Here is a 57,671-nt window from a genome sequence, read left to right on the forward strand (position 1 = left end):
CCTGATGGCCGACGGCGGCACATCCCTGTGCCGCAATCAACCCAACATGAAAGCATGCCGGGTTAATACCCGAGAGGGGACAAGTAGGCGATCGACGGCCCACGAATATGAGTTGTAGCGTACGTTGACTGAAACACATCCTTGCCAGCTCGTAGCTCGTAGCTCGTAGCTCGTAGCTCGTAGGCTCGCGACCCACAGGGAAGTGGGAAGTGTGCATGTTCGTCGGGAACGAACATGTGCCAGCTCGTAGCTCGTAGCCAAAAAAACGCCACCGGGCTACCGGTGGCGTCAAGTCACATGGAATATCTCAATCGCGGTCGATGTCCGCGTGCTCTCAGGCGGTGGCGGCGGCCTTGCTGCCCACCATTGCCTCGAGGTTGCGCTCGATGATGGCCATGCCTTCCTCAAGCAGCTCGTCTTCGATGGTGACCGGCATCAGGAAGCGGATGGTATTGCCGAACATGCCACAGGACAGCAGGATCAGACCCTGCTCGCGGGCACGCTTGCACAGTTCCGCGGCCAGTTCCGGTGCCGGTTCACCCTGAGCATTGTTGAGCTCGAAGGCGGCCATGGAGCCGAGATTGCGCGGATGTACCACCGCATCGAACTGTTTTTCCCACCTGGCAAAGCGTTCCGCCAGCTTGTCACCCAGTGCCCGGCTCTTGCCGAGAATGTCTTCTTCCTCGAATACGTCCAGTACCGCCAGCGTGGCCGCACAGGAAACCGGGCTACCGGAGTAGGTGCCGCCCAGGGAATTGGCACAGGAGGCATCCATATGCTTCGCGGTACCCACCACGGCGGAGATCGGCATGCCGGCAGCCATGCTCTTGGCCATGGTCATCAGATCCGGCTCGACGCCGCTGTGTTCGATGGCAAACATCTTGCCGGTACGGCCGAAGCCGCTCTGTACTTCGTCGACGATCATCAGAATACCGTGCTCGTCGCAGATCTCCCGGATCTTGCGCAGGAAGCTGGCGGGGGCCGCGTAGAAGCCGCCTTCACCCAGCACCGGCTCGAGCACGATGGCGGCGGTATCCGCCGGGTTGGCATCGGTCTTGAGTACCATCTTCAGACGACGGATCGACTCCTCCTCGCTGATGCCATGCTCGGGAACCGGATAGCCCGCGCGGAACACGCAACCGGGCATGGTGCCGAAATCGCTGGCATAGGGGGCGACCTTGCCGTTCATGGCCATGGTCATGAAGGTCCGGCCATGATAACCGCCATCGAAACAGATCACGTTGTTGCGGCCGGTGGCGGCACGGGCGATCTTGACGGCGTTCTCCAGCGCTTCAGCACCTGAGTTGACCAGCATCACCTTGGCGTCGCCACGTACCGGCACCACCTGTGACAACTTCTCGGCAACCTTCACATACCCTTCATAGGGCATCACCGTCTGGCAGGTGTGCATGACACGGTCGAGCTGGTCCTTGACGGCCTGCACTACCTTCGGGTGACGGTGGCCGATATTGAGTACGCCGATGCCGCCCGCAAAGTCGATGAAACGCTTGCCGTCGGCATCCCAGATCTGCGCGTTTTCGGCACGATCGGCAAAGGCGGTGGCGGGGCTGGCCGCACCTTTGGCGACATAGCGTTCCTTGAGTTCGTTGAGCTGTGCGTTATTCATGACTAGGTCTCCACTGGAGGGTGACTGGTTAGCGTAGTTGCTGTTGTCGCTACCCGCATGGCGGCGGGAAAGCCATCACTGTTTACAGACCGCCGACACAGGCGTACTTGAGTTCGGTGTATTCATCCATACCGTGACGGGAGCCTTCGCGCCCGAGTCCTGACTCCTTGACGCCGCCGAAGGGCGCGAGTTCCGTAGACAGGATGCCTTCGTTGACCGCCACCATGCCATATTCCAGCGCTTCCATCGTGTGCCAGATTCGGCGGTAGTCGCGGGCATAGAAATAAGCGGCCAGGCCGAACTCGGTATCATTCGCCATGGCGATGGCTTCGTCGTCGCTGTGGAAGCGGAAGACTGGTGCCAGCGGGCCAAAGGTCTCTTCGCGAGCCACGCGCATTTCTGGCGTCACATCACGCAATACGGTGGGCTCGTAGAAGGTGCCGCCCAACTCGTGTGGCTTGCCACCACACACGATTTGAGCTCCCTTGCCGACAGCATCGGCGATATGCGCCTGTACCTTGTCGACGGCTGCTGCATTGATCAACGGGCCCTGCAGCACGCCAGCTTCGAGTCCATTGCCGACCTTGAGCTCGGCGACGCGGCGCGCCAGTTTCTCGACGAAGACATCGTAGACGCCGTCCTGAACCAGCAGGCGGTTGGTGCATACACAGGTCTGACCGGAGTTGCGGTACTTGGAGGCCACTGCACCCTCGACAGCCGCATCAAGATCGGCATCGTCGAAGACGATGAAAGGCGCATTGCCACCCAGCTCCATCGAAGCCTTCTTCACCGTGTCTGCGCACTGTGCGAGCAGGATCTTGCCAACCCCGGTGGAACCGGTGAAGGATACCTTGCGCACTCGTGGGTCTCCTGTCAGTACCGGGCCGACCTCACGGGGGGAGCTGGAGGTGACGACATTGATCACGCCAGCCGGAATACCGACTTCCTCGGCCAGACGCGCCAATGCCAGAGCAGTCAGTGGAGTGGCCTCGGCGGGCTTGATCACCACGGTGCAGCCGGCCGCGAGTGCAGGTGCGCATTTGCGAGTGATCATCGCCAACGGGAAGTTCCAGGGCGTGATGGCGGCGACGACACCTACCGGTTCACGGAATACCAGAATGCGCTTGTCGGCACCATGGCCGGGCAACGTCTCTCCCGCCATGCGCTTGGCTTCTTCAGCGTAGTACTCGACGAAGGCCGCGCCATAGGCGACCTCACCAATGGCTTCGGCCAGCGGCTTGCCCTGCTCGCGGGTCATCAGTTCGGCGAGAGCCTGCTGGTTGGCCATGATGGCATTGAACCAGGCACGCAGAAGGGCAGAGCGTTCCTTGGCGGTCTTGCGCTTCCAGGGATGCCAGGCCGCATCGGCTGCAGCCACGGCATCACGTACCTGGTCGGCACTGAGCTCCGGTACCTGGGCAAGAGTTTCCCCGGTCGCGGGGTCGGTAACGGCAAAGGTACTCTCGGCGCCACACCACTGGCCGCCAATGAATGCCTTGTCGATGATCAGATCCTGGAAGCTTGTCATGGAGCGCTCCGAAACAGGGGGTGTTGTGTCATGTTTGACGAGTGTGCATTATTTGAAACACTCCGCCAAGGGGGAGATGAGAGAATTTTGTGTCAGGGTTCTACGAGTTACGAGCTGGCACATGTTCGTTCCCGACGAACATGCACACTTCCCACTTCCCTGTGGGTCGCGAGCTACGAGCTACGAGCCAGGAGCCAGGAGCCAGGAGCTGCGAGGTTCGAGGTTCGAGGTTCGAGCTACTGGGGAATTCGCTGATGGTCCTCGGTCTGGTGGGCAGAGGTGGCTAGTTCTACACCTCTAGGTCGGCAACGTGTTGCGAAATTCTGCAATGGCCGCTCGAAGCTCGCGCCTCGTAGCTCACAGCTTCAAATAGATTGCCATGAGGCATCGGCGTAGCGGCTGCTTTCCGGTAGACTGTGTCGCCGAATTACCGTGCCGCCGTTTCTCGACGTCGGTGGTGCCGAGTGACCCTATTGGCGAGGTGTGCCTTGGTTGATGTTGTTGATGCCTGGTGGGCCCAGCAGTTGGTGCTGTGCGACTGGGCCTTCATGCCAGATCCCTTGATGTTGCCCGAAGAGGCAGCAGGCGAACGGCTGTCTGCGTTGGAGGTAACGGATCGTGGCGAACTGGCCTGGCGCCTCGTCGAGTTGAGAGCCGGGGTCGAGGTGTCTGCTTCCTCGCTGCTGGCAGGGCTGGAACTCTCGGCGCTGGCTGGTGCTGCGGGTTGGCTGAGCCGCGACCAGGCCCAGCAGTGGGGACGCTCACATTGTCGAGCCATTTATGAGCACTTTGCGGATCTGGACAACTGGCTGCAGGCACTATGTGCCGAACGTAGTCAGGATGGCTGGGTCATCGGTGATGGAGGCTTGCTCGAGTCCTGTCAGGCTCTGTCTCGGATTGAAGCCGAGCACGAAGGTGTCACCTGGGAACTGCTTGGAGAGGCTCTGGGTAAGGCTTCGCCCGAGAGGTTGTGGCCGGATGCCGATGAGCAACACATCTGGCGGCTGCGAGCTGGCTTCTCTCCGGTTCTGACTACCACACCAAGTGAGCTGGACTGGCCGGATGCAATGGTCTGGTTGCAGGATGTCTGGCAGGTCAACGGACATGATGATCTGGTCCGTGCGATTCTGTGGCTGTGTAGCCAGGGGGATCGCCAGGCATGGGATATCGATGCCGCACGATTGATGCAGGTCAGTGCCGAAGAGCGGCTCGCCTGGTGCGAGGGGCTGGGGCCTCGTGAGCGCAACTATGGCCGCCTGCTGCGTCAGTATGTCGAGCAGGGCGAGCCCCTCGAGTGGGCGGCCTGGGATTGGTTGCGGGCTGTTGATCTGGCCTGGGCAGGGCTCTGCGCGGGCTGGCTGGATGACGAGGAAAGTTGCCTTCTGGCCACGCATGCCGGTGATCTGGTGCTGCGCCGCTACAGTGACTGGAGTGCTCTGGCACGCTCATGGCAGAGAGGCAGAAGCCTGTTTGAAGGTCTTGATCGTCTGCCATTGCTGGCTCAGGACTGGCAATTGCTGATGACCTCTCGGGTCAGCCCATGGCGGATATCGCTGAACGGTCTGCTTGACGCGGACAGCATCGAGGCATCACGACAGTACATTCGTCAATGGCGTGGCGATGCGCGGCACTGGGTGCTGGCGTTGGCTGCTGTGCGTGAACCCGAGTTGGCGACACGGCAGGGGCCGACGGTGGACGTGCCGGAGAGTCGTGCCATTGAGGCCCGCAAGTATCTGGCCGAGAGTCTTGACCTGCATGCCGATGAAGGAGCAGGGGCTCTGGTGCGTTATTGGCTTCCTGCTCAGGCACACCATCTCAACCAGTTGGCGGCGGATGCTTCTCATCGTGCGTTACCGCCTCCCAATACTCCCTTCGGCAGTGTGCCGCGCAACGATATTGCGGCGCGTGACTCCCTGGCATCGGCGACGCGTCACTCCGCGACCATTCATATGGCCGAGAAATACGCTTTCTATCTATTGATGTCCATGGACAGCGGCCAGTTCGATGCCGAGCAACTACAGCAGATGGCGGTGAGTCTCAAGGACGTCCTGTGTCGCTTCTACTCATCGGCCAGGCGCCTTCTGGATGCCTGGGATACCTGGGATGGGCTTCTCCCCGAACCGGATCAGCCGTCGCTGTCGCTGGAGATTCGCTGGCATCTCGATGACCCGGGAAGCCTCTTCCATTGGCTCGATTGGTCGAGCGGGGCCTGGCAGGAGCCGGGTGAGCGTCCCTGTTTGACGCATTTCACTGCGCTTTCGCTGGTCGGGCCACTCAATAGTGCTGCCTGGAGCATGCCGCATGTGGAAAGCGAACGTGAGGGTTCGTCGATTCTCGACTGGGTGGATAGTCACTATGGATTGCACAGCGCCGCCGAGCTGATTGATTTCGTCAACTTCCTTCTCGAGGCAGGGGATCGCCAGGAATACCAGATCAATTACGCACCTTATACGCTCAATCACGCACGCCTGAATTCAGAGATAGCAACCCTGGAGTCTGGTGAGTGTAATGAGGAAGAGCGTAACCATCTGGCTCGCTTGACCCGAGTGCGCGACAACACCGATGGATGCAACGAGGTGGACCTGTGTGCCTGGGATCTTGCTCAGGCAATTGATCTGGCAATTGCCGGTCGACAATTGGGGTGGCTGTCGGCGGAAGATTTTCAGTCGATGCTGGAAAGGGGCTATCACCTTGCATCGCAGCATTATGCGGGTTGGCAGGATTATGCTCAGGGTCTGTATGCCGGATTCTCGTTTTTCATGGGCGAAACCGAGGAGCGGGAGTCTTTCCTCGCGAGTTTTCAGCAGGCACTGGTGGGATGGCTGACCGCTGCGCCACCTCTGGCCGGTAGCTGGGCAAGCCTGGATTATCCGGGTGCGCGCCCACGACATTGGGCACCCCTGCACATCGATACACTGCCGGGAGATGGCCGAACCCTGCACTGAGTAAATGAATGTGGCAGAAAATGCCAAAAAATATGATTCGCACTATCGTAAAAACGCTGGACATTGGCTAGTATCTTCTGTCAAGCAGAAGACCTTCCGCCAAGAGAAGGTTGATAACGCCAATAATGAGCCCTCGGGGCGTTATGGCAGTGACACCTAATTCGTCATGCGTCACTACCACAGCGGCTCTCAGGCATTGGTCGAGGCACACGACCTCATGGCCTGGTATGGCTCAGGGAACGAGGATGACTTTCAGATGAGTGTCGTAACGACATACCGTGCCGCTGCGGTGCTTCTTTTCGCCGGCGTACTGACCGGTTGTGCATCAAGCAGTCAGAAGGATATTGCGGACGATGGGTACTACTCCCAGAACATGCCGACCCTTGCTGACAGCGCCTCTTCCAGCATGTCTGCAGGTCAGTCGCTGGCCGCCGCAGACAATTATCTCACCGACCCCACTGGCGCCATTCGTGATGCCTTGATGGATGAGCACGAGCGCTGGGCGGGAACGCCATATCGGCTTGGTGGTACTTCCTTCAATGGCATCGACTGTTCGGCACTGGTGCAGAATGTTTTCAGCGAAGCCTTCCAGGTCGAGTTGCCCCGCACCACCAGCCGTCAGGTGAATACCGGAGTCGCTATTTCACGCACCGAGCTTGAGCCCGGTGATCTGGTGTTCTTCCGTCCGCCGGGAAATCGCCATGTCGGTATCTATGTCGGCGATGGCCGTTTCATGCATGCGTCATCGTCACGCGGCGTGATGATCTCGAAGCTCAATAACAGTTATTGGTCGCGCTACTACTGGCAGGCACGCCGTCCAGTGGAGCCAACCCAGCTTTCCTTGCGTCAGCTGGCGTATGGTAGCAGTTACGGCGGATAGGTAATGTCGCGTATTTTCCTGGATGATTCGGTAGATGATTCAGGATCTTTTCTCGGGATGGCCGGGCTCATTGAGTCCGGCCATCGGCATTTTTGGCCCGAGACCAGGGGCCTTGCCCGGTAGCTAGAGGAAGTTGCTGTGCGCAATGGCATAGTCGATGAAGGCGCGTTCGGCCCGCGAGAGGTAGCTGCCGTGCTGCCATGCCAATGACAGCGTCAGCCAGGTGGGAGGGTCGAAGGACACCGCCTTGAGGCCGGGTTCATCAATGACCCGGCGGAGAAATGTGGTGATGCCGAACCCCTGACGGACAATGGCTTTGGTCAGAGGAATGAGGTTGGACTGGAAGGCAATGTCCGGTCTCATGTTCAGGCGTTCTGCCATCTGGTCGACGAATTCCCGGTGAAAATAGCCGTCCTGGAAAAGTACCAGTGTCTCGGCGAAGAAATCCTGAGGGCGAACGCTGTTACGTTCAGCGAAATGATGCTCGCTGGGGACGCAGACTACCATCTCCTCTGTCAGCAATGGGTGGCGTTCCATCTCCGGGCCATCCTTGTCATCGACGATGATGCCAAGGTCCAGCTTGCGTTCGGCAATCAAGCCCTGCAGACGACGGGCGCCTGCCTCGATGACGGTGAGCTGGATGCCGGGATGGCTGGACTTGAAGCCCATGAGGAGCGGGGGCAGATAGTACGAGCCAAGCATCGAGGGAATGCCGATGCGTACTTCTCCCTTGACCAACCCCTTGAGTTCGCTCATCGCCAGTTGGGCTGCATCGGCCTGTGTCAGCAGCTGCCGAGCATGCTCCAGTAACACCTCTCCTTCTGGCGTCAGCGCTATGCGCCGGTCCTGACGGTGAAAGAGTGGCGTATCCAGACGTCGCTCCAGCCCCGCAATCGTCTGGCTGACTGCCGACTGTGCAGTATGTTGGACACGAGCGGCAGCACTGAAGCTGCCTTGCTCGACGACGGTGACGAAGACGCTCAGAGCGCGTAGATCAAAAGGCAGGGCCATAAGTAAAAGTGATGGCTGGCATCGTTTCCTTCTTCTGGTGTGATGGAAGTGAAACATGGATCATGACCACATCCAACTGGAGATTGTTCATGATCGAAGTGAAGTCCCCTGCCTGGTGGCGCGCGACTCTGGCCCTCTGCCTGGGGTCGATGCTGGTGTTTATCAATCTTTATGCCCCCCAGCCGCTGCTGCCGGATCTGCGCGAGAGTTATCAGGTATCGACGCTGATGATCGGGTTGGTGATGTCACTGGCCACATTGACACTCGCCGCCTCACTGTTGATCTATGGGCCGTTGTCGGACGCCATTGGCCGCGGCGGTATCATGCGGCTGTCACTGCTGGGTGCTGCGCTTGTCACGCTGATGCTGGCCTGGGCACCGAACATCGATAGCCTGTTGGTGTTGCGTGCGGTGCAGGGGCTGGCGCTGGGAGGCTTGCCGGCGGTAGCGATTGCCTGGATGGGGGATGAATTCGAGCCGGCGGCGATCGCGCCGGCCGTGGGGCTCTATATTGCTGCCAACACCCTTGGCGGCATCGGGGGCCGTGTGCTGGGCGGTTCCATCGGCGACTGGCAGAGTCCCGACATAGCCTTCATGTGCATTGGCGTCATTACCCTGGCGGGGGTGGTGGTGTTCTGGAGATTGCTGCCGCCGGTGACGTCCTTCCGCCCGCAATCCTTTCGGGTATCACGTGCTGCCGGAAGTCTGGCTGGTCACCTGCGCAACCCTCTGCTGCTGGGGGCCTATCTGGTGGGAGGGCTGAACTTTCTGGTCTTCATCAACCAGTACAGCTACATGACATTCCGTCTGGCCGATGCACCTTTCCACCTCGACGCCCACTGGCTGGGATTACTGTTCCTTACCTACCTGGGCGGGACGCTCGGTTCGTCGTTGTCTGCTCGGGTGGCATCCCGGTTGTCGGCGACGGGCAACATGATTGCCGGCATCGTGATCATGATGATCGGTACAGCCATCACGCTACTGCCGGTTCTGGCATGGATCGTGGTGGGGCTGACCATCAGCGCCTTCGGCTTCTTTCTCTGCCATGCCACGGCATCCGGCTGGGTCGGACGCCAGGCCACACAGGCTCGGGGAAGTGCTTCGGCACTTTACCTGGTGTTCTATTACCTCGGTGCGAGTCTTGGGCCCCTGTGGATGGAGCCGTTCTGGCTCTGGACGCGCTGGCCGGGAATTGCGCTGGGCTCATGTCTGGTGCTGCTGATCACCCTGGGGCTGGCCATCTGGTTGGGAATCCGCCAGGCACGGCCCACTGGCCTCGCGACAGGTTGCACGACTGAAGTGGAGCGCTGATGCTGGAGCAGCGGCAGCCGCTGCTCCGGCGTGTTTCAGGCGTCAGGAACTTCACCAGGTGCCGCCTCGTCGCCCCAGATTTCCTCAAGCCGGTCTGGCCGGCCACAGCCATTCTTGTACAGGCGATAGCGTACCGGATTCTTGTTGTGGTAATCCTGGTGGTACTCCTCGGCGGGATAGAAGGTGGCCGGCGCATTGATCTCGGTGGCGATTGGCTCGCCAAAGTGTTCGGCAACTGCCACCTTGCTGGCCTCTGCGGCTTCGCGCTGTGCGTCATCAAGCGGGAATAGGGCACTGCGGTACTCGCTTCCCGAGTCGCAGAACTGGCGGTTCTCGACAAAGGGATCAATATTGCGCCAGAACACATACAGTAGATCGTTGTAGTCAACGATATCCGTGTCGTATTCCACTTCCAGGGCTTCGGCGTGTTGGGTGTTGCCGCCACCGACTTCCTTGTAGGTCGGGTTTTCGGTGGTACCGCCGGTATAACCCGAAGTGGTCTTCGTTACGCCTTCAATCTTGTCGAAGGCTTCTTCCATGCACCAGAAGCATCCGCCGGCGAAGACGGCTTTCTCCGTGTCGGCCAGGGCCAGATTACTGGTAAGGGTGATACCCGAGGCCAGAGCGAGTATCAGGCCGGATCTCGCGAACTTGAGTGCTGCCATCGTTGGTGACTCCATTTCAGGCGAGTGGATAGGTGATGTTGTGATAAGTCTTGGTCGCGGCCGTCCCGGATAACTTACACAGGAGATACCACTGGCACATGAGGTACCACTGGCACATGAGACATCGCTGGAAGCCAGGAGTCGATAGGTATGTAAGGAACGGCGCTCATTTCACGACAGTGTGAACGTAAGCCGATGTAACGCTGATGGCAGAGAGACGGCATAATCTCCCCTTGCGTTGCGAGAATGTGTAGCAGCCCGACGAGGAGGTGCAGTTGAAGAATACACGGAAAGGGTTGTTGGTCGGCATCGTTGCCGTTGTGGTTGCCGCGTTCTTTCTCAGTGGTGCCAATGAGATCTTTACGCTGGAAGCGATCAAGTCCCAACATGCGCAGTTTCAGCTGTGGTGGCAGGAGTCACCCTGGACGGTCGCCGGTGGTTTTCTACTGATCTATGTGGTCATGGCCGCGCTGTCCCTGCCCGGGGCGGTGTTGCTGACGTTGCTGGGAGGGGCGCTGTTCGGATTCTGGACGGGACTGCTGTTGGTCTCCTTTGCCAGTACCATCGGCGCCACCCTGGCAGCAGTGCTGGCACGGACCCTGTTGCGAGACAGCCTGGAGACGCGTTTTTCCCGGCAGTTGATGCGCATCAATGCCGGAGTCGAGCGAGAGGGCGCTTTCTATCTCTTTACGCTGCGTCTGATTCCGATCTTCCCGTTCTTTGTCATCAATCTGGTGATGGGGCTGACGCGCATGCGGCTGCAGACCTTCTACTGGGTGAGCCAGTTGGGCATGTTGCCCGGCACCGCCGTATTCGTGAATGCCGGACGTGAACTGGGGAGCCTGTCATCGCTCTCCGGTATCCTGTCGCCCACGTTGATTCTGTCCTTTGCTCTGATCGGCGTCTTCCCGTGGCTGGCTCGAGCGCTGGTGGCCTTGCTCAAGCGTCGACGGTTGGCGAGTCAGTTTGATCGTCCGACCCGTTTTGATCGCGATATCGTGGTGATTGGCGGGGGATCGGCAGGGTTGGTGGCCAGTTATATTGCCGCCGCGGTCCGCGCCAGGGTCACCCTTGTCGAGCGTGAAAAGATGGGAGGAGATTGCCTGAATACCGGCTGTGTTCCCTCGAAGGCGCTGATTCGTGCCGCGAAATCGGTAGAGGAAGTCCGCCATGCATCACGCTTCGGTATTGAGGTTGATGAGCCCCGAATCAATTTCGCTCGGGTGATGGGTTACGTCCAGGATGCGATTCGCGAAGTGGAGCCTCACGACAGTCCTGAACGCTATCGGGGGCTCGGTGTTGATGTAATCAAGGGTGAGGCGACGCTGATTGACCCGTGGCGGGTACGAATCGGTGAGCGCGAGCTGACCACTCGACATGTGATTATCGCCAGTGGCGCCAGGCCTCGCATTCCGCCGCTGCCGGGTATCGACGATATCACCGTGCTGACGTCGGACAATCTCTGGCAACTGGGGGCGCTACCCGAACGTCTGGTAGTGTTGGGTGGTGGGCCGATCGGATGTGAACTGGGGCAGAGCTTTGCGCGTCTGGGCAGCAAGGTGAGTCTGGTGGAAATGGGGGACCAACTGCTCCCGCGAGAGGACGCCGATATCGCTGACCTGGTGAGAACGGGGCTGAGCGATGACGGAGTCAAGCTGCACCTGTCGACACGGGCCCTGCGGGTGGTGGCCTATGGTGGCACTGAAGGGTGCCATTGTCTGGAGGTCGAGATCGACGAGGATGGGGCAACGCGCAAGGCATCCATCGAGTTCGATGAGCTGCTGGTGGCCATCGGCCGCCAGGCCAATGTCGAGGGGATGGGATTGGAGGCGCTGGGCGTGGCCACGCGGCCCAACGGCACTCTGGACGTCGATGGAGCCCTGCAGTCCGTGCTGCCCAATGTCTGGGCCTGTGGTGATGTTGTGGGCCCCTACCAACTGACTCATGCCAGTGCGCACCAGGCCTGGCACGCAACGGTCAATGCGCTGTTCGGTGAGTTCAAGCGCTTTACGGTAAGCTATCGAGCCTTGCCGGCGGTGACCTTCTCTGACCCGGAGGTGGCTCGGGTTGGCCTCAACGAGCGTGAAGCGCTTGAGCAGGGCGTTGCCTATGAAGTGACGCGTTATGACCTGGCGGAGCTGGATCGTGCCATTGCCGATGGCAATCAGCAGGGAGTGATCAAGGTGCTCACTGTCCCCGGCAAGGATCGGATTCTTGGTGCCACCATTGCCGGTACCGGGGCAGGCGAGATGCTGGCGGAATTCACTCTGGCCATGACCCGTGGTATTGGACTGAACAAGCTGCTGGGCACCATTCATCCCTACCCGACCTATTCGGAGTCCGTCAAGGCGGCCGCCGGGGTATGGAAGAATGCCCACAAACCTGAATGGCTGCTGGGTTGGCTGGCGCGCTATTTCGAGTGGCGGCGCGGTGGTAATCAGTAACGCGCTGGCTGCTGGAAGGTGACGACCGTGCCCGGCCTGATGGTCGGGCACGGTCGTTCAATGCGAACTGGAAGGAAGAGAGGAACGCATGCTGGATCGCTGGACCATGCCGCTGACGCAGAAGCCGCTGCAACGCCTGGCCGTCGTTCTCGAGCGTTGGAATGTCAGGCCGGACCAGGTCACTCTGGTAGCGTTTCTGGTCGGGATACTGGCGTTGCCGCTGCTGGCGATCGGGGCATATGGCTGGGCACTACTGGTAATCGTGCTCAACCGTATCGGAGATGGGCTGGATGGTGCTCTGGCGCGGCAGTCAGGCAGGACCAGTGATGCCGGTGGCTTTCTGGATATTGCGCTGGACTTTGTCTTCTACGCCGCTGTGGTGCTGGGCTTTGCACTGGCTGATAGCGAAAGAAATGGTCTGGCGGCTGCGGTATTGCTGTTTTCCTTCATTGGTACCGGAACGTCATTCCTGGCCTTTGCGATCATGGCGACACGTCATCACCTGCAGCGACCGAACTTCCAGCGCAAGGCCTTCTACTATCTCCATGGGCTCACTGAGGGTACCGAGACGGTGGCGGTGCTGATTGCCTTCTGTGTCTGGCCTCAGCATTTTGCCAGCCTGGCCTGGCTCTTTGCTGCGGCCTGTCTGGTGACCACGACGACGCGCGTATGGGGAGGTTATTGGACGCTCAAGAGCGTCAAGACCAGCCCGGAAAACAACAACCCCTGATTCAGAAGGCTGAATCAGGGGTTGGACCGGCTTTCAGGTTCTGGCCTGAAAGCCGGAGTTTGAAAGCCGTGTGCTCAGGATTACGCAGGTTTCGGTTGCTGCGGTCCTTCGCTCGGGCTGGTCAGTGCTGGTGGCCTTCCGGTCCGTGCACGTGGCCATGCTCGATCTCTTCCTGGCTGGCTTCGCGCACGTCAGTAATCTCGACATCGAAGTTCAGGTTCTGGCCAGCCAGCGGGTGGTTGCCGTCGACAGTGACGGTGTCGCCTTCAACACTGGTCACGGTGACCATCAGCGGTCCACCTTGAGTCTGCGCCTGGAACTGCATGCCCGGCTCGATGCTCTCGACGCCCTGGAAGGCATCGCGCGGGACTTCCTGAACCAGCTGGTCCTGGACTTCACCATAGCCTTCTTCTGCTGATACCTTGGCGATCAGCTTGTCGCCGGAGGCCTTGCCTTCCAGTTCCTTTTCCAGGCCCGGAATGATATTGCCGGCGCCGTGGAGGTAGGTCAGCGGCTCGCGGCCTTCGGAGCTGTCAAGCACTTCACCTGCATCGTTGGTCAGGGTGTAGTGGAACGCGACAACGGAATTCTGCGCAATCTGCATTGATGAACCTTTGGTGAGTGCGTGTAAATAACCATGGTAACGCGTCAGGGAAGGGACTGTCATGGGATGGGACAAATTTCAGTTTGAGGTGTCATAGACTGAGTAATATTCAACCCCGGCCAGATACATTGGTGTGTGGCTCCATGGCAGTTGCGCACCATGGGCGCTGGGGCTACCCTCTGACAGGTTTCCTGTTGCAGGTTCGCTAATTACGTCACTTCTGTGGAGTTCATGATGCTGTTATCCGTGATCTGGTTGATTGCCTTTGCCGTTATCCTTGCCTTGCTGATCAAGAGCTGGGATTCGTCGGTCAATGCGGTTCTGGATCGTCTACTCCCTACGGTATTGCGCAGTGACGATGATCGTTGGGTGTGGTGTCCGGCCATTGCGGTGCTGGTAGCGACTACCATCGTGTCGCCGATCGATATGCTGATGACGTTGCTGATCATCGGCCTGCTGGTATTGATCGGCGTCAAGCTGGGGTGCTGGCTGATGAGCAAGGTGAAGTTTCACTGATCCTTGCTGAGACCGCTGTTTGCTGAGGTTGTACTCACTCAGCCCTGTTACACCAGAATATGAAGGCGTAACAAAGCACGAAGGCCCGCAGCGATGCTGCGGGCCTTCGTGCTTGTATCGATCGTGTAGAGATGTGCGACGGGATCAGTAGGGGGCGACGCTGACCCGCGATCCGCTGCCGATCAGGCGTACGCGTTGGCCGACCTGGAAGGCTTGATCAGCTTTCTGCACTACGACTACTGTCTCGCCAGTATCCTTGCGGATCTCCATTTCCCAGGCGGCAGTACGATTGGCCGAGTCCTCGATCTTGCTGCCGGCCACAGCACCACCGATGGCGCCCACCGCCGTGGCAATGTCACGACCCGACCCACCGCCGACCTGATGGCCGAGCAAGCCGCCGAGTACCGCGCCACCACCACCGCCGAGAAGACCGCTGGATTCGCCCTGGATCTGCACCTGACGAAGGGCGGTGATGGTACCCACTTGTACTGTCTGGGCGGTCTGTGCTCCCTGACCGGAGTAGACGTTACCCGAGTACTGTGAGGTATTGGCACAGCCGGCGAGGGTCATCAGGCCGATTGCCAGAACGGGAAGAATACGGGGCGTCATGAGAGGTCTCCTTGCGTGATATGCGGCGTTGCTAGTTTGCAAACGCTGTTCGAGAATAATCCATTGCCGAGTTGGACATATTCTCTCGAAGCAGGTTCCTTATACCAGCATAGTTTGTCAGGTTTTTGTCGGTGCTCCCAGTCACGAGCCACGAGCCACGAGCTACGAGCACGCTACGCTCGAGCTATAAGCTATAAGCTATAAGCGGGATGTGGGAAGTGCGTTTGCCCGTCTGGAACGAACATAACTGGCTCGCGGCTCGAAGCTGGGGTTGTCTAAAACCCCGGGGCGGCACTGGACAGCTCGTGGCTCGTGTCTCGAAGCTGGACCCTGGTCTGCTCGTAGCTCGTAGCTCGTAGCTCGCGTCTCGAAGGCCGAAAAAAGGGAGGCACGATGGCCTCCCCGGAACAACAGCGTGAGCTCGATCAGCCAAACTGGTTCATGGTGTTGTCCTTGCCGCCGGCCTTGAGTGCGGCGTCGCCGTGGAAGAATTCCTTGTGATCATCTCCGATGTTGGAGCCGGCCATGTCCTGGTGTCTGACTGTGGCGATACCTTCGCGGATCTCACGGCGCTGTACGCCTGCCACGTAGGCCAGCATGCCCTCGTCGCCGAAGTAGCCCCTGGCCAGGTTGTCGGTGGACAGGGCGGCAGTGTGGTAGGTCGGCAGGGTGATCAGGTGATGGAAGATGCCAGCCTCGCGGGAGGCGTCGCGCTGGAAGTTGCGCGTCCACTCATCGGCCTGCTGGCCCAGTTCGGTCTCGTCGTAGCGCGCGTTCATCAGTTCGGCGCGATCATACTGGGAGACGTCCTTGCCTTCTTCCTGCCAGGCATCGAACACCTGCTGACGGAAGTTCAGGGTCCAGTTGAAGGACGGGGAGTTGTTGTAGACCAGTTTGGCATTGGGTACGGCTTCGCGAATGCGGTTGACCATGGCAGCGATCTGGCCGACGTGAGGCTTCTCGGTTTCGATCCACAGAAGGTCGGCACCGTTCTGCAGACTGGTGATGCAGTCGAGCACAACGCGGTCTTCACCGGTGCCTGGCTTGAACTGATAGAGGCCCGAGGCGAGGCGCTTGACCTTGACCAGCTTGCCGTTCTGCTTGATCACCACATCGCCGTTGTTGATGTCCTCAGCGGAGCGGATCTCGTCGCCATCGAGGAAGCTGTTGTACTGGTCGCCCAGGTCGCCCGGTTCCTGAGTGACGGCGATCTTCTGGGTCAAGCCCGCGCCGAGGGAGTCGGTACGTGCCACAATGACGCCATCATCGACACCCAGCTCGAGGAAGGCGTAGCGCACGGCGTTGATCTTGGCGATGAAGTCTTCATGGGGCACCGTCACCTTGCCGTCCTGGTGGCCACACTGTTTCTCGTCAGACACCTGGTTTTCGAGCTGAATACAGCAGGCACCGGCCTCGATCATCTTCTTCGCCAGTAGATAGGTGGCCTCGGCGTTACCGAACCCAGCATCGATATCGGCAATGATCGGCACTACGTGAGTCTCGTGGCTGTCGATCTGGTCCGTGATTTCCTTGACCTTACTGTCATCTCCAGCGGACTTCGCTTCGTCCAGCGCACGGAACAGATGGTTGAGTTCCCAGGTGTCCGCTTGACGCAGGAAGGTGTAGAGCTCTTCGATCAGCCCGGGGACACTGGTCTTCTCGTGCATGGACTGGTCAGGCAGAGGGCCGAACTCGCTGCGCAGTGCGGCGACCATCCAGCCGGACAGGTACAGATAGCGGCGCTTGGTGGAACCGAAGTGCTTCTTGATGGAGATCAGCTTCTGCTGCCCGATGAAGCCATGCCAGCAGCCCAGAGATTGGGTGTAGTTGGCACTGTCGGCATCGTAGGCAGCCATATCTTCACGCATGATGGCAGCGGTATAGCGGGCGATATCCAGGCCGGTGCGGAAGCGGTTCTGGACGCGCATGCGGGCCGCGCTGGCGGCGTCGATGTTGTCCCACTGGCCGCGCTGGGCTTCACGCAGCTGTGTCAGAGCCTTGAGTTCTTCATTGAAGGTCATGGTCGGGCCGTCCTGTGTCACATGGTTGCTCAACGCGGTTTGCGGGCCTGCCGCTTGCCGCAGAATTCTCGCGGGGAGGGCGGATGCGGGGCATCGCCGCTATGCTGCACCTGCGAAGTATAGTCAGGTTTTCTCTTTGGGGTCGTCGACTTTTCACGACCGGAGATAACCTTGTGGCGATACGGCAAACCTTCACTACACGACAATGAGGTCTGGCTCGTTGAGGAGCCTTTTTATCGCCACCTTGAGCACCACTATGGCCCATAGTTATGGGGTTTCACCATAGACACTTGGGGGCATGAGAGGTTGTAGTATGACTACAGGAAGGTGTCTTTCAGGACGTTTCCTGTAGTCATGTTTCCTGGGGGGGAAGGAAGGGCTTCAGCAGTGAGGGTTGAGTCGAAGGGTCATATTGCGATGCGGAATTCCAGCGTCAAGAAACTCTTCACCCCAGGCACTGAAGCCCAATCGCTCATAGAAGGCGAGGGCATGGGTCTGGGCGGCCAGCTCGACTTCGGTATGCCCGGATTGTCGCGCGGCTTCGATGGTGGCACGCATCAGCGCTGCACCAACCCCCAGCCCTCTGGCCTCAGCGAGTACGGCAACGCGGCCGATATGGCCGTCAGGCAGCAGCCGAGCAGTCCCCAGTGCGCGCTGGTCCTGCCAGACCAGCACATGCAGGCATTCCTGGTCTCGACCGTCCCATTCTTCCTGCTCCGGGACGGCCTGTTCGATGACAAAGACCTGGTGGCGAATATGGCCGGCTATCTCGCCCAGCTCATCCCAGCTGCCTGTTTCGATACGCAGCTCATTCGTCATCGTCATAGCCCTCATCATCCGGCCACACAAGGCTACCAGCATCGAACAACTGGGTGATGACTTCCGCGGCGCCGGGCAGTTCCAGTAGCTCGGCATCGATGGCATCGGTGCTGGCCAGAGCGCGGGCCAGGCGAATATCACAGAGTACGCCATCACCGTCGACAAACAGGCTGGCGCGGTCGGAGCTGCGCGCTCGCCAGGCAAATCGCGAGCCGGGGGCGCGCTCGAGTTCATCGCCATCCTGTAGTGCGGCAACAAGCTCATCCACATCAGTGGGCGTTTCACTGGGTACCAACTGATCAACATACTTCGGTTGCGTCATGACGCGACCGAACCACTGAGCCATCTGCTCGGGGTCGTCGAGGGTGTCGAGAATCAGGGAGCGCATGCGTTCCAGGGCCCCGTCATCCAATTCGGCTGGATCACGGGGCAGAGGCATGCCAGCATCGCTGTAACGCAACGACGAGGGCATCTGTTCGCCGAGGTAGTCCGAGTACGAGGTGATTGCCTCGTCTGCCGAGGGTGCGCGGAAGCCCACCGAAATGGTCATGCAGTCGTCGCTCTGGCTGACACCATTGTGTGACCAGCCGGGAGGCAGGTAGAGCATATCCCCCGGTTCCAGTACCCAGTCGTGTTGCGGGTTGACGTCGAAGGTCTCGAGAATGCGCAGGTCGATACCCGTGATGATCGGTGCATCATCCGGCACCTTGCCGCCGAGCTGCCAGTGGCGCTGTCCACTGGCCTGGAGCAGGAAAACATCGTACTGGTCGACATGAGGGCCAACACTGCCGCCGGGAGGGGCATAGCTGATCATGATGTCGTCCAATCGCCAGCGCGGCAGAAAGCTGAAGTGCTCGAGCAGCGCGGCGACTTCAGGGACATAGTGGTCGACAGCCTGCACCAGCAGCGTCCAGTCCTGTTCGGGCAGCCGCGCGAAGGTGGCGTCATCGAAGGGACCGTGGCTGACCTGCCATGGTCCCTCCGGGCCCTGTTCTTCCACCAGGCGTGCTTCGATGTTGTCCTCGCAGGCCAGTCCTGCCAGTTCATCAGGCGACAGGGGGCTCTCGAAGTCGGCGAAGGCGCCACGGATCAACAGTGGCTTGCGCTGCCAGACATCACGCAGAAACTCCTCGGCAGAGAGGCCGCCAAGCAGCGTCATTGGTGTGTCATTGGAAGAGGTTGCATCGAAGGTCGTGTCGGACATGGTGGCTTCCATGAATAACGCAGGTTGCAGTGTCGGCATGGCGGCATCTCTCAAGGGCAAACCCCACCATCAGTGAAGAGGGTGGGGTTTGCGAGGATGCAGCAGGCATCGGTCAGTGTAGCCGTAAAGGTTCCGGCCTACAGGCGTCTGGCCTGGTCGGCAGCGTTACCGATGTAGTTGGCCGGTGCCAGCGCCTTGAGTTCGGTCTTGATCTCGTCGGGCAGCTCGAGACCATCAATGAAGGCGGCGAAGCCGGTCTGGTCGATGCGCTTGCCACGGGTCAGTTCCTTGAGTTTCTCGTAGGGCTTCTCGATACCATAGCGGCGCATCACGGTCTGGATCGGCTCGGCCAGCACTTCCCAGCTGGCATTGAGGTCCTCGGCGAGACGCTCCGGGTTGGCCTCCAGTTTGCTGATACCCTTGAGTGACGCCTGGTAGGCGATCAGACCGTAGGCCAGGCCGACGCCCAGATTGCGCAGCACGGTGGAGTCGGTGAGATCACGCTGCCAGCGCGAGATGGGCAGCTTCTGAGCCAGGTGGCCGAGGATCGCGTTGGCCAGACCCAGGTTGCCCTCGGAGTTCTCGAAGTCGATCGGGTTGACCTTGTGCGGCATGGTCGAGGAACCGATTTCGCCCGCCACGGTACGCTGCTTGAAGTAACCCAGCGAGATATAGCCCCACACATCGCGATCGAAGTCGATCAAGATGGTGTTGAAACGACAGACGGCGTCGAACAGCTCGGCGATGTAGTCGTGGGGCTCGATCTGGGTGGTATAGGGATTGAAGGTCAATCCCAGCTCCTCGACGAAGGTACGCGCGTTGGCTTCCCAGTCGATCTGCGGGTAGGTGGTGAGGTGGGCGTTGTAATTGCCCACGGCGCCATTGATCTTGCCGAGCACTTCCGCTGCTTCGATCTGCTTGAGCTGGCGGCGCAGGCGGTAGGCGACGTTGGCCATTTCCTTGCCCAGCGTGGTCGGGCTGGCCGTCTGGCCGTGGGTGCGCGACAGCATCGGCTGGTCGGCATGCTCGTGGGCCAGGCGAGTCACCTCGTCGGCAATCTGCTGCATGGTCGGCAGCAGGCTGTTCAGGCCATCCTTGAGCATCACGCCATAGGACAGATTGTTGATGTCCTCGCTGGTGCAGGCGAAGTGCACGAATTCGGTGACCGCGTGGAGCTCCGGCACCTCGGCGATGGCTTCCTTGATGAAGTACTCAACCGCCTTCACATCGTGATTGGTGGTGCGTTCGATGTCCTTGACGCGCTGTGCGTCAGCCTCGCTGAAGTTGCTGATCAACTGGTCGAGGACGGCGTTGGCCTGGTCGGACAGCGCGGGGACTTCGGCGATCTCGGGGTGGGCCGCAAGACGCTGCAGCCAGCGCACTTCGACCGTGACGCGGGCACGAATGAGGCCGAATTCACTGAAGTGCTCGCGAAGGGACTCCGCCTTGCTGCCATAGCGGCCATCGACGGGGGAGAGTGCGGTAAGAGCAGAGAGTTGCATGATTGTTGGTCCGGCTACAGGTTCAGGAGGTCAGTAAGGAAATTCGCTTGGGGCTCAGAGTTCATCGAGCGCGCGCTTCAAGGCATTGCGCTGGAACATCAGTTTCCAGCGTCGGCCACCCTGTTGGTGCCACAGCAGGCCGAAGCGGATTCCCGACAGCAGGCAGGCGCGCACCCGTTCGGGCATCATGCGACTCTGCAATAGAGACGGGTCACCCTGGACGATGATGCGGTTCTTCAGCGTCGAGAGGGTCTTCTGATAGGCCTCGCCCAGGCTGGCGGTGACATTCTCGTGGGTATTGCCGAAATGTTCGGCCTGCGCCTGGATACGCTGCAGATGAGTACCCAGCTCATCCATCATGGCCGGCTGCGCGCGCAGGCGACTCATCAGCATCAGTAGACTGAAACCATAACGCATCACCACCGGGTTGGCCTGGCTCTTGCCCACTACGCCAGCCAGGGTGTCGAGGCCAAGGCGCAGGTTGTTGGGGTGTCCGCCGTAGATGGATTCGAAAGAGGGAGGGTTGGTCTCCAGGGTGGCGTTGACCTGCGTCTCCCAGGCGCGACTATCCATCTGGCCGGTACGTGCCAGCTCATCGACCAGGTGCGCAGCCTGAAAGACACCGGCCAGGGCGAGGGCCTGGCGTGCCGCGGGCGTTTGAGGGGCCCGGTGAATGGGGACTGAGTCGTTCATGCCGCCTGCTCCTGTGCATTCCAGGTCGATCGAATCACACCGCCGCCGAGACAGATGTCGCCATCGTAGAGCACCAGCGACTGTCCGGGAGTTACCGCGCGTTGCGGGTCATCGAAGTGTACCTCGACACCCCCATCCTCACAGGTACGGATAGTGCAGGGTACATCGCTCTGGCGATAGCGTGTCTTGGCGGTGAGACGGCCTTCGGCAAAGGGTGCCTCTCCGGCCACCCAGTCCATGGCCTCGGTGACCAGGCTGTCGCTGTAGAGTAGCGAATGATGTTTGCCCTGGACGGCAATCAACACGTTGCGCTCGAGATCCTTGCCGGCCACATACCAGGGGTCTTCGGAGTAGTTGGCCAGTCCGCCGATTCCCAGCCCCTGGCGCTGGCCGAGGGTGTAGTACATCAGCCCCATGTGTTCGCCGATGACATCACCGTCTGGTGTCTGAATGGTGCCGGGTTGTGCGGGCAGGTACTGGCGCAGGAAATCCGAGAAGCGCCGTTCACCGATGAAGCAGATGCCGGTGGAGTCCTTCTTGCGCGCCGTCACCAGACCATGGCGTTCGGCAATGGCGCGAACCTCGGGTTTCTCGATCTCGCCCACCGGGAACAGGGTGCGGGCAATGGCGGCCTCCGGCACTGCATGCAGGAAGTAGCTTTGATCCTTGTTGTGATCAAGTCCCTTGAGCAGCCTTGGGCGGCCGTCGCGCACCTGCTGGCGGACATAGTGGCCAGTGGCGATCATCTCGGCACCGAGCATTTCGGCGTAGTCGAGGAACACCTTGAACTTGATCTCGCGGTTACACAGGATGTCCGGGTTCGGCGTACGACCTGCCTTGTATTCGGCAAGGAAATGCTCGAATACATTGTCCCAGTATTCCGCGGCGAAATTGGCGGTATGCAGCTTGATGCCCAACCGTTCGCACACGGCCTGAGCATCCGCAAGGTCTTCCTTTGCGGTGCAGTATTCGGTGCCGTCGTCCTCATCCCAGTTCTTCATGAACAGACCTTCCACCTGATAGCCCTGCTCGATCAGGCGAAGCGCGGAAACGGAGGAATCGACACCGCCGGACATGCCGACGATGACCTTGCCGGTAGGCACTGACATGGCAACTCTCGGACGTAGGTGGTGGCAAATGGGCGGAAATTATACACGAGCTACGAGCTACGAGCTACGAGCTGGTTATGCTCGTTGCCCGATATTTGTGGCTGTTTGCATACTATCGTTCGTGCACCACGTCCATGGGATAGAACTTGCCGGCCATGGCGTCGCGGATGCGCTTGAGTACCAGTGGGCTGCGCAGACGTCCATCGCGGTCGAGGGCTTCCACTTCCTCGAGGGTCAGCCAGTGGATGGCGAGGATGCCGCGGTCAAGGTCGTGGCCGAGGTGGGCCAGCGCCATACCGAAGAAGGCGTGGCTATGGAAGGTCTTGCCGTCCGGAGCCTCGTACACGTACATCCCCAGGTAGTCGGTGATGCCGGCGCGCCAGGCGGTTTCCTCGGCGACTTCACGTAGTGCGCCGTCACGAATGCGCTCGCCGGGTTCAAGGTGGCCGGCGGGCTGGTTGAACAACGTATGTGGCCCGCCGCGGTCCTCCTCGACCAGCAGGAAGCGCCCGGCACGTTCCACGACGGTTGCCACGGTCACATAGGGGGTCCAGCGCGTCATCGACGTCTCCTTGAGCGGGCGGTGTGGGGTCCCTTTCCCGGTAATGGTTTTTTCTGCACCGGTGCATGAAGTGTCTGGCTTTGCCACTGGCCGGGGGTGAGCCCATCAAGCCGCCAATTGCCGATGGCGATTCTGACCAGGCGCAGGGTGGGGTGGCCAATATGCGCTGTCATGCGTCTTACCTGACGGTTGCGGCCTTCGCTGATGGTCAGCTCCAGCCAGCAGGTGTCCGGGTGCCGCTTGCTGCACAGTGGGGGCTGGCGCTCTGCCAGGCCGCTCTCGTCGAGGCGTCGAACTCTAGCCGGCAGGGTTGGCCCATCCTTGAGCGTGACGCCTTTACGCAGAGCCTGCAAGGCGGCTTCGCTGGGCTGGCCTTCCACCTGGACCCGGTAGATCTTGGGTTGCTTGTGGCGGGGGTGACTGATGCGATGAATCAGTTCTCCATCATCACTGAGCAACAGCAAGCCTTCCGAGTCGTAATCGAGGCGTCCGGCAGGGTAGATGTCGGGCACCTTGATGATATCGGCGAGGGTGGCACGCCCTTCCGCGTCCGTGAACTGTGACAGCATGCGGTAGGGTTTGTGCAATAGATAGATTCGGCTCATGAAAACGAGTGCTGTGCTGAGAGTTGAGGGGCGGGATCCTCTGGTCGGATTCCGGGCACGGTGGATCAGTGCAGGAGTCGATTCTCGGAACAGCCGATTCCGGGTGCAACCAATTCTTGAGCGCCCCTGGGTAATAATATGTATGAAAAGGAATTATTTCCTCTGTTGCGGGAAGGGCGGGGCATGTTCTGGGGCGAGCCGGTGGTGTCTCGTAACGGCGAAAACGGAAGATTGTCGACAAACTCTACTCGGGAGCCAGGGTGGAGTGCTATACTCCGCCCTCCACTGACACAGACCAGACAGGGGAGTTCTCCATGGGTTACCAGAAAATTGTCGTCCCCGAGGGCGGCGAAAAGATCACTGCCAACGCTGACAACACCCTGAATGTACCGAATAATCCGATCATCCCGTTCATCGAGGGTGATGGTATCGGTGTCGACGTAACTCCGGCCATGAAGATTGCCATCGACGCCGCGGTCCAGAAGGCCTACAACGGCGAGCGCAAGATCCACTGGATGGAAGTCTACGCCGGTGAAAAGGCGACCCAGGTGTATGACGCCGATACCTGGCTGCCGGAAGAAACCCTCGAAGCGGTTCAGGATTACATCGTTTCCATCAAGGGCCCGTTGACGACTCCGGTGGGTGGCGGTATCCGTTCACTCAACGTCGCCCTGCGTCAGAAGCTCGACCTCTATGTCTGCCAGCGCCCGGTGCGTTGGTTCGAAGGCGTGCCGAGCCCGGTCAAGAAGCCCGGTGACGTGGACATGGTCATCTTCCGCGAAAATTCTGAAGACATCTATGCCGGTATCGAGTGGAAGGCGGGTACGCCGGAAGCCGACAAGGTCATCAAGTTCCTGCGCGAGGAGATGGGTGTCACCAACATTCGCTTCCCGGAGAACTGCGGTATCGGCGTCAAGCCGGTTTCCGTGGAAGGCACGAAGCGTCTGGTTCGTCAGGCCCTGCAGTATTGCGTCGACAACGACCGTGAGTCGCTGACGCTGGTGCACAAGGGCAACATCATGAAGTTCACCGAAGGTTCCTTCAAGGACTGGGGTTACGAACTGGCGAAGGAAGAGTTTGGTGCCGAGCTGCTCGACGGCGGTCCGTGGATGACCTTCAAGAACCCGAAGACCGGCAAGGACATCGTGGTCAAGGACGTCATCGCCGACGCCATGCTGCAGCAGATCCTGCTGCGTCCGGCCGAGTACGATGTCATCGCCACTCTGAACCTCAACGGTGACTACCTGTCCGACGCCCTGGCGGCAGAAGTCGGCGGCATCGGTATCGCACCGGGCGCCAACATCTCCGATACCACGGCCATGTTCGAGGCGACTCACGGTACTGCACCGAAGTACGCCGGCCAGGACAAGGTCAACCCGGGCTCGCTGATCCTCTCTGCCGAGATGATGCTCCGTCACATGGGGTGGGTCGAGGCCGCTGACCTGGTGATCAAGGGCACCGAGAAGGCCATCAGCAAGGGCGAAGTCACCTATGACTTCCATCGCCTGATGGACAACGCCAAGCTGCTCAAGTGCTCCGAGTTCGGTCAGGCCATCGCTGACAACATGTAAGCGATCGTCGGCAGGACACGAGGCCCTCGTCCGGATACCCCGGGCGAGGGCCTCTTGCGTGAGGGTTATCTGCAACGACATGCAGATTGGGCGTGAAAGTGACGAGAAATCGCCCGATAATGAAAGCAGGAATCTGAACCCCGTCACGCGGACAGCGTCAAACAGGTGAGACAAACGGCAGGATACTGCCGAGGGCGCGGAACGAACGGTTCCTTCGTCGCGAATCCTGTCGCGTGACGCCGATGACAATGTGAGGCTTATGACCAAGGCAAGTAATGGCGCCGTGACGAGGATACAGGCGTCAGCGGCAGCCGGGATGACCCGGCCACCGCGACCCATTGAGGAGGATGACGGCGATCTGGCAACGCAGACGGCTGATCCTGAGCTGGCCAGGCCGCCAATGTACAAGGTGGTGTTGCATAATGACGACTTCACCCCAATGGAGTTTGTCGTCAAGGTGCTGCAGACCTTCTTCAGCCTCGATAGCGAGACGGCCGTGCAGGTCATGTTGACGGTGCATAGCCACGGCAAGGCAACCTGTGGAGTCTTTACCCGCGATATTGCGGAGACCAAGAGCCACCAGGTCAATGAGTATGCAAGGGAGTGTCAGCATCCGCTGCTGAGCGATATCGAAGCAGCAGATTGAACGAGCAGCATGTGCAAGGGTGTGCTGTATACGCGCTATCGTTGATAGAGAACTTGCAACGGTAGCATTTGTGCCCGATGTTGATGGTGCCGGACCACGAAAGATCCGATGCAATGCCCTGGGCGGCGAGAAGGGGACTGCCATGCTGAGCAAAGAACTTGAACTGACCCTTAACACGGCCTTCACGGTGGCGCGCTCCAAGCGTCACGAGTTCATGACGGTGGAGCATCTGCTGCTGGCGCTTCTGGATAATGCTTCTGCCTCTGATGTGTTGCGTGCCTGTGGGGCCAACCTCGATAAGCTGCGGTCCGACCTGCAGGACTTCATCAATTCCACGACTCCACTGATTCCCGAGGATCAGACCGAGCGCGAGACGCAACCCACCTTGGGGTTCCAGCGTGTGCTGCAGCGTGCGGTGTTTCACGTACAGTCCTCCGGCAAGAGTGAAGTCACTGGTGCCAATGTGCTGGTGGCCATCTTCTCCGAGCAGGAAAGCCAGGCGGTCTATTTCCTCAAGCAACAGAACGTCGCTCGAGTGGATGCCGTCAATTACATCGCCCACGGTATCTCCAAGGTGGCGGGCCACGGCCAGAACGCGGCTTCGCCTTCTCCTGAGGCCGAGGAAGGTGATGATGTGGCTGGCGAGTCCGGAGGCAATCCGCTGACCGGTTTCGCCACCAACCTCAACGAGCAGGCGCGGATGGGCAAGATCGATCCACTGATCGGCCGTGACCACGAGCTCGAACGGGTAGTGCAGATTCTTGCCCGTCGACGCAAGAACAACCCGCTGCTGGTGGGCGAGGCCGGTGTGGGCAAGACGGCCATTGCCGAGGGGCTGGCCAAGCGTATCGTCGAGGAAGATGTTCCTGACGTGATCAGCGATGCGGTGGTCTACTCACTGGATATGGGAGCGCTACTGGCAGGCACCAAGTATCGCGGTGACTTCGAGAAGCGCCTCAAGAGTCTGCTGGCGGAGCTGCGCAAGCTGCCCAATGCCGTCCTGTTCATTGATGAGATCCATACCGTCATCGGTGCCGGAGCGGCTTCCGGAGGAGTCATGGATGCCTCCAATCTGCTCAAGCCGCTGTTGTCTTCTGGCGAGCTGCGGTGCATCGGCTCCACGACCTTCCAGGAATTCCGTGGCATCTTCGAGAAGGATCGGGCGTTGGCTCGCCGCTTCCAGAAGGTCGATGTCATGGCGCCATCGGTCGAGGATTCGATTCGTATCCTCAAGGGGCTGCGGTCACGCTTCGAGGAGCACCACCAGCTCAAGTACACCGATGCGGCTCTGGATACCGCGGCGCGCCTGGCTGATCGCTACATCAATGATCGCTATCTGCCGGACAAGGCCATCGATGTCATCGACGAGGCCGGAGCTCATCAGCGCCTGCTGCCACCGGAGATGCGCGTCGATGTGATCGACGTGGATCAGGTCGAGGCAGTGGTCGCATCGATCGCTCGTATCCCGCCGAAGAGTGTGTCCAGCTCCGATCGCAAGCTGCTCGAGAACCTCGAACGCGACCTCAAGATGCTGGTCTTCGGTCAGGATGAAGCCATCGATGGGCTGGGAGCGGCAATCAAGCTGTCGCGTGCTGGCCTGAAAGCGCCAGACAAGCCCGTGGGCAGCTTCCTGTTCGCTGGTCCGACGGGGGTCGGCAAGACCGAGGTGGCCCGCCAGTTGGCACGGATCATGGGGGTCGAGCTGGTGCGTTTCGACATGTCGGAGTACATGGAGCGTCATACCGTATCGCGTCTGATCGGTGCGCCCCCTGGCTATGTCGGTTATGACCAGGGCGGCCTGTTGACCGAGGCAATCACCAAGCAGCCGCACTGTGTGCTGTTGCTTGATGAAGTCGAGAAGGCTCACCCCGAGGTCTTCAACCTGCTTCTGCAGGTCATGGATCACGGGCGTCTAACCGACAACAATGGCCGTGAGGCGGACTTCCGCCATGTCATTCTGATCATGACCTCGAATGCCGGGGTGGAACAGGCGACACGTCGTTCCATCGGCTTCCAGCTTCAGGATCACTCCACCGATGCCATGGAGGTCATTCGCAAGACCTTCTCGCCGGAGTTCCGCAACCGTCTGGATGGCATCATCCAGTTCCATGCCTTGCCGATGGCGGTGGTGCGTAGCGTGGTCGACAAGTTTCTTGTCGAGCTCCAGGCACAGCTTGACGAGAAGCGTGTGCAACTTGAAGTCGATGATGAGGCTCGCGATTGGCTGGCCACCATGGGTTATGACCCGGATATGGGGGCACGACCGATGGCTCGCCTGATTCAGGAGAAGCTCAAGAAGCCGCTGGCTGAGATGATCCTGTTCGGCGACCTTGCCGAGCATGGCGGGCTGGTGCATGTGACGCTGGAGGACGATGAGCTTCATCTCTCCACCGATGTCGAGATGGCCGACGCTCCCTGATGCCTGAGTGAATGGACACAACGGTACGACATGAGGCCCCGCTTGCGGGGCCTCATTGTGTTCAGGCTATGGCATGTCCGGGGTACGTATCTGGCGACTGCACCTGGCTGATCATGCCTACCGCGGAGTCGAAGATGCGCTACGCAGGCTGTTGTGTCAGCCGGGGTAGGTAGGCGAGTAGAGAATTCGGCTGATTCATGAATGCATTGCGCATCAAGTCAACGCTACAGCAGGGCGTCGACATGGCGATGCCGTAACACTTCATGGATAAAGCTACACCGCCCTGTCTCAAGGGTGAGCAGGGCAAGGTCCTGATACAGCAGGGGGCTGGTCACCGGGCTGGAGAGAAAACCGTGAGGACTGGACCGGTGACTGGTGTCGGCTGAGGGTTGCCGATGACTCAGCGCGAGCGGTAGACGATGCGCCCCTTGGACAGGTCATAGGGAGTCAGCTCGACCTTGACCTTGTCGCCGGTCAGGATGCGAATGTAGTTCTTGCGCATCTTGCCGGAAATGTGAGCGGTCACGACGTGGCCGTTTTCCAGCTCAACACGGAACATGGTATTGGGAAGGGTGTCGACGACGACGCCTTCCATTTCGATATGGTCTTCACGTGCCATATAGGCGATTCCTCGTTGCTCGAATCTGGATAATCACGACAAGCCACGGTGGGAACGACCGCCCCTGTCGTCAGGATAGCGCGATATTTTGCCGTATGCTGGGCCAGATGGCAAAGAATCACGCCAGAAAAGCGACGAACAGCGGAAACGCAGCCACGAGATACGAGCGGCGAACCCCCAGCTACGAGTGACGAACCACGAGTACGCTACGCTCGAGCAGGTGACCCCAGCCACGAGTGACGAGCTACGAGCACGCTACGCTCGAGCTGAGCCCTGAATCCTGAGCCAAGGCGCGTAATCATCAGGTTGGCACTGGGCAGTTCGCCACTCGTTGCTCGTGTCTCGAAGCTGGGTCCATCAGGTTGGCACTGGATAGCTCGAAGCTCGTAGCTAGCTTGAGCCAATCATCCTGCGCCATTGGCGCCCGTCGAGCTGTTCGAGTGGCTGGAAGGCGCGCTTGTAGCTCATCTTGCGGCATTCCTCGATCCAGTAGCCAAGATAAAGGTGTGGCAGGCCCTGATTGATGGCGCGCTGAACCAGAGCCAGTACCGCTTGAGTGCCCAATGAACGACGTTCGAGATGTTCGCTGGGATCGAAGAACGTATAGATGGCGGACAGGCCATGTTGAAGTTCATCGAAGGCTGATATCGCCACCAGCTCACCCTGGAGTCGGAACTCCATCAAGCGGGCCCAGGGCTGGTCGAGGCTCAGAAAGGTGCGGTACTGCTCATGGCTGGGTGGAAACATGTCACCATCATGGTGACGAGTGCAGATATATCTGGCGTAGAGGTCGTAGTGCTCGGAGCTGAACTGGGCCGGAAGTACCTGAATCTCCAGATCGGCATTGCGACGCATCAGGCGGCGCTGGGTCCGGTTGGGAACAAAGTCATCGACCGGGATGCGTACCGAAATGCAGGCATTGCAGCCGTCGCAGTGGGGGCGGTAGAGGTGTTGACCGCTACGCCGGAACCCCAATAGGGTCAGAGCGTCATAGACGCTCTGACCGGGGGTTTCCTTGGGATCAAGGAAGAGGGTGGTGGCCTCCTTGCCCGGGAGATAGCTACAGGAGTGCGGCACCGTCAAGAAGAAACGCAGATCACGTACCGGCTGCCGCGGTGTATTGCTGCTCAAGGCTGCCGTCTCCCTGTCGTATGATATGTTGAATGGAGCCGCTGTTGGTTCTGTCGGAGCGGGGTCATCTGTCGGTGTTCGACGACGACTCACCGAGGGCCGCCAGAGGCCAATCCGGCGTCAGAATCTCACGATCCGAACGTCCATCGAACCACTTCTCAAGATAGCTGATGAATGTGCTTCGAGCGATACTTCGGGCGCCCAGGCTCGCCAGATGGGGAGTGTGCATCTGGCAGTCAATCAGTTTGCCGCCGGAGCCGGCCATGCTGCGAGCCAGATGCACCAGTGCGACCTTCGATGCGTCTGACTCCAGAGAAAACATCGACTCGCCGAAGAACGCGGGGCCGAGAGCCACGCCGTAAAGGCCGCCGACCAGTGCCGTGCCGCGCCAGACTTCCACCGAGTGTGCGACGCCCTGGTGATGGAGCCGGCAGTAGGCTTCGAACATATCCTCGGTGATCCAGGTGCCCGTCGAATAGTTGCGTGTTGCTGCACAGTTTTCGATCACCCGCTCAAAAGCGTGGTCTGCGGTAACACGGAAGCCTGCATTGCGGACGCGCTTGGCGAGGCTGCGCCTGACATGCAGTTGCTCCGGAAACAGCACCATTCTTGGGTCAGGGCTCCACCATAGAACCGGTTGGTCATCGCTGTACCATGGGAAGATGCCTCGTCGATACGCCGCCACCAGCCACTCGGGGGTCAGTGCGCCGCCCGCCGCCAGCAGGCCGTCTGGGTCATCGAGGGCGTCGGTGACCGGTGGAAACTGGATGGGAAAGGCGGGGAGCCATGGAAGCATCAACTTTCCTTGCTGTTCCGTAGTGATATAAACCTGACAATCAGGAGAGCCATTCTGAACGATTTGATTGTCTCTCGCGTTACTCTGGTGCAGATATGACATCCATGGTGTGGCGCGGGCCCGTGTCGTTCCTGCATCAGGTAGCGGCACTTTCCTGTGCTGTGATTGCTCCGACGGGCCAGCGTGGCGAGGTATTAACCCGGCATGCTTTCATGTTGGGTTAATGGCGGCACAGGGACGTGCCGCCGTCGGCCATCAGGCCGACGCGAGACCGCACCACACCAGCAGATCCGCGCATCTGCGCCAGTGTGGTGCGGACGACAATCACATCGATCAGGATGAGCTATTTGATTGCCATGTTAATAGTATAACGGCCTGGACATCCGACCATGGATGTTGCTGTGCTCAAGTTCAGTGGGCTCGGGCCTATAACCCAGGCGGTTGGCTCGGTATCATAGCCCGCAATCAGTAGGATGGAAGACGCCCTCGAGGCGCAAGGGGAAGGCTGTTTGAGTGCCAACAAGAAATCCGCATCGCCGCGGGCGAAGGCAGCCGCCGCTCGGGAGACCGCACGCAAGGTAGGTTTGCGTCTCCACGGCTCTGCCAGGGAAGGTGTGATCATTGTGCTGCTGGCAGCCTGTATTTTCCTGTTGCTGGCGCTGCTCAGTTTCACCATGGATGACCCCGGCTGGTCATACAGCGGCCCGGAAACCGATGTTGCCAATTGGATGGGGCCTGCGGGCGCCTGGTTGGCGGATGTCCTCTACTCGCTGTTCGGGGTGAGTGCATTGTGGTGGCCCGGCATGGTTGGCTTCGCGGCCTGGTGGTTGATGCGCTCGCGACAGGAGCGCTTTGACTGGGATACCACGTCCTTCGCCGTGCGCTGTGGCGGTATGCTGTTGGTACTACTCGGGTCCACGACACTGGGAGCACTGTATTTCAATAGCGACAGCGGACCGTTGCCGTATTCCTCGGGAGGGATTCTCGGCAAGGGACTGGTGTTGGCACTGAAGCCAATGGTGGGCACTGGTGGAACCGGCCTGCTGTCCGTCGCTGGCGTTCTCTGCGGTATACCGCTGATGACGGGTCTGTCCTGGCTCAACGTCATGGATGAGGCGGGGCACCGGTGCCTGCAATTCATGCATTGGGTCCGTCGACGCTTCTCGTCCAATGTCACTGAGAGCGACGGGAAAACTGCGCAACACAAGCCCGGTGCCAAGGCTCCCGAACTGGCCACCGACAAGTCGGCGAAAGGTTCGGCGGCTGATGAAAGCGCCTCCGTGGATGATCTCGAGCCGGCACCGCGCTGGTGGCAGCGTCTGGTGCCCGGCTTCCGGCGTGACCGGGCCGAGGCTGCAGAGGTTGCGGCGCCCAGGCGTAGTGAGCCTGGTGTTGGCCTTGAGGGGCGCGCTGATATTCCCTGGCATGTGCCGGAGGAAACCCCTTCGGCGAAGCAGCCTGGCGCAGCCTACGCCGAGCGCATGACACGGCCCTCGCAGCACTCCAGCCAGCCGGAGGCCCGCCCGTCAAGCCCGGCCTCAAGCCAGACATCAAGAGAATCGCGTGAACCGACCCTGGGCAGTGCATTTACACCGGCTGCCGCGACAGGCAGGGCGTCCGCTGTGTCCGGAACAGAGGCAGGTACGCCGACCATGTCGCTGCGTGCCGAGCGCGATGAGCCTGAAAGCCTGATGTCCCGGCATGCACCGGCTCCTGAGGCCGACCAGACGGCGGCACCTGCACCGAAGTCACCGGAGCCTCCGCAAGCCCAGGCACCCCGGAGCGAGACGACCCAGCGCATCGAACCCCAGCCAGTGCGCAGGCCTGCGCCTGACGAGTCGTCGGCGCCAAAGACAACGGTCGATGTGCCGCCTGCTCCGCCTGTGGCAACGCCCGAGGCACAGCAGGGCACTGCACCGCTGCAGCCTGAGGAGCGCAAGGCACCGGAGGCTTCAGTGCCCGCTCCTCCGGGGACTCCGCCTTCACAGACCTCTCAGGCTCCGTCAACGTCAGATGCATCGACTCCTTCCGCCGCAGAAGGTGATGGAAGCTCCGAGTCGACCAGCGACTCATCGTCCAGTATTGGCAGCCCTGAGCCTCGCCCCAGCCCCTTCGCTGCGGAACAGCCCAGAGAGGAGCGCCGGGCAGAGGAGATTCCTGAACCGGTATTGCCGGATGACGGAGGGGCTCTGGCGGGCGGTGCGGTCGCGGGGGCCTCATTGCTGGCTGCCACCCACGAGGCTCCACGGCCGGCGGCTCGTCCTGATGCTGGTCACTCGACAGCAACACCTCAGCAGAACCCACAGTCCCCCCCGGTGCAGCCGCCTGGCGTTCAGCAACCCCAGCAGCCGCCGTCGCAGGCTCCGGCTGGTGAAGGGCCGATAGCGACCGCAGAGCAGGGACGTGCCGCGGCGGACTCAGGAGGTCCGACCCTGTGGACGGTAGAGCATCTGCAGAGCCAACGGCCGGGCCTCGAGGATATGCCGGAACCCGATGGTGAGTTACCGAGCCTGCGGTTGCTGACCCCACCAGAGCCACACCAGCCGAACTATACCGAGCAGCAACTGGCCGACATGGCTGAACTGCTGGAGATGCGTCTGCGTGAGTATGGGGTCAAGGCTGAGGTCGTCGATACCTGGCCGGGCCCTGTGATTACCCGCTTCGAGATCAAGCCTGCAGCCGGGGTGAAGGTGTCGAAGATCAGTAACCTGGCCAAGGATCTGGCACGCTCGCTGATGGTCAAGAGTGTGCGCGTCGTGGAGGTGATTCCGGGACGACCCACCGTCGGCATCGAGATTCCCAACCCCAACCGCGCCATGATTCGCCTGCGTGAGGTCATTGACTCCGACCGATACCAGCAGGAAGCATCGGCACTGACCATGGCGCTGGGCCAGGACATCGGTGGCGCCCCCGTAACGGCCAATCTCGGCAAGATGCCGCATGTGCTGGTCGCGGGCACCACCGGTTCGGGTAAGTCGGTGGGGGTCAACGCCATGCTGATCTCCATGCTGCTCAAGGCCACGCCGGCCGAGCTGCGTCTGATCATGGTGGATCCCAAGATGCTGGAACTGTCGGTGTATGACGGGATACCTCACCTGTTGGCACCGGTGGTCACCGACATGAAGGAAGCGGCCAATGGTCTGCGGTGGTGTGTTGCCGAGATGGAGCGCCGCTACAAGCTGATGGCGGCCATGGGAGTGCGCAACATCGCCGGTTTCAACAGCAAACTGGATGAAGCCGAGCGTGCCGGAGCTCAGGTGGCAGACCCGCTGTGGGAACCACAGCCCTGGGAGATGCACCAGACGCCTCCGGTGCTCGAGAAGCTGCCTTATATCGTTGTGGTCATCGACGAGTTTGCCGACATGTTCATGATTGTCGGCAAGAAGGTCGAGGAACTGATCGCCCGCCTGGCTCAGAAAGCGCGTGCTGCCGGTATTCACCTGATACTGGCGACACAGCGCCCCTCGGTGGATGTAGTAACTGGCCTGATCAAGGCCAACATCCCCACGCGCATGGCCTTCCAGGTATCCTCGCGGGTTGATTCGCGCACCATCCTGGATCAGGGTGGCGCCGAGAACCTGCTGGGACATGGTGACATGCTCTATCTGCCGGCAGGCTCCGGCCAGCCGACCCGTGTGCATGGCGCATTTGTTGACGATGATGAAGTGCACCGTGTGGTCGAGGACTGGAAGCGTCGCGGTGAGCCTGAGTACATCGACGAGATTCTCTCCGGTGGCGTGTCAGCGGATGCGTTGACCGGTCTCGAGGCCGAAGGCGGAGACGATGGTGATTCCGAGCAGGATGCCCTGTATGACGAGGCGGTAGCCTTTGTCACTGAAACCCGTCGTGCCTCGATCTCGGCGGTACAGCGCCGCTTCAAGATCGGCTACAACCGTGCCGCACGACTGGTCGAGTCCATGGAAGCCGCGGGTGTCGTATCGCCAATGGGCAGCAATGGAGGGCGTGAAGTTCTGGCACCACCTCCCGTGGGGGGATGATGCTGTTGCCCGCAGCAAGGAATGTCTTGCCGGAGAGTGAGTGTCTCGAATTGACGACATTTTCTCTCCAGCATGCAACCACCATGCAAGGTAGACCCAGTCCCTGTGGCGAGCGCAACTTGTCCGCCAGACTGGAGTCTCATGGATACACCGAATCTCACGGAGAGATGACATGCGATTGAGCCGTACACTGACCAGTAGCATCGCCGTGTTGGGCGCCGCCATGCTGATTCCTGCCACTGCCCTGGCTGACGGGGCGGAGCGTCTCAGCCGCATGCTCAGCCCGCTGGAAACCTATTCTGCCGATTTCGAGCAGCAGATTCTCGATGGCAGTGGTCAGCGCCTGCAGGAAGCACAGGGACACATGTGGCTGTCTCGCCCCGGCAAGTTCCGCTGGGAAGTCGAAGCGCCCTATGAACAGATTGTGGTGTCCGACGGCAATGAAGTGACGCTGTATGACCCGGACCTTCAGCAGGCGACCGTTCAGCCGCTGGACCAGCGTGTCACGCATACTCCGGCGCTGCTGCTGTCAGGCAGCTCCAGCGACCTGACGGAAAATTACGATGTGTCCAGCTCGCAGCAGGGAACAGCAGAGACGTTTACCCTGGTACCCAAGTCTCCGGACACGCTGTTCGAGGAACTGCGCCTGACCTTTTACAGTGAGCAGTTGGGCTTCCTGCAGATGACAGACAGCACCGGGCAGCGTACCGCGATTGCCTTTGAGAACGTCGAGCAGAACGGTAGTGTGGACAACTCGCGGTTCAATATTGACCTGCCGGCGGATACCGACGTGATTCGCGAGAGTGGCCAGGCCGCGGCTCAGTAGTCGCACATTCCGAGTAGCCGTCCCTTTCCGATGTCGACAACGCCTCCGCCAGGAGGCATTGTCGTATCAGCAGGCTGTTCATGGGCTTTCGAGAGGACTGCCCATGGGGGCGGAAGTGAGTACTTACCTCTTCTGATGTGAGGTCTCCAGTCAGCCAGCCCCGGGTACTCATTTTTCAAGTATCTCTTTCAAGTAGCCTTGCTGCAGATATTCATGTTTCAGCTGCGTTGCTTGAAGCGACTCCATTGTCAGCCTCGGCATCGAGCTGGGCCCGCCATGCCATCATCCGAGCGAAACGCTCCTCCTGGCCGTGGGCTGTCGGCACATAGAAGTGCTGTGCCGGAGTGTCTTCCGGCCAACAGTCGTGAGCCGAGCCAGCCGGATAGCCGTTGGGCTCGTTGTGTGCATACCGATAGCCTTGACCATGTCCCAGCGACTCCATCAGCCGCGTAGGAGCGTTGCGCAGGTACTGGGGTACCTCCAGGGTCGGTTGGCAGGCAACGAACTGTTGGGCCTGCTTCCAGGCCTGATCAATGGCATTGCTCTTGGGAGCGATCGCCAGATGAACCGCGGCATGGGCAATGGCGCGTTGGCCTTCGTAGTCGCCCAGGCGCAGGTAGGCATCCCAGGCGGCCATCACCAGTGGCAGTGCCCTGGGGTCTGCATTACCGACGTCTTCCGAGGCTATGGCAGCAAGGCGCCTGACGACATCCAGCGGGTCTCCACCGCCCTGGATGAAGCGTGCGATGTACAGCAATGCTGCGTCCTGCCGCGAAGAGCGTATCGACTTGTGAATGGCTGATAGTAGGTCGTAATAGTGGTCGCCCTGCTTGTCGAAGGCGCTGGCGGTGTGGCCGATGACATCCTGTAGCGCGCTGGCGTCGAGTGTTTCGCCGTCCGCGTTGGTCCGGGTGAAGTCACAGGCAGTTTCCAGCAGGCCCAGAGCGCGCCGGGCATCGCCGGCGGCGGCGCGTGCCAGGATCGGCAGTACGTCCTCGGCGACCTGGATCCGGCGCTGCCCCAATCCACGTTCCCGGTCAGTGAGTGCTCGCTGCATGATCTCGACAAGGTCGGCTTCGCTGAGTCCCTTCAATACGTGGACGCGGGCGCGTGACAGCAATGCCGAGTTGACCTCGAAGGACGGATTCTCGGTGGTGGCGCCGATCAGGGTAAGCAGGCCCGATTCCACATGGGGCAGCAGGGCATCCTGCTGACTCTTGTTGAGGCGGTGGATCTCGTCGAGAAACAATACCGTGCGTTGGCTTTGACCCTGGGCGACACGGGCCCGCTCGACCACCTCACGGATGTCCTTGACCCCGGCCATCACCGCGGAAAGGTGTTCCAGTCGTGCCTGGCAGGCCTCGGCAAGAATTTCCGCCAGAGTCGTTTTACCTACGCCAGGTGGTCCCCACAGGATCAATGACCGTACCTCGCCAGCCTCGACCATGCGTCGCAACGGTTTTCCGGGGGCGACCAGGGCATGCTGGCCGACATAATCATCCAGTTGTTGAGGCCGCATACGCCATGCCAGAGGAGCCATATCCTGTTGCTGGGCCTGTTCGAACATGTCCATCCTGGTTGCTCCTCCCGGGGATTGAAGGCTGCAGCCGCTGCGCCTTTGGTTGTAAGTGATAGAGTACATTCCGTGCCGATAAAATCGACAGGCAGAAATCTCCAATACCAACTAGGTTGATACATTCCGGCGGTCTCGCCGGAAACTGAACCTGAGAAGGCCAGTCAAAGCTAAAGGGTGTCTTCAGCCCACGCTGACCACAGGAGGTTTCTGCCATGCCCATGCTGAAACAACTGCGTCGGGATCATGCCAACATGGCGCGCATACTGCACGTTCTGCAACTCAAGCAGAAGACCCTCGCCGATGGCGATCGACCCAATTTCCAGCTGGTACGGGAGGTGGTGGACTATATCCTTGATTACATGGCCGGCTTTACGCTGCCTCTGGAAGAGATCTGCACCGAGCGTCTCAGGGAGGTGGCGCCACACAGCGAGGAAGTGACAGAGCGCCTCTCGGGGCAGTATCGGCAGCTCAAGGCCAGACTCAATCGACTGTCGAGAGATATTGATGCGATTCTGATGGATGTGGCGGTCCCCATGAATCAGTTTTCCGATGATCTGCGGGAATATCTCGAGAGTCACCGAAATTATCTTAGAGAAGAACGGGAAGAGTTGTTTCCCCTGATATCCGAGTATTTTTCGGATGATGATCTCGAACGCCTCGCTCATGCACTCCCGGCCAATGCCACGGCCGAGCTGGAGCGCCTGCAGGGGGCGTACCCTGAACTCTACGCGGAATTGCGCGACAACTCCGATCCCGTTCCTGCCTGATTTCATCGGGAAAGCGCTGTCTCGGCGTCGGAATGACGGTGGGCCATGCATCACCGTCTGGCGCCGAGGCCCGCCTTGCACCCCCGTCGTCTGGATATGACCGAGGGTGTGTGAGCAGGGGCGGATGTGGGCTAGAATGGCGCGCAAATTCTGCCAGGCGCCGTTCATGTCCGTACAGCGTATCCTTCTCTCTCGTGCTCCTTCCATCGCAGGCCCATTGCTGCCCGAGCGGCTGTCCGGGCCAGGGACCCATTGCCCGGATTGGGATGCCTGTAGTATGCAGGAGTGGCGATAGTGGCAGGGCCGGTGCTGGTGTTCGACTCCGGTGCAGGAGGGCTTTCCGTGGTAGCGGCGTTGCGCGAACAGCTGCCGGAGGCTGCCCTGGCCTATTGTTGCGATAACGCCATGTTGCCGTACGGCATTCGCACAGACGAGTGGTTGGTCGAGCGCATCATTGCGGTCTGCACTGCTGCCGTCGCGGAGACACGCGCTGACACCCTGGTGGTTGCCTGCAACACGGCCAGCACTCTGGCGCTTGACGAGTTGCGTGCGCGGCTCGAGATACCGGTGGTTGGTACGGTACCGGCGATCAAGCCTGCGGCCCACGCCAGCCGTAGTGGACATATTGCCTTGTTGGCCACCAGTGCGACGGTAGCCCGTCCCTACACGCAGCAGTTGATCGACAGCTATGCGCCTGACTGCCGGGTGATGCGTCTTGCTGCCGATACGCTGGTTCGCCAGGCGGAATGCTGGATTGCGGGTGAGGCCCTCGACGAGCAGGTGTTGCGTGAGGCCCTCGCGCCCCTGGCCGAAGACCCGCGGATCGATACCGTGGTACTTGGCTGTACACACTTCCCACTGTTGCGTGATGCGCTGGCCGCTGCAGCGCCAACTGACTATCTGTGGATAGACTCGGGGCAGGCAATTGCGCGGCGCACAGCTCAGGTGGCGCGCCATCCCGCCCCTCGTACCTCCCGTGATCAGGCCTGGGTGACCGCACTGAACGACGGCCTGGCCCGTGGTCTGGCCGAGTACGGCTTTGCGTCCCCGGGTTTATTGAGATTGGTTGATTGAAACCGGGTTACTGAACCCGGTCTATGGCATCCCGTCTATTGAGCTCTGCTGCCCGTTGACCTTTCCCGAACACTGAACTTTCCCGAACGAACACTGACATTTCCGCTATTTGTCTTTTCAGGAGCCGCTGTGGCCATTCCCGTTGTTGAAGTTGAACGTTACCAGGAACTGCTGGCCGACAAGAGTGAGCGTCTGCGCGAGCAGTTTGCGCGATTCTCGCCGCCGGAGCTGGAAGTCTATCCCTCGCCGCCTGCGCATTATCGTCAGCGCTGTGAGTTCCGTATCTGGCATGAGGGCGATGATCTCTACTACGTGATGTTCGAGGATAACCCCGAAGACCCCACGAAGAAGCGCCCAAGGCGTATGGACCAGTATGACGTCGCCAGTGAACGGATCAACGAGCTGATGCCTGCATTGATCGATGCGATTCGCGACCAGCCGGTGTTGAGGCGCAAGCTGTTTCAGGTCGAATTTCTCACCACTCTCAAGGGCGAGACGCTGGTCACGCTGATCTATCATCGCCCGCTGGAAGAGGATTGGGAGCGTCTGGCCCGTGAGCTCGAGCGGAAGCTGGACGTGATGATCATCGGGCGTTCGCGCAAGCAGCGGATCGTGCTGACTCGCGATCATGTCTGGGAGCAACTCGAGGTCGATGGGCAACAGTTTCACTACCAGCAGGTCGAGAACAGCTTTACCCAACCCAATGCCCGTATCTGCATGGCCATGCTGAGTTGGGCACGGGAAGTGACGGGCGACAGTGGTGACAGGGACCTGGTCGAGCTGTACTGCGGCAACGGCAACTTCACCATTGCGCTGGCGGAGAACTTCCGCCGAGTGCTGGCCACGGAAATCTCGCGGACTTCAGTGGCCAGCGCACGCATCAACCTGGAGCGAAACCAGATCACCAATGCGTTCGTCAGCAGGATGTCAGCCGAAGACTTCTCTTCTGCGCTGAAAAAGGACAAGGGTGGCCGTCGAGTGGACGAGATGGAGCTGGCCAGCTATGACTTCTCTACAGTGCTGGTCGATCCGCCCCGGGCCGGTCTGGATGACGCTAGTTGTGCACAGATCAGTGTCTATGACCGCATTCTCTATATCTCGTGCAACCCCGACAGCCTGGCGGCGAACCTCGACAAGCTGACGTCAAGCCACCGTATCGTGCGCTTTGGACTGTTCGATCAGTTTCCCTTTACCCATCATTGCGAGTGCGGGGTATTGCTGGAGCGTCGTTGAGACGGGCCTGGTATCTTCTCGAGCAGAATTGCTGTGAGCTTGTCAAGCGTTGAAGTTGTCAAGCGGTGATGCCGGTATGACATACAGCATGATAAGGCTGGCATGTCAGTGGGGGAAAAGGGCGGACTGTCGTAAGCTGGCACTCTGCGATCATGGGGTCGTCCCAATTTCAAAGGTCATCGGCAGGATGGCCACCGCTAACCGAGGTCAGGATGCAACACGTCGCACAGGATGACAGTCGCGAGGATCTTCTCAAGCAGCTCGAGGAACGCCTGCTCGGGCGCCTTGATGAGGAGAGAGCGGATCAGGTAATCGCTTTTACCCGCTTGTTCTATTCCACCGTACCGTTCGAGGATCTGGCTGAACGCCGTGTGGATGATCTCTATGGTGCCACGCTATCGGTCTGGCACTTCCTTCAGCAGTTCGATGCGGATGCTCCCAAGGTTCGTGTGATGAATCCGGACTTCGAGGAGCATGGGTGGCAGTCGACGCACACCTTTGTCGCGGTACTGCATCGCGATATGCCTTTTCTTGTCAATTCCGTGCGCATGGAACTCAATCGCCGTGGCATGACCGTGCACGCCATCCATAACTCGGTGCTGGCCGTCGAACGTGATGCGGAGCATCGTGTCACACGTGTCGCTTCTCCGCGTGACAGCGATGCGCCGGAGGCCCGGGAGTCACTGATCGCCATCGAGGTGGATCGTCACTCGGATCCGGAGGAACTCCATGCCATCGAGGAAAGCATCCAGGAAGTGCTGCGTGAGATACGCACCTCGGTAGGCGACTTCCACGATATGCGTCAGCGCGTGAGCGATGCCATCGAGGAACTCAAGGCATCGCGTCCGGCCAATATCGAGGCCGAAGATCATCAGGAAGCCATCGCCTTTCTCGAGTGGATGTTGCAGGACAACTTTACTTTCCTCGGCTATGACGAATTCACCGTTGAGCAGAAGGGCGCGACACACAGCCTGGCGCCGGTTGCGGGCAGTGAACTCGGTCTGCTGAGCCTTGATGGCAATGCCTATCGCCAGCGCGTTCGCACCGACGAAGGCGTCGAGGGTGGCAAGTATGTGCTGGTGCCGCAGTTGCTGTCTTTCGCCAAGAGCGCACAGCATGCTCGGGTCTATCGTCCGACCTACCCGGATTACATTACTATCGATCGCTACGATGAGGCGGGTAATGTCATTGGTGAACGTCGCTTCCTGGGACTGTTCACGGCCAGTGTCTACAACGATTCTCCTCGTCATGTCCCGCTGCTGCGTCGCAAGCTCAAGGCGGTCATGGATATTGCCGGCTTCAACCCCAAGGGGCACAACGGCAAGCAGTTGATCCAGATTCTCGATGTCTATCCGCGGGATGACCTGTTCCAGATTCATGTCGATGAGCTCACCCAGACTGCTCTCGGTATTCTCGATATTCGCGAGCGTCGCCGGGTGCGCCTGTTCGTCCGCGAGGACCGTTACGGCAAGTTCTACTCATGTCTGGTCTTCCTGCCCAGAGACGTCTTCTCCACCGAGCTGCGTATTCGCGTCCAGGAGATGCTGTGCGAGGAACTGGATGCCACCTTCGGTGACTTCAACACCTACCTGTCGGAGTCGGTGCTGGCGCGTATCCAATTCATCCTGCGCTTCAATGGCGACAGTCCCACCGATTACGATCTCAAGGCACTGGAAACCAAGCTGACGCGGATGGCTCGCAACTGGCGTGATGACCTGCTCAACGCCGCCATCGAGGGCTTCGGTGAAGAGCAGGCCAACAAGTTGCTGCATGACTTCCGCGATGCCTTCCCGGCCAGTTACCGCGAGGACTTCAGCGCTCGTACAGCAGTCTATGATCTGCAGCATATCAATGAGCTGGATGATGGCAGGTCGTTGGCGTTGTCGCTCTATCGCCTCGTCGAGGAAGAGGGCAGTGGCGTCAACCTCAAGGTGTTCCACAAGGGAATGCCCATCCCGCTTTCCGATGTGTTGCCGATGATGGAAAACCTCGGCCTGCGCGTACTGGGCGAGCGTCCGTATTGCGTCGAGGCCGTGAACGGCAGCTATTGGATCCATGATTTCGACCTTGAGCATCACACCGAGACCGAGGTCAATCTGCAGGAAATGCGCGACACCTTCATCGATGCCTTTCAACGCATCTGGGATGGTGAAGCCGAGAATGACCGCTTCAACCGCCTGATCATTGGTGCCAACCTGGACTGGCGTGAAGTGGCGATGTTGCGTTCCTATGCGCGCTATCTGAAGCAGATCCGGTTTGGGGTGTCTCAAGGCTTCATTGCCAATGCGCTGGTCGCCTATCCACACATCACTCGTGAGTTGGTGACCCTGTTCGAACTGCGCTTCGACCCCGAAGAGCGCCCGGCTGATGCCGAGATCGATGCCTGTATCGAGCGTATCCATGCGATGCTGGAGGATGTGGCCAGCCTCAACGATGACCGCCTGCTGCGCCGTTACGTTGAGCTGATCCAGGCCACCCTGCGCACCAATTACTACCAGCGTACCGAGGATGGCAGCTTCAAGGACTACCTGTCCTTCAAGCTGCAGCCGTCGAAGGTCACTGGTATGCCCAAGCCGCGGCCGATGTTCGAGATCTTCGTCTGTTCGCCGCGTATCGAAGGTGTTCACCTGCGCGGTGGCAAGGTGGCGCGCGGCGGCCTGCGTTGGTCGGATCGTCTCGAGGACTTCCGCACCGAGGTGCTGGGCCTGGTCAAGGCTCAGCAGGTCAAGAACTCGGTCATCGTACCGGTGGGGGCCAAGGGCGGTTTCGTCTGCAAGCGCATGCCGGAAGGCGCTGATCGCGAGACCACCCAGAAGGAAGGCATCGCCTGCTACCAGTCCTTCATTCGCGCATTGCTCGATGTCACCGACAACCTGGTCGGAGGCGAGGTCGTGCCACCCCGGCAGGTGGTGTGTCACGACGAGCCGGACCCCTACCTGGTGGTGGCTGCCGACAAGGGCACCGCAACCTTCTCCGACATCGCCAACGCCATTTCCGTGGAATACGGTCACTGGTTGGGTGACGCTTTTGCCTCTGGCGGTGCCAACGGCTACGACCACAAGAAGATGGGGATCACCGCCAAGGGTGCCTGGGAGTCGGTCAAGCGTCACTTCCGTGGCCTGGGCATCAATACCCAGACAGATGAGTTCACCGTGGTCGGTGTCGGTGACATGGGCGGTGATGTCTTCGGCAATGGCATGCTGTTGTCCGAGACCATCCGTCTGGTCGGTGCCTTCAACCACCTGCATATCTTTGTCGACCCCGACCCGGTGGATGCTGCTGCCAACTTTGCCGAGCGCAAGCGACTGTTCGACATGCCGCGCTCCAGTTGGGAGGACTACAACCGCGATCTGATGTCCGAAGGCGGCGGCATCTTCTCGCGTGCCGCCAAGTCGATCACCATATCGCCGCAGATGAAGAAGCGCTTCGGCATCAGTGAGGACCGTCTGGCGCCCAATGACCTGATTCAGGCCATGCTGCGCTCGGAAGTCGATCTGATCTGGAACGGTGGTATCGGCACTTACGTCAAGAGCAGTGAAGAGACCGATGCGGATGTAGGCGACAAGGCCAACGACGCGCTGCGCATCAATGGCGCTGACCTGAACTGTCGAGTGGTCGGTGAGGGCGGCAACCTGGGCCTGACCCAGCGTGGTCGTATGGAAGCCGCCGCTCGAGGTATCCGCGTCAATACCGACTTCATCGATAATGCCGGCGGCGTGAACTGTTCCGACCATGAGGTCAATATCAAGATCCTCATCGACGAAGTGGTGGCCAATGGCGACATGACCGACAAGCAGCGTAACCAGTTGCTGGCGGAAATGACCGAGGAAGTTGGCGAGCTGGTGCTGACCAGCAACTATCGCCAGACTCAGGCGCTGGATCTGTCCGAGCTGCTGTCGCACCAGGGCATCGGGCCTTATCGTCGTTTCATCAGTGAACTGGAAGCGGCAGGGCAGATCGATCGTGAACTGGAGTTCCTGCCTGGTGACGAGGAACTTCAGGAACGTGCCGCCAATGAGCAGGGTATGACCCTTCCTGAGCTGTCGGTACTGATCAGCTACGCCAAGAGTACGCTCAAGGGCGATCTGATTGCCTCCGACGTTCCGGATGATGACCTGGTGGCTCAGCATGTGGAGCGGGTCTTCCCGAAGGTGTTGATCGAGCGCTATCACGACCAGGTCTACAGCCACCGCCTCAAGCGCGAGATTGTTGCCACCCAGTTGGCCAACGATCTGGTGGATCACATGGGGATTGTCTTCGTCCGCCGCCTGATTGACTCGACGGGCATGGGGCGCGCCGATATTGCACACGCCTATGTGATTGCCCGTGACTGTTTCCAGTTGCCGCGGTTGTGGGATCAGATCGAGGCGTTGGACAACAAGGTCGCTACCGGTGTGCAGTACTCGATGATGCTGGATCTGATGCGCATGATTCGTCGTGCGACCCGCTGGTTCCTGCGCAATCGGAGCAGCATGGGGAGTGCGTCGGACTGCATCGATTACTTTGCGCCGCGTATCGCGCAGTTGCAGGAGAAGATCGGCAGTCGGCTGCGTGGTGAAGATCTCGAGACCTGGGAAACACGTCGTCGTGAATTGATCGATGCCGGTGTCCCTGAAGCGTTGGCCAATACCGTCGCTGCATCGGGTAGCCTCTACGCTGCGCTCGGTATCATCCAGACGGCGCGTCAGGTTGACGAGAAGCCCCAGCGTGTCGCTGAGGTCTACTACGAGATCGGTGCTCGCCTCGAATTGCCGTGGATGACTCAGCAGGTCAATGCGTTGCCGGTCAAGGACAGCTGGCAGGCCCAGGCCCGCGAGACCTATCGTGATGACATCGAACGTCAGCAGATGGCAGTAACCGCCAGCATCCTGCAGATGGAAGGTGGCCCTCGCGATACCAGTGCACGGGTTGATCAGTGGCTGGATCACCATGGCGCCATGCACCAGCGCTGGTGCAAGCTGCTCGAGCAGGTTGGTAGTGGTGGCAGCCAGGGTGGCTTCCCGCTGTTCGCTGTTGCGGTGCGGGAGCTGGTTGATCTCGCTGAGAGCAACCGCGAGTCCTGATCGAGCAGATAGCGGTCGCTCGGCCAGCAAGGAAAAGGGGGGGCCACAAGGCACCCCCTTTTTTTACGCTTTGCCTGGTCTTGCGAGCTAGGTCTGGCGAGTCGATCAGCGGCAGCTGACCGTCCAGATCGCCTTGTAGTTGTCGCCGTCGTCATTGAGTACGGCAAGATCGGTATCGGCATTGACCGTACCGCCCTGAACCATGGTCTCGGCGCTGGCGCGTTTGCCGTCACTGGCTCCGGGCTCGAGGATCTGCTGCTCCTTGATCACGAATTCATCGCGATTCTGGGCCTCGCACTGCTCCAGTGCACGCTCCTTGGCTTCGGCAAGGGCCTCCTGACGGTCACCGCCCAGGCCGGTCACTACGTAATCAGTGGCACTCATCTCCATCGATGCGCTGTTGCTGGCGCAGCCAACCAGGGCAAGTCCTGCAGTGGCGCCGAGGGCGAGAATCAGGGTTCGTGGCATCATGTTCATGGATTTACTCCTTCACTCCGCAGGTGAACATTCTCGGTAATTGACCGAGAGCATGGCGAACATGCTAAGTCATTGCCGGAATGGCACAAGAGTGGACGATTCCCGACGATGCTGTCGTTTTCAGCAGACGGTTGTGCAGGAATTCAGCATTCTGAGCGTGGTGGCCAGGAACTGAAATAGCGGTCATGGAGGCAATGGATATCGAAAAGGCGGCCTGAACGGCCGCCTGCAGGATAGAAGTACGAGAGCCTGCTAGAGCAGGAAGATGGTGGCCAGCCCCAGAAACGACATGAAACCAACCACGTCGGTGACGGTGGTCAGAATCACCGAGCCGGACAGTGCAGGGTCGATGTTCATCCGCTTGAGGATCAAGGGGATCACGATGCCGCACATGCCTGCGGCGATCATGTTGATGACCAGGGCGGCTGCGATGATGGCGCCAATGGCCAGGCTCTGGAACCACAGCACGGCAATGGCGGCCACCACCAGGGCCCAGACGATGCCGTTGAGGATGGCAATCCCGACTTCCTTGCGCAACAGCCAGTTGCTGTTGGTGCGGCTGATCTGGCCCAGGGCAAGGCCGCGAATGGTCAGGGTCAGGGTCTGGCTGCCGGCGATGCCCCCCATGCTGGCGACGATCGGCATCAGCACCGCCAGGGCCACCACCTGAGAGAGCGCCTCCTCGAACTGGCCAATCACCCAGGCCGCGAGAAAGGCTGTAAGCAGATTGATGCCCAGCCATACAGCACGTCGTTTGGCGCTGGGTAGCACCGGAGCGAACAGGTCCTCTTCCTCATCGAGACCGGCCATGTTCATCAAGGCCTGCTCGGAGCTCTCCTGGATGACGTCGACGATATCGTCGATGACGATACGGCCAAGCAGCATTCCGGCATTGTCGACCACTGGGGCCGATGTCAGGTCGTGGGTCTGGAACAGGGTGGCCACATCGCGTGATTTCATGTCGACCTGGATGACATCGACATCTGCGTCCATCAGTTCGACCACGCCGGTTTCCTGGTCACTGGAGACCAGCCGTGCCAGTGGCAATACGCCCATGAAATGGCCGGTACGATCGACCACCATCAAGCTATCGGTATTGTCCGGGATCGACTCCTTCCAGCGGAGAAAGCGCTGTACGGTCTCCAGTGTGACGTCCGCACGTACACCGATGGCGTCGGTGCGCATGATACGACCTGCGCTGTCTTCCTCGAAGGACAGGGTCTCCTGTAGACGAGTACGCTGCAACTCGTCCATCGAGCGCAGCATATCCTCGGCAACCTGCCTGGGCAGATCCTCGAACAGCTCTGCCAGATCCGCAGTATCGAGGCTGGCAGTTGCTGCAACGATTTCCTCCGGATCCATGTCCTCGATCAGGGTGCTGCGCACCTCATCGTGAACATGCAGCAACACCTCACCGTCGTTCTCGGTAGGAACCTGGTCCCACAGTTTGATTCGCTCACCCAGCGGCAGCGACTCCAACAGCAGGGCTACCTCGGCAGGTTCGAGGTCGGCGAGCACTTCGCTGACTTCATCATTGCGATCATCATCCAGGGCGCGGTGGATGCGTGACAGTTGACTCTCGAATGTTTCAGTGATTTCTGTCATACCCACGTCCTCCTGGCGCTGGCCTCGCAGAACAGCAAGGCTCGAGTGCATCCTATTCGTTGATTTTCCTAGTAGATCATAAAAACATGCAAAGAAAAGCAGCCTCCGCGCACCATGGCGCAACAAAGGTTGCTGCAGGATGGCTGGACTCTCGTATCGGCATAGTCATGATGACGAGCTACGAGCTACGAGCTACGAGCTACGAGCTACGAGCTACGAGCTACGAGCTACGAGCTACGAGCTACGAGCTACGAGCTACGAGCTACGAGCTACGAGCACGCTTCGCTCGAGCCGAACCCCGCGGAAAGCTACGGAGTTGCCGGTTTGGCACTGAGCCGCTCGCGGCTCGTCGCTCGCGACTCGCGGCTTACAGCTTTTCTCTTCCATTTCCCGGTTTGCCTGTGGCTACGGTATACTCGCGGCCGATTTTGATCAGCCACCGGAGTTGTCATGTACGATCTTGCCCGTTCGCTGTTGTTTCGGCTGGATGCCGAGGTGGCCCATGGTCTCTCGCTGACGTCGCTGGACTGGGTGGAACGTCTGCGCCTGTCTGGCCTGCTGGCTGGCAAACGCATTGATGATCCGGTGGAGGTGATGGGGTTGAGTTTCCCCAACCGTATCGGTCTTGCGGCCGGGCTCGACAAGAATGCCGATCATCTCGATGCACTGGGTGCGCTGGGATTCGGCTTTGTTGAGGTTGGCACTGTGACGCCCCGAGCTCAGTCCGGTAATCCCAGGCCACGGCTGTTCCGTGTTCCCGAGCGTGGTGCGATCATCAACCGCATGGGATTCAACAACCATGGTGTGGATCATCTGGTCGAACGGGTCAAGGCGACTCGTTATCGGGGTGTCATCGGTATCAACATCGGCAAGAACCTGACCACTGAGGTCGAGAATGCTGTCGATGACTATCTCTACTGCCTCGAACGGGTACATGCCCACGCCCATTATGTGGCGGTAAACATTTCCTCTCCCAATACACCGGGTCTGCGTAATCTGCAGTTCGGCGATCATCTGGACGAGTTGCTGGGCAGACTGCGAGAGGCTGGCAGTCGTCTTGACCAGAGCAATGGCCGTCGTGTCCCCCTCACGGTCAAGATTGCGCCGGACATGGAGGCTGAGGAAGTAGGGCTGGTGGCGGAGTCGCTTCAGCGCAATGGTATCGATGCGGTGATTGCCACCAACACCACCGTATCGCGTGAGGTGGTTGCAGGACTGGCCAACGCTGAAGAGCAGGGCGGGTTGTCGGGGAGTCCGGTATTCGAGCCGTCGAACCGAGTGGTTGCCCTGTTGCGTGAAGCCCTACCGCAGATGCCGATCATTGGCGTCGGCGGGGTCGATAGTGGCCAGGCGGCGGTGTCCAAGCGGGAAGCGGGAGCGGACCTGGTGCAGCTGTACTCCGGCTTCATCTATCGAGGCCCGGCACTGGTGGCTGAATGCGCTGAAGCGCTGCGGGCGGCGGCACGCTGACAGGCTGGTATCCGTGGGGCTGCAATCCCGGGGAGCCGTCATCCGGGACAGAAATCACCGAGACAGCAAAAAGCCCATGGCGTATGCCACGGGCTCGTTCGGATCCATACAGTGATGGTTGTGGCGCTTGATGACTAGATCGCGTTTTGCGCCACGTCCGGGGGTTAGATCACCATGGGGTTCTTGTGTATTCCGGAGACTCCCGTCATTCCTGACCACTGATCCCCACGACCTTCACGCCAACCGCTCATCCAGTATTCGCGTAGATTGATGTCCTGGCTGGGACAGTCGTCGCGGGAGCGGCCCGAGACACCTGCCTTGTAACCATGTACATATGCACGCTGGAAGCGATCACGTTTCTGTCGTTTCATGGGTCTACCTCGTGAAAAAGGTACCAGATATACCGGCCCGACTTTCCATTAGCCTGCAACCCTGCAACAAAGAGGCTGGGAGGCTGGCGTGTGTGGAGGCGAGCCTGTTATGCCAAAGTCTTCCCTGTGCAGGCTCTCACGAGCAGCATCTACTTGAAGGCTTGATGACAGTGACGCATGCGTTGACTTCTGTAGCTACCGTTATATTGATAGCCCAGGCGGAGACCGGTTGTCGACCCCAGTTTTGTAACAACCTGTTCACGTGACCGTCACCCTGGCATGACGCCTTGCTCTGGCTACCATAGATAAATTAATTAGGAAAATCAGATGCATGAAGAGCTGGATATTCTGGCGACCTGTCCGCGAGGCATAGAGATGCTGCTCGCCGACGAGCTTCGTGAGTTGGGGCTGGAGCCCGGAAAGACCACGGTGGCGGGCGTCAATGCAAAGGCTGATCTGGCGGCAGCCTATCGGGCCTGCCTGTGGTCACGGCTCGCCAATCGCATTATTGTCTGTGTGGCTCGGGTGGATGGGATCGAGACGGCGGAACAACTGCGTGACGCCGCGGCAGCCATCGATTGGCAACAACACCTGCCCTCCACTGCGACCATGGCGGTCGACTTCCATGGTCGCTCGGAGCAGATCCGCCATACCCGTTTTGGTGCTCAGACGGTCAAGGACGGTGTTGTCGATCGCCTGCTGGCCAGCGGAGTGGCACGGCCCAATATCGACACTCACGAACCGGATCTACGCCTCTACGCGCACCTGCACCGTGGCCGTCTGACCCTGGGTATTGATCTTTCCGGCGAGAGTCTGCATCGGCGTGGTTACCGTCGTGATACCGGACATGCTCCGCTCAAGGAGAACCTTGCCGCGGCGCTGCTGGTCCGAGCCGGTTGGCCGGAGATGGCACGGCGCCATGCTCCGTTGGTCGATCCAATGTGTGGCTCGGGCACATTGTTGATCGAGGCCGGGTTGATGGCGGCGGACATCGCACCGAATCTGAATCGCCAGCGTTTCGGCCTGCATGGTTGGGCTCAGCACGATGACGCCTGCTGGGCGGAGCTCAAGCGTGAGGCTCTGGCGCGTGCCAGCATTGGTCGCAAGCGTTGTCAGTCGTTGATGTTCGGGTTCGATGAGAGCCCTCCTGCACTGTCGGCGGCCAATGCCAATGCCATGCGTGCCGGGATACCGGCGCTGATGACGTTCCAGGGAGGGAGTGTTGCGCGCTTTTCACGCCCACGTGTACTCAACCCCGAAGAGCCGGGCCTGGTGATCACCAATCCTCCCTATGGTGAGCGTATTGGTGAGCTGCCGGAACTGGTACGTCTCTATGCCGACCTCGGCCAGCGACTCAAGGCTGAGTTCCAGGGCTGGCGGCTGGCCATGTTCACGGCCAACCCGGACCTGGGGCATCGCCTCGGGATGCGTGCCCACAAGCAGTACGCACTCAAGAACGGCCCGCTCGACGCTCGCCTGCTGCTGATGGAGGTTGGGTCAACGACGCCAGGTGCTTCGCCGGGCGTTGCGCAGGACTCCTCGCAGAACAGGGTGTCCATCTCCGGCAATGCAGGGGAAGAGACGGCGGACGGCGAAGCGACACAGGCTGAACCGTTCCGCTCGCAAGGGGCGCAGATGTTTGCCAACCGCCTGGAGAAGAATCAGCGCAAGCTGCGCAAGTGGCTAAAGCGCAGCGGCGAGAGCTGCTATCGGCTGTATGACGCGGATATGCCGGAATATGCGCTGGCCATCGACGTCTACGGCGATCACGTGCATGTCCAGGAATATGCTGCGCCGAAGTCCATTGACGCGTCACAGGCCCAGAAGCGCCTGTTCGATGCTCTCGGTGTGATTCCCGATGTGTTGGAAGTCGATCCATCACGGGTGGTTATCAAGCGTCGGAAGCGTCAGCAGGGCAAGTCCCAGTATCAGAAGCATGGCGCCAGTGGCCAGCGCTTCGAGGTGCGCGAGGGACGGGCGCGCCTGTGGGTCAATCTGCGTGATTATCTCGATACTGGTCTGTTCCTTGACCACCGCCCGGTACGTCGCATGCTGGCCGAGATGGCGCCGGGCAAACGTTTCCTCAACCTGTTCTGCTACACCGCCAGTGCCACCGTGCATGCGGCTCTGGGCACGACCGAGCAGGGCGGGGCCAGCGACAGTGTCAGCGTGGATATGTCGAACACCTATCTCGACTGGGCGCGGGACAATTTTGCCCTCAACCGGCTGGATCCATCACGCCACCGGGTCGTGCGTGATGATTGCCTGCGTTGGCTGGAGACGGCGGGTAGTGAATTCGATCTGATCTTCATGGATCCGCCGACCTTCTCCAATTCGAAGAAGATGGATGACACCCTGGATATCCAGCGGGATCATCCGCGCCTTGTGCGCCTGGCCATGCAGCGTCTGGCGGCTGACGGTACCCTGGTGTTTTCCAACAATCAGCGTCGCTTCCAGGTTGACGCGAGTCTTGCCGAGGAATTCGAGATCAAGGAGATATCGAAGCAGACCTTCGACCCTGACTTCGCGCGCCGTCCCGACCTGCATCACTGCTTCCTGATCCGCCATCGGAGCCGGGCGTGACCGTATTGCGCATCTACACCACGCTGGGTTGCCATCTGTGCGAGCAGATGGAGGCCCTGGTGACGATGTTGGCAAGGGGTGGGTTGGGCTTCGAGCATATCGAGATCGCCGAGGACGAGGCACTGATGGCGCGCTATGCCACACGTATTCCAGTGTTGCTCGATGAGCAGGGCAGGGAAGTGCTGGAAGGCAATGTCAGCCCCGAAGCGGTAGCCAACTGGTTGGAGGCTCGTGGCCTGCTGGATGAAGCGGCATGGAGCGAGTTGAACGCCAGGGGCTCTGATCGAGATGGTCGAGAGGCTCAGGCATTCGAGGAACGTACTGGCAGAAGGATGCTGGGACGTCGGGACTGAGTAGTCAGGAAGCCGTCAATGACGGCTTCCTGTGCCCCTGTGAAGACTACAGGTGCCCTGAGAAAGTATCGCAGGCCTCGAGGCTGCCGCTTTCGAAACCGTGGCGGAACCATTTCTCTCGCTGGGCAGAACTGCCATGGGTGAAGCTGTCCGGCATCACGGCCTGACCCGCTTCGCGCTGCAGGGTGTCGTCGCCGATGGCGGACGCGGCGGTCAGCGCCTCTTCCAGATCACCTGACTCAAGCATCTGGCGGTCGACGTTGGCGGAATGCCCCCACATGCCAGCGAAGCAGTCAGCCTGCAATTCCTGGCGGACCGACAGGGCATTGACTTCGGCCTCCGTGCGTCCAGTACCGAGCTCATGTACACGCTGGCTGATGCCCAGCAGGTTCTGCACGTGATGTCCGACTTCGTGAGCGACCACATAGGCCTGGGCAAAATCGCCCGGAGCGCCATGGCGCTGCTGAAGTTGCTGGAAGAATGTCAGATCGAGGTAGAGCTGCTGATCGGCAGGGCAGTAGAACGGCCCTACCGCCGAACTGGCGGTCCCACAGGCCGACTGCACCATGCCCGAGAACAGCACCAGCGTCGGCTCGCGATAGGTCTGGCCCAGCGACTCGAAGATGCCATTCCAGGTATCTTCGGTATCGGCCAGCACTACTGACACGAAGTCGACCATTTCCTGCTGCTCGGCGCTCAAGGACTCGGGCTGAACGGTGCCTCCCTGCTGACCCAGTGACAGTAGGTCGACTCCCATCATGCGTGCGCCGAAGAACACGACTACGCCTGCGATCAGGACGATACGGCCCAGCTTGCTGCGCAAGAGCATCGGCACAAAGCGCAGCAGCAGCATGGCCGCTCCGCCTCCCGAGCTGGCATAGGCCGGTTGCTGTCCACGCCGGTCTTCGACATTCTGGCTACGCCGTCTTCCCTTCCAACGCATGATATTCCCTCTGGTGTAGAACGAGTCGGTTATGGTCTGCTCATTGCTGAAAGATACACCAGGTTGTGACAGCAAGGGGATCTGAGCGGAGGAGCCACGCCTGAACAGGCCTACAGACTATCCAGCAGCGATAGCTGACCCATGGCTTCAAGGCCCTCCGGACTATGGTCATCAGCCTCCAGCACCTTGTGGAAGCCGCGTGATGTCTGGATGGTTGCCTCGTCCTCCAGCCACATCACTGCCTGTTCGTGGTCGTCGGCGAGGCGATGCTTGAGGCCGCCGAACTGAGTGCCGATCTGCCCCCAGGCGCGGCTGAAGATCCAGTCGCCGAACATGTCCTGGTGGATATGCACGAGGACATAGTCATGTTCGGTTTCCCAACGAACGATCACGGCGGCTCCTGACGGTGGTCTCAATAATCAACGGGTGGCGGTATGATGGTGCTGTTCGCTGGGTAATCAAGTGGATCAACCCGGCACCAGCGATTGTCGGGTTGCTATTGTAAGCTGTTGTGCCGTTCCAGCAAGCTGGCACGGGTCATGTCTGCATTGAGGAGCCTGATGAAACTACTTGTCGACGCCAATATCCCGGCCAGCGAGCCCTGTTTCGCTCCTCTGGGGAGCGTGCGCTGCCAGCCTGGCCGCGAGATCGATGCCGAGGCGCTGGCCGATGTCGATGCGTTGATCATCCGCTCGATCACGCGTCTGGATGCGGAAACCATCGAAGCGGCGAAACGTCAGGGATCGCCCTTGTCCTTTGTCGGCACCTGCACCATCGGTACCGATCATGTGGACATGAACGCACTCGAGGCCCATGGCATTCGCTTCGCCAGCGCTCCTGGCTGCAATGCCGAGCCGGTGGTCGACTATGTGCTGTCCGCGTTGCTGCTGGCCATGGAACGGCGCGGAGAGCGCTTGTTCGGCAAGCGCGTGGGGGTGGTTGGTGTCGGCAATGTCGGCGGGCGGCTGGCAGCACGCCTCGAGGCCATGGGGATCGAGGTCTGGCGCTGTGATCCTCCACGTGCCGAGCAGCAATACGACCAGACTTTCGAGGCCCGGGCTGTCGAGACCCGGACTTTCGAGAATCAGGCTTTCCATGATCTGGATAGCCTGATGGCCGAGTGCGATGTGCTGTGTCTGCATACGCCGCTGGTGCGGGACGGTATTCATGCCACCCATCATCTGCTTGACGCTCGTCGTGTTGATGCTCTGTGTCCGGGGACAGTGTTGCTCAATGCCGGTCGTGGGGACTGTATCGACGGCGAAGCGCTCAAGCGCCGTCTGGTCGAGCAGGGTGATCTCACAGTGCTGCTGGATGTATGGGAGAACGAGCCTGCCATTGACACCGAGCTGGCGGGGTTGGTGGACCTGGCAACGCCGCATATCGCGGGGCACAGCCTGGAAGGCAAACTGCGCGGTACCTGGCAGATCCATCAGCAACTGGTTGCCCATCTGGGGCAGGCGGAGCAGGTATCCATGGCCGAATTGACGCCACCGGCGGCGCTCAGACGTATTGAACTGGACGCCGGACTGGAACCGGAGGAGGCGCTGCGGTTGTGTATGCGTGCCATCTATGATCCACGCCGTGACCATGACCATCTGGCCTCTGCCATGCGCCATTTGACCCCGGCCAGGGGGTTCGATGCCTGCCGTGCCAGCTATCCACTGCGGCGTGAATTTGCCACGCTTGAGGTGGCCTTGAGCTCGATGGCTGTCGAGCTTTCGCCCTGGCTGGCTGGAGCCGGGTTTCGCGTTACCACCAGTGGCTGAGCGCCGGATGGCGATGACAGGGAGGTGATCATGAACGGACCGAATCCTGATGATCGAGAGCCGATGAAAGGCTTCCCGCAGGTAGGGTTTCTCAAGAACTTCATTACCCGTGAGAACATCATCGTTGGCGACTACAGCTACTACGATGATCCGGCGGGGCCGGAGCGCTTCGAGAGTAATGTGCTTTATCACTTCCCCTTTCTGGGCGATCGCCTGGTTATCGGCAGGTTCTGTGCTATCGCCAGAGACGTGACGTTCATCATGAATGGTGCCAATCACAAGGTATCCGGGCTTTCCACTTACCCGTTCCAGATATTCGGTCAGGGCTGGGAGAAGGTCATGCCAGGGGACGGTGACTTGCCCTTCAAGGGCGATACCGAAATTGGCGATGATGTATGGATTGGCTTCGAAGCGATGATCATGCCGGGCGTCACGGTCGGTAGTGGAGCGATCATCGCCTCTCGGTCGGTGGTGACCCAGGATGTTCCGCCCTACAGTGTGGTGGGTGGCAATCCAGCGCGAGTGCTCCGTTATCGCTTTGATGACGAGACGATCGCTGAATTGCTGGAAATCGCCTGGTGGGACTGGGAGGCCGAGAGGATCACTCGACACCTCGAGTCGATCGTCGGAGGCGACATCACCGCACTGCGCGGGGCGGCGTCTTCCCCCTGACGGCATATGTGCCGGGGCGGCAAGTGACCAGCCGCCCCGTGTTTCTCAACTTTCCCAACTTTCCCAACTTTCCCAACCACGCCATCACGGCTGAAAGCGTTCGCCTGCTGCGACCACGAAGGCCATTTCCACCAGGTACTCGGGGTTGGCCAGCTCTGCCTTCACACAGGCGCGGCTAGGCCCGCAACCCTCAGGGAACCACTCATCCCACACCTCGTTCAGGGCGTCGAAGTTGGCGAAATCGGTGAGGTAGATGGTGACCGACAGCATGCGGCTCTTGTTGCTGTCCACCGTTGCCAGACTCTGTTCCGCCTGCTCCAGCACCTGGGCGACCTGGCCCTTGATATCCGCTTTCAGATCACTCTCCGGGACTTCAACGAAATATGCTGTGCCATTGAAGATGGTCGCGTCAGACCAGCGACGTGAGGGGTTGATGCGATGAATCGTCATGTCGTGTTTCCTCGATAAGGTGATAGAGGGCAGGAAGATAGAGGGCAGGAATATGCAGAGTGATAAACAAGGAACCCCACGGCGGTGGGGTTCCTTGTCGCGTTTGGAAGACGTGATGCTTTACTCGCGGTATGCCGCTTCCTTCAGCGCACGGATGCGGTCATCCAGTGGCGGGTGGCTGGCGAAGAGTTTTTCCATCAGCTTGCGCGACTGCCCGGTGGTGATGGCGAAGGCCGTGAGGGTATCCGGCATCTGGTCGGGCATCTGTGTTTCGGCCTTGAGACGAGCGAGGGCGTTGATCATGGCGCCAGAACCCGCCAGCTTCGCGCCGGCAGCATCGGCGCGGTATTCACGAAAGCGCGAGAACCAGGAGGCAATGATCGAGGCCAGAATACCGAAAACAATCTCTGCCACGATCACCACAGCGAAATAGCCCATGAAGCCCAGACCACCGTTGTCGTCGCGACGCAGGAAGGCATCCAACAGGTGGGCAACCACACGGGCGAAGAACATCACGAAGGTATTGAGCACGCCCTGGATCAGCGCCAGGGTAACCATATCGCCGTTGGCGACGTGGCCGATCTCGTGGGCCAGTACCGCCTTCACCTCTTCCGGCTGCATACGGTTGAGCAGCCCCGCAGAAACGGCGACAAGTGCATCGTTGCGGTTCCAGCCGGTGGCGAAGGCATTGGATTGTTGGGCCGGAAAGATACCCACCTCTGGGGTCTTGATACCGGCCTGCTGGGCCAGTTCTGCCACGGTGTCCACCAGCCATTTTTCGGTGGCGTTGGAGGGGGATTCGATGATCACCGTGCCGGTGGAACGCTTGGCCATCCATTTGGAGATGAACAGCGACACCATGGAGCCGGCCATGCCGAAGATGAAGCAGAAGATCAGCAGCGAGTTGAAGTTGATGCCCTGTGCATTGAGGTAGGGCTCCACGCCCAGCAATCGCAGGGTCATGCTGGCGACAAGGATGACCGCCAGGTTGGTGCCCAGAAAGAGAAGGATTCTCATCATGACCGGAGTTCTCCGTAGCAGGAAATCTACAGGTGCCGCCAGAAGGCGACACAATGGAAAGACTGTTGCTTAGATAGGCATTTCTGACCCAGGTTTCAAGCCGTGACGCAGATATTTCTCTGCAGACTCAGGCAGATTGGCTGCGCAGGCCAGGGACGCTCGCTCTCCGTTCCTGCCAGACGAGCGAGCGACCACTTGCATAGGCTGCCATTGGGCCCGGATTTACTGACGGTAGCGTGACAGGAAGCGCGCAAAACGATCCAGCGCATCGCCGAGTTGATCGGCCCAGGGAAGGGTCACGATGCGGACGTGGTCAGGATCGGGCCAGTTGAAGGCAGTGCCCTGCACCAGCAGGATCTTCTCCTGCAGCAACAGATCCAGTACCAGTTGCTGGTCATCCTTGATGTTGTAGACGCTGGGGTCGAGGCGCGGGAAGGCATATAGCGCCCCTTTGGGAGCGACACAGCTGACACCGGGAATCTCGTTGAGCTTCTCGATGGTGATGTTGCGCTGGGCCAGCAGTCGTCCGCCGGGCAGAATCAGATCATTGATCGACTGGTAGCCGCCAAGTGCGGTCTGAATGGCGTGCTGAGCCGGCACGTTGGCACACAGCCGCATGGACGCCAGCATGGTCAGTCCTTGAATGAAGTCCTGACTGCGTTTCATGGCCACAGCGCCCGACAGTGTCATCCAGCCACTGCGGAAGCCCGCGCAGCGGTAACTCTTCGACAGGCCATTCATGGTCACCACGAGCTGGTCTTCGCTGGCCAGCGAGCCGGTCGCAACATGCACCGCATCATCGTAGAGGATCTTGTCGTAGATCTCGTCGGAAAACACCACCAGGTTGTGTTCGCG

47 protein-coding genes (1 of these 47 running past the window's edge) are annotated in these 57,671 nt (G+C 60.0%); 21 read left to right on the plus strand and 26 right to left on the minus strand.

Annotated elements, in window-relative coordinates; translation table 11 throughout:
- Positions 1 to 334: 334 nt before the first annotated feature.
- Both gabT and BUE38_RS00010 read right to left on the minus strand, forming a co-directional pair.
- Positions 335 to 1,627: a 4-aminobutyrate--2-oxoglutarate transaminase gene (gene gabT, locus BUE38_RS00005; RefSeq protein WP_073432993.1), complete on the minus strand. Its 1,293-nt coding sequence runs from the start codon at positions 1,625 to 1,627 to the stop codon at positions 335 to 337.
- An 82-nt stretch (positions 1,628 to 1,709) separates the two neighbouring features.
- Positions 1,710 to 3,155: an NAD-dependent succinate-semialdehyde dehydrogenase gene (locus tag BUE38_RS00010; protein WP_073432994.1), complete on the minus strand. Its 1,446-nt coding sequence runs from the start codon at positions 3,153 to 3,155 to the stop codon at positions 1,710 to 1,712.
- 488 nt (positions 3,156 to 3,643) lie between these two features.
- Here BUE38_RS00010 and BUE38_RS00015 point away from each other — a divergent pair, with 488 nt between their 5' ends.
- Together BUE38_RS00015 and BUE38_RS00020 are read left to right on the plus strand one after the other, a co-directional pair.
- On the plus strand, positions 3,644 to 6,100 hold the full coding sequence (locus BUE38_RS00015) for a DUF1266 domain-containing protein (protein ID WP_073432995.1): 2,457 nt from the start codon (positions 3,644 to 3,646) through the stop codon (positions 6,098 to 6,100).
- A gap of 256 nt (positions 6,101 to 6,356) precedes the next feature.
- Positions 6,357 to 6,980, plus strand: a complete 624-nt coding sequence (locus tag BUE38_RS00020) for an NlpC/P60 family protein (RefSeq protein WP_307725398.1) — start codon at positions 6,357 to 6,359, stop codon at positions 6,978 to 6,980.
- Between the two features lie 123 nt (positions 6,981 to 7,103).
- Here BUE38_RS00020 and BUE38_RS00025 read toward each other — a convergent pair whose 3' ends face one another.
- Complete coding sequence (locus tag BUE38_RS00025) at positions 7,104 to 7,991, minus strand: LysR family transcriptional regulator (protein WP_073432996.1); 888 nt, start codon at positions 7,989 to 7,991, stop codon at positions 7,104 to 7,106.
- Positions 7,992 to 8,080: 89 nt separating this feature from the next.
- On the opposite strand from BUE38_RS00025, the gene BUE38_RS00030 reads away from it, so the two are divergent.
- Positions 8,081 to 9,301, plus strand: a complete 1,221-nt coding sequence (locus BUE38_RS00030) for an MFS transporter (protein ID WP_073432997.1) — start codon at positions 8,081 to 8,083, stop codon at positions 9,299 to 9,301.
- A 35-nt stretch (positions 9,302 to 9,336) separates the two neighbouring features.
- Here the strand turns inward: BUE38_RS00030 and msrA are convergent, their stop codons facing one another.
- Entirely contained in the window at positions 9,337 to 9,966 is a 630-nt protein-coding gene (gene msrA, locus BUE38_RS00035) for a peptide-methionine (S)-S-oxide reductase MsrA (RefSeq protein ID WP_084541629.1), read from the minus strand.
- A 275-nt stretch (positions 9,967 to 10,241) separates the two neighbouring features.
- On the opposite strand from msrA, the gene BUE38_RS00040 reads away from it, so the two are divergent.
- Positions 10,242 to 12,410 (plus strand): FAD-dependent oxidoreductase, encoded by a 2,169-nt coding sequence (locus tag BUE38_RS00040; protein WP_073432999.1) that lies wholly within the window; start codon positions 10,242 to 10,244, stop codon positions 12,408 to 12,410.
- A gap of 88 nt (positions 12,411 to 12,498) precedes the next feature.
- Positions 12,499 to 13,140, plus strand: coding sequence for a CDP-alcohol phosphatidyltransferase family protein (locus BUE38_RS00045; protein ID WP_073433000.1), 642 nt, complete (start codon positions 12,499 to 12,501; stop codon positions 13,138 to 13,140).
- 121 nt (positions 13,141 to 13,261) lie between these two features.
- Here the strand turns inward: BUE38_RS00045 and BUE38_RS00050 are convergent, their stop codons facing one another.
- Positions 13,262 to 13,744 (minus strand): FKBP-type peptidyl-prolyl cis-trans isomerase, encoded by a 483-nt coding sequence (locus tag BUE38_RS00050; protein WP_073433001.1) that lies wholly within the window; start codon positions 13,742 to 13,744, stop codon positions 13,262 to 13,264.
- Between the two features lie 231 nt (positions 13,745 to 13,975).
- Between BUE38_RS00050 and BUE38_RS00055 the strand changes: the two genes are divergently transcribed.
- Positions 13,976 to 14,260 carry a hypothetical protein gene (locus tag BUE38_RS00055; RefSeq protein ID WP_234986719.1) on the plus strand — a complete coding sequence of 95 codons (285 nt, stop codon included), beginning with the start codon at positions 13,976 to 13,978 and terminating at the stop codon, positions 14,258 to 14,260.
- 144 nt (positions 14,261 to 14,404) lie between these two features.
- On the opposite strand, the gene BUE38_RS00060 is transcribed toward BUE38_RS00055, so the two are convergent.
- The 9 genes from BUE38_RS00060 to BUE38_RS00100 form a co-directional block, all read right to left on the minus strand.
- Positions 14,405 to 14,869: an outer membrane lipoprotein gene (locus tag BUE38_RS00060; RefSeq protein WP_073433003.1), complete on the minus strand. Its 465-nt coding sequence runs from the start codon at positions 14,867 to 14,869 to the stop codon at positions 14,405 to 14,407.
- Positions 14,870 to 15,294: 425 nt separating this feature from the next.
- Positions 15,295 to 16,890 (minus strand): isocitrate lyase, encoded by a 1,596-nt coding sequence (locus tag BUE38_RS00065; protein ID WP_073433004.1) that lies wholly within the window; start codon positions 16,888 to 16,890, stop codon positions 15,295 to 15,297.
- Between the two features lie 381 nt (positions 16,891 to 17,271).
- Positions 17,272 to 17,709, minus strand: a complete 438-nt coding sequence (locus tag BUE38_RS00070; RefSeq protein ID WP_073433005.1) for a GNAT family N-acetyltransferase — start codon at positions 17,707 to 17,709, stop codon at positions 17,272 to 17,274.
- Positions 17,699 to 18,913 (minus strand): ribosomal protein uL16 3-hydroxylase, encoded by a 1,215-nt coding sequence (locus tag BUE38_RS00075; RefSeq protein WP_073433711.1) that lies wholly within the window; start codon positions 18,911 to 18,913, stop codon positions 17,699 to 17,701. The genes BUE38_RS00070 and BUE38_RS00075 overlap by 11 nt, the downstream gene beginning before the upstream one ends.
- A 137-nt stretch (positions 18,914 to 19,050) precedes the next feature.
- Positions 19,051 to 20,415 carry an adenylosuccinate lyase gene (purB, locus tag BUE38_RS00080; protein WP_073433006.1) on the minus strand — a complete coding sequence of 455 codons (1,365 nt, stop codon included), beginning with the start codon at positions 20,413 to 20,415 and terminating at the stop codon, positions 19,051 to 19,053.
- 54 nt (positions 20,416 to 20,469) lie between these two features.
- Positions 20,470 to 21,108 carry a high frequency lysogenization protein HflD gene (gene hflD / locus BUE38_RS00085; RefSeq protein ID WP_073433007.1) on the minus strand — a complete coding sequence of 213 codons (639 nt, stop codon included), beginning with the start codon at positions 21,106 to 21,108 and terminating at the stop codon, positions 20,470 to 20,472.
- Positions 21,105 to 22,247 (minus strand): tRNA 2-thiouridine(34) synthase MnmA, encoded by a 1,143-nt coding sequence (gene mnmA, locus BUE38_RS00090; RefSeq protein ID WP_255320810.1) that lies wholly within the window; start codon positions 22,245 to 22,247, stop codon positions 21,105 to 21,107. The genes hflD and mnmA overlap by 4 nt, the downstream gene beginning before the upstream one ends.
- Positions 22,248 to 22,329: 82 nt before the next feature.
- Complete coding sequence (locus BUE38_RS00095) at positions 22,330 to 22,779, minus strand: NUDIX domain-containing protein (RefSeq protein WP_073433009.1); 450 nt, start codon at positions 22,777 to 22,779, stop codon at positions 22,330 to 22,332.
- Positions 22,776 to 23,384, minus strand: coding sequence for a pseudouridine synthase (locus tag BUE38_RS00100; protein WP_073433010.1), 609 nt, complete (start codon positions 23,382 to 23,384; stop codon positions 22,776 to 22,778). The genes BUE38_RS00095 and BUE38_RS00100 overlap by 4 nt, the downstream gene beginning before the upstream one ends.
- A 314-nt stretch (positions 23,385 to 23,698) precedes the next feature.
- On the opposite strand from BUE38_RS00100, the gene icd reads away from it, so the two are divergent.
- The 3 genes from icd to clpA all read left to right on the plus strand — a co-directional run bounded on the left by icd (position 23,699) and on the right by clpA (position 28,020).
- Positions 23,699 to 24,955 carry an NADP-dependent isocitrate dehydrogenase gene (gene icd / locus BUE38_RS00105; RefSeq protein ID WP_073433011.1) on the plus strand — a complete coding sequence of 419 codons (1,257 nt, stop codon included), beginning with the start codon at positions 23,699 to 23,701 and terminating at the stop codon, positions 24,953 to 24,955.
- Positions 24,956 to 25,271: 316 nt separating this feature from the next.
- Positions 25,272 to 25,601: an ATP-dependent Clp protease adapter ClpS gene (gene clpS / locus BUE38_RS00110; protein ID WP_234986754.1), complete on the plus strand. Its 330-nt coding sequence runs from the start codon at positions 25,272 to 25,274 to the stop codon at positions 25,599 to 25,601.
- A gap of 142 nt (positions 25,602 to 25,743) precedes the next feature.
- Complete coding sequence (gene clpA, locus BUE38_RS00115; RefSeq protein WP_073433012.1) at positions 25,744 to 28,020, plus strand: ATP-dependent Clp protease ATP-binding subunit ClpA; 2,277 nt, start codon at positions 25,744 to 25,746, stop codon at positions 28,018 to 28,020.
- Between the two features lie 400 nt (positions 28,021 to 28,420).
- Here clpA and infA read toward each other — a convergent pair whose 3' ends face one another.
- The 3 genes from infA to aat form a co-directional block, all read right to left on the minus strand.
- The gene (infA, locus tag BUE38_RS00120) at positions 28,421 to 28,639 is read right to left on the minus strand and encodes a translation initiation factor IF-1 (protein WP_013332816.1); all 219 of its coding nucleotides are present in this window, start codon (positions 28,637 to 28,639) and stop codon (positions 28,421 to 28,423) included.
- 390 nt (positions 28,640 to 29,029) lie between these two features.
- Positions 29,030 to 29,770 carry an arginyltransferase gene (locus BUE38_RS00125; protein ID WP_073433013.1) on the minus strand — a complete coding sequence of 247 codons (741 nt, stop codon included), beginning with the start codon at positions 29,768 to 29,770 and terminating at the stop codon, positions 29,030 to 29,032.
- 64 nt (positions 29,771 to 29,834) lie between these two features.
- Positions 29,835 to 30,566, minus strand: coding sequence for a leucyl/phenylalanyl-tRNA--protein transferase (aat, locus tag BUE38_RS00130; RefSeq protein ID WP_084541630.1), 732 nt, complete (start codon positions 30,564 to 30,566; stop codon positions 29,835 to 29,837).
- Between the two features lie 223 nt (positions 30,567 to 30,789).
- On the opposite strand from aat, the gene BUE38_RS22275 reads away from it, so the two are divergent.
- The 3 genes from BUE38_RS22275 to lolA all read left to right on the plus strand — a co-directional run bounded on the left by BUE38_RS22275 (position 30,790) and on the right by lolA (position 35,390).
- Complete coding sequence (locus BUE38_RS22275; RefSeq protein WP_143166152.1) at positions 30,790 to 31,038, plus strand: hypothetical protein; 249 nt, start codon at positions 30,790 to 30,792, stop codon at positions 31,036 to 31,038.
- Between the two features lie 37 nt (positions 31,039 to 31,075).
- Positions 31,076 to 34,564 (plus strand): DNA translocase FtsK, encoded by a 3,489-nt coding sequence (locus BUE38_RS00135; RefSeq protein ID WP_304363403.1) that lies wholly within the window; start codon positions 31,076 to 31,078, stop codon positions 34,562 to 34,564.
- A 172-nt stretch (positions 34,565 to 34,736) separates the two neighbouring features.
- Complete coding sequence (lolA, locus tag BUE38_RS00140) at positions 34,737 to 35,390, plus strand: outer membrane lipoprotein periplasmic chaperone LolA (protein WP_073433015.1); 654 nt, start codon at positions 34,737 to 34,739, stop codon at positions 35,388 to 35,390.
- 211 nt (positions 35,391 to 35,601) lie between these two features.
- On the opposite strand, the gene BUE38_RS00145 is transcribed toward lolA, so the two are convergent.
- Positions 35,602 to 36,963 carry a replication-associated recombination protein A gene (locus BUE38_RS00145; RefSeq protein WP_073433016.1) on the minus strand — a complete coding sequence of 454 codons (1,362 nt, stop codon included), beginning with the start codon at positions 36,961 to 36,963 and terminating at the stop codon, positions 35,602 to 35,604.
- Positions 36,964 to 37,184: 221 nt separating this feature from the next.
- Between BUE38_RS00145 and BUE38_RS00150 the strand changes: the two genes are divergently transcribed.
- The 4 genes from BUE38_RS00150 (at position 37,185) to BUE38_RS00165 (ending at position 45,103) form a co-directional block, all read left to right on the plus strand.
- Positions 37,185 to 37,733, plus strand: a complete 549-nt coding sequence (locus tag BUE38_RS00150) for a hemerythrin domain-containing protein (RefSeq protein WP_073433713.1) — start codon at positions 37,185 to 37,187, stop codon at positions 37,731 to 37,733.
- 294 nt (positions 37,734 to 38,027) lie between these two features.
- Positions 38,028 to 38,807, plus strand: a complete 780-nt coding sequence (gene murI, locus BUE38_RS00155; RefSeq protein WP_073433017.1) for a glutamate racemase — start codon at positions 38,028 to 38,030, stop codon at positions 38,805 to 38,807.
- A 129-nt stretch (positions 38,808 to 38,936) separates the two neighbouring features.
- Entirely contained in the window at positions 38,937 to 40,040 is a 1,104-nt protein-coding gene (gene trmA, locus BUE38_RS00160; protein WP_073433018.1) for a tRNA (uridine(54)-C5)-methyltransferase TrmA, read from the plus strand.
- A gap of 212 nt (positions 40,041 to 40,252) precedes the next feature.
- Positions 40,253 to 45,103: an NAD-glutamate dehydrogenase gene (locus BUE38_RS00165; RefSeq protein WP_073433019.1), complete on the plus strand. Its 4,851-nt coding sequence runs from the start codon at positions 40,253 to 40,255 to the stop codon at positions 45,101 to 45,103.
- Between the two features lie 105 nt (positions 45,104 to 45,208).
- Here BUE38_RS00165 and BUE38_RS00170 read toward each other — a convergent pair whose 3' ends face one another.
- A complete protein-coding gene (locus tag BUE38_RS00170) occupies positions 45,209 to 45,580 on the minus strand; it encodes a hypothetical protein (RefSeq protein WP_073433020.1) in 372 nt (123 codons plus the stop codon).
- A 252-nt stretch (positions 45,581 to 45,832) separates the two neighbouring features.
- Positions 45,833 to 47,185 carry a magnesium transporter gene (mgtE, locus tag BUE38_RS00175; RefSeq protein ID WP_073433021.1) on the minus strand — a complete coding sequence of 451 codons (1,353 nt, stop codon included), beginning with the start codon at positions 47,183 to 47,185 and terminating at the stop codon, positions 45,833 to 45,835.
- Positions 47,186 to 47,635: 450 nt separating this feature from the next.
- On the opposite strand from mgtE, the gene BUE38_RS00180 reads away from it, so the two are divergent.
- Positions 47,636 to 48,655, plus strand: coding sequence for a quinone-dependent dihydroorotate dehydrogenase (locus BUE38_RS00180; RefSeq protein WP_073433022.1), 1,020 nt, complete (start codon positions 47,636 to 47,638; stop codon positions 48,653 to 48,655).
- A 164-nt stretch (positions 48,656 to 48,819) separates the two neighbouring features.
- On the opposite strand, the gene rmf is transcribed toward BUE38_RS00180, so the two are convergent.
- On the minus strand, positions 48,820 to 49,026 hold the full coding sequence (gene rmf, locus BUE38_RS00185; RefSeq protein ID WP_073433023.1) for a ribosome modulation factor: 207 nt from the start codon (positions 49,024 to 49,026) through the stop codon (positions 48,820 to 48,822).
- Between the two features lie 327 nt (positions 49,027 to 49,353).
- Here rmf and rlmKL point away from each other — a divergent pair, with 327 nt between their 5' ends.
- Positions 49,354 to 51,609, plus strand: a complete 2,256-nt coding sequence (rlmKL, locus tag BUE38_RS00190; RefSeq protein ID WP_073433024.1) for a bifunctional 23S rRNA (guanine(2069)-N(7))-methyltransferase RlmK/23S rRNA (guanine(2445)-N(2))-methyltransferase RlmL — start codon at positions 49,354 to 49,356, stop codon at positions 51,607 to 51,609.
- A complete protein-coding gene (locus BUE38_RS00195; RefSeq protein WP_073433025.1) occupies positions 51,606 to 51,962 on the plus strand; it encodes a glutaredoxin family protein in 357 nt (118 codons plus the stop codon). The genes rlmKL and BUE38_RS00195 overlap by 4 nt, the downstream gene beginning before the upstream one ends.
- Positions 51,963 to 52,008: 46 nt before the next feature.
- Here the strand turns inward: BUE38_RS00195 and ypfJ are convergent, their stop codons facing one another.
- Both ypfJ and BUE38_RS00205 read right to left on the minus strand, forming a co-directional pair.
- Entirely contained in the window at positions 52,009 to 52,905 is an 897-nt protein-coding gene (ypfJ, locus tag BUE38_RS00200; RefSeq protein WP_073433026.1) for a KPN_02809 family neutral zinc metallopeptidase, read from the minus strand.
- 110 nt (positions 52,906 to 53,015) lie between these two features.
- Positions 53,016 to 53,297: a hypothetical protein gene (locus tag BUE38_RS00205; protein ID WP_073433027.1), complete on the minus strand. Its 282-nt coding sequence runs from the start codon at positions 53,295 to 53,297 to the stop codon at positions 53,016 to 53,018.
- A 168-nt stretch (positions 53,298 to 53,465) separates the two neighbouring features.
- Between BUE38_RS00205 and BUE38_RS00210 the strand changes: the two genes are divergently transcribed.
- Both BUE38_RS00210 and BUE38_RS00215 read left to right on the plus strand, forming a co-directional pair.
- Positions 53,466 to 54,674 (plus strand): 4-phosphoerythronate dehydrogenase, encoded by a 1,209-nt coding sequence (locus BUE38_RS00210; RefSeq protein WP_073433028.1) that lies wholly within the window; start codon positions 53,466 to 53,468, stop codon positions 54,672 to 54,674.
- A 30-nt stretch (positions 54,675 to 54,704) separates the two neighbouring features.
- Positions 54,705 to 55,346, plus strand: a complete 642-nt coding sequence (locus BUE38_RS00215) for a Vat family streptogramin A O-acetyltransferase (protein ID WP_073433029.1) — start codon at positions 54,705 to 54,707, stop codon at positions 55,344 to 55,346.
- An 84-nt stretch (positions 55,347 to 55,430) separates the two neighbouring features.
- Here BUE38_RS00215 and BUE38_RS00220 read toward each other — a convergent pair whose 3' ends face one another.
- From BUE38_RS00220 to BUE38_RS00230, 3 genes are all read right to left on the minus strand, one after another.
- Entirely contained in the window at positions 55,431 to 55,796 is a 366-nt protein-coding gene (locus BUE38_RS00220) for a RidA family protein (protein ID WP_073433030.1), read from the minus strand.
- A gap of 120 nt (positions 55,797 to 55,916) precedes the next feature.
- Positions 55,917 to 56,816: a protease HtpX gene (gene htpX, locus BUE38_RS00225; protein ID WP_073433031.1), complete on the minus strand. Its 900-nt coding sequence runs from the start codon at positions 56,814 to 56,816 to the stop codon at positions 55,917 to 55,919.
- Between the two features lie 222 nt (positions 56,817 to 57,038).
- On the minus strand, positions 57,039 to 57,671 hold the 3' portion of the coding sequence (locus tag BUE38_RS00230; RefSeq protein WP_073433032.1) for a pyridoxal phosphate-dependent aminotransferase. Its footprint extends 597 nt past the window's final position; the window shows 633 of its 1,230 coding nt (coding positions 598-1,230); its start codon lies beyond the right edge, outside the window — the gene reads right to left on this strand; the stop codon is at positions 57,039 to 57,041.

This window comes from Halomonas cupida, assembly GCF_900142755.1.
GTDB lineage: Bacteria > Pseudomonadota > Gammaproteobacteria > Pseudomonadales > Halomonadaceae > Halomonas > Halomonas cupida.

Coding starts and splice junctions, on each gene's coding strand:
- gabT (WP_073432993.1), bottom strand. CDS start 1,627: ATGAATAACGCACAGCTCAACGAACTCAAGGAACGCTATGTCGCCAAA.
- BUE38_RS00010 (WP_073432994.1), bottom strand. CDS start 3,155: ATGACAAGCTTCCAGGATCTGATCATCGACAAGGCATTCATTGGCGGC.
- BUE38_RS00020 (WP_307725398.1), top strand. CDS start 6,357: ATGAGTGTCGTAACGACATACCGTGCCGCTGCGGTGCTTCTTTTCGCC.
- BUE38_RS00025 (WP_073432996.1), bottom strand. CDS start 7,991: ATGGCCCTGCCTTTTGATCTACGCGCTCTGAGCGTCTTCGTCACCGTC.
- BUE38_RS00030 (WP_073432997.1), top strand. CDS start 8,081: ATGATCGAAGTGAAGTCCCCTGCCTGGTGGCGCGCGACTCTGGCCCTC.
- msrA (WP_084541629.1), bottom strand. CDS start 9,966: ATGGCAGCACTCAAGTTCGCGAGATCCGGCCTGATACTCGCTCTGGCC.
- BUE38_RS00045 (WP_073433000.1), top strand. CDS start 12,499: ATGCTGGATCGCTGGACCATGCCGCTGACGCAGAAGCCGCTGCAACGC.
- BUE38_RS00050 (WP_073433001.1), bottom strand. CDS start 13,744: ATGCAGATTGCGCAGAATTCCGTTGTCGCGTTCCACTACACCCTGACC.
- BUE38_RS00055 (WP_234986719.1), top strand. CDS start 13,976: ATGATGCTGTTATCCGTGATCTGGTTGATTGCCTTTGCCGTTATCCTT.
- BUE38_RS00060 (WP_073433003.1), bottom strand. CDS start 14,869: ATGACGCCCCGTATTCTTCCCGTTCTGGCAATCGGCCTGATGACCCTC.
- BUE38_RS00065 (WP_073433004.1), bottom strand. CDS start 16,890: ATGACCTTCAATGAAGAACTCAAGGCTCTGACACAGCTGCGTGAAGCC.
- BUE38_RS00070 (WP_073433005.1), bottom strand. CDS start 17,709: ATGACGAATGAGCTGCGTATCGAAACAGGCAGCTGGGATGAGCTGGGC.
- BUE38_RS00075 (WP_073433711.1), bottom strand. CDS start 18,913: ATGTCCGACACGACCTTCGATGCAACCTCTTCCAATGACACACCAATG.
- purB (WP_073433006.1), bottom strand. CDS start 20,415: ATGCAACTCTCTGCTCTTACCGCACTCTCCCCCGTCGATGGCCGCTAT.
- hflD (WP_073433007.1), bottom strand. CDS start 21,108: ATGAACGACTCAGTCCCCATTCACCGGGCCCCTCAAACGCCCGCGGCA.
- BUE38_RS00095 (WP_073433009.1), bottom strand. CDS start 22,779: ATGACGCGCTGGACCCCCTATGTGACCGTGGCAACCGTCGTGGAACGT.
- BUE38_RS00100 (WP_073433010.1), bottom strand. CDS start 23,384: ATGAGCCGAATCTATCTATTGCACAAACCCTACCGCATGCTGTCACAG.
- icd (WP_073433011.1), top strand. CDS start 23,699: ATGGGTTACCAGAAAATTGTCGTCCCCGAGGGCGGCGAAAAGATCACT.
- clpS (WP_234986754.1), top strand. CDS start 25,272: ATGACCCGGCCACCGCGACCCATTGAGGAGGATGACGGCGATCTGGCA.
- clpA (WP_073433012.1), top strand. CDS start 25,744: ATGCTGAGCAAAGAACTTGAACTGACCCTTAACACGGCCTTCACGGTG.
- infA (WP_013332816.1), bottom strand. CDS start 28,639: ATGGCACGTGAAGACCATATCGAAATGGAAGGCGTCGTCGTCGACACC.
- aat (WP_084541630.1), bottom strand. CDS start 30,566: ATGCTTCCATGGCTCCCCGCCTTTCCCATCCAGTTTCCACCGGTCACC.
- BUE38_RS22275 (WP_143166152.1), top strand. CDS start 30,790: ATGGCGGCACAGGGACGTGCCGCCGTCGGCCATCAGGCCGACGCGAGA.
- lolA (WP_073433015.1), top strand. CDS start 34,737: ATGCGATTGAGCCGTACACTGACCAGTAGCATCGCCGTGTTGGGCGCC.
- BUE38_RS00145 (WP_073433016.1), bottom strand. CDS start 36,963: ATGGACATGTTCGAACAGGCCCAGCAACAGGATATGGCTCCTCTGGCA.
- BUE38_RS00150 (WP_073433713.1), top strand. CDS start 37,185: ATGCTGAAACAACTGCGTCGGGATCATGCCAACATGGCGCGCATACTG.
- BUE38_RS00165 (WP_073433019.1), top strand. CDS start 40,253: ATGCAACACGTCGCACAGGATGACAGTCGCGAGGATCTTCTCAAGCAG.
- BUE38_RS00170 (WP_073433020.1), bottom strand. CDS start 45,580: ATGAACATGATGCCACGAACCCTGATTCTCGCCCTCGGCGCCACTGCA.
- mgtE (WP_073433021.1), bottom strand. CDS start 47,185: ATGACAGAAATCACTGAAACATTCGAGAGTCAACTGTCACGCATCCAC.
- BUE38_RS00180 (WP_073433022.1), top strand. CDS start 47,636: ATGTACGATCTTGCCCGTTCGCTGTTGTTTCGGCTGGATGCCGAGGTG.
- rmf (WP_073433023.1), bottom strand. CDS start 49,026: ATGAAACGACAGAAACGTGATCGCTTCCAGCGTGCATATGTACATGGT.
- rlmKL (WP_073433024.1), top strand. CDS start 49,354: ATGCATGAAGAGCTGGATATTCTGGCGACCTGTCCGCGAGGCATAGAG.
- ypfJ (WP_073433026.1), bottom strand. CDS start 52,905: ATGCGTTGGAAGGGAAGACGGCGTAGCCAGAATGTCGAAGACCGGCGT.
- BUE38_RS00210 (WP_073433028.1), top strand. CDS start 53,466: ATGAAACTACTTGTCGACGCCAATATCCCGGCCAGCGAGCCCTGTTTC.
- BUE38_RS00215 (WP_073433029.1), top strand. CDS start 54,705: ATGAACGGACCGAATCCTGATGATCGAGAGCCGATGAAAGGCTTCCCG.
- BUE38_RS00220 (WP_073433030.1), bottom strand. CDS start 55,796: ATGACGATTCATCGCATCAACCCCTCACGTCGCTGGTCTGACGCGACC.
- htpX (WP_073433031.1), bottom strand. CDS start 56,816: ATGATGAGAATCCTTCTCTTTCTGGGCACCAACCTGGCGGTCATCCTT.